Origin of the sequence: Akkermansia massiliensis, assembly GCF_023516715.1 — a bacterium.
In the GTDB taxonomy this organism is placed as follows: domain Bacteria; phylum Verrucomicrobiota; class Verrucomicrobiia; order Verrucomicrobiales; family Akkermansiaceae; genus Akkermansia; species Akkermansia massiliensis.
Genome location: NZ_JAMGSI010000001.1, coordinates 1773542 through 1816207, shown reverse-complemented (window position 1 = coordinate 1816207; position 42666 = coordinate 1773542). Strand labels below are relative to the sequence as shown.

32 protein-coding genes and 1 tRNA gene (1 of these 33 running past the window's edge) are annotated in these 42666 nt (G+C 57.5%); 12 read left to right on the top strand and 21 right to left on the bottom strand.

Annotated elements, in window-relative coordinates; all coding sequences use genetic code 11:
- Positions 1-81: 81 nt before the first annotated feature.
- Together M8N44_RS07755 and M8N44_RS07750 are read right to left on the bottom strand one after the other, a co-directional pair.
- On the bottom strand, positions 82-681 hold the full coding sequence (locus M8N44_RS07755; protein ID WP_249853078.1) for a hypothetical protein: 600 nt from the start codon (positions 679-681) through the stop codon (positions 82-84).
- On the bottom strand, positions 585-3980 hold the full coding sequence (locus M8N44_RS07750; protein ID WP_249853077.1) for a hypothetical protein: 3396 nt from the start codon (positions 3978-3980) through the stop codon (positions 585-587). The genes M8N44_RS07755 and M8N44_RS07750 overlap by 97 nt, the downstream gene beginning before the upstream one ends.
- Positions 3981-4270: 290 nt before the next feature.
- Between M8N44_RS07750 and M8N44_RS07745 the strand changes: the two genes are divergently transcribed.
- Positions 4271-7258, top strand: a complete 2988-nt coding sequence (locus M8N44_RS07745) for a hypothetical protein (protein ID WP_249853076.1) — start codon at positions 4271-4273, stop codon at positions 7256-7258.
- 578 nt (positions 7259-7836) lie between these two features.
- Here the strand turns inward: M8N44_RS07745 and M8N44_RS07740 are convergent.
- The 9 genes from M8N44_RS07740 to M8N44_RS07700 all read right to left on the bottom strand — a co-directional run bounded on the left by M8N44_RS07740 (position 7837) and on the right by M8N44_RS07700 (position 18212).
- Positions 7837-9399, bottom strand: a complete 1563-nt coding sequence (locus tag M8N44_RS07740; RefSeq protein ID WP_022397537.1) for a sodium:solute symporter — start codon at positions 9397-9399, stop codon at positions 7837-7839.
- 65 nt (positions 9400-9464) lie between these two features.
- Entirely contained in the window at positions 9465-11072 is a 1608-nt protein-coding gene (locus M8N44_RS07735) for a CTP synthase (protein ID WP_022397536.1), read from the bottom strand.
- Between the two features lie 11 nt (positions 11073-11083).
- Complete coding sequence (kdsB, locus tag M8N44_RS07730) at positions 11084-11833, bottom strand: 3-deoxy-manno-octulosonate cytidylyltransferase (RefSeq protein ID WP_102721039.1); 750 nt, start codon at positions 11831-11833, stop codon at positions 11084-11086.
- Positions 11834-11930: 97 nt separating this feature from the next.
- Complete coding sequence (locus tag M8N44_RS07725) at positions 11931-13406, bottom strand: O-antigen ligase family protein (RefSeq protein ID WP_102729154.1); 1476 nt, start codon at positions 13404-13406, stop codon at positions 11931-11933.
- A gap of 124 nt (positions 13407-13530) precedes the next feature.
- A tRNA-Ala gene (locus tag M8N44_RS07720) sits at positions 13531-13606 on the bottom strand.
- A gap of 236 nt (positions 13607-13842) precedes the next feature.
- A complete protein-coding gene (locus M8N44_RS07715; RefSeq protein ID WP_022397533.1) occupies positions 13843-14895 on the bottom strand; it encodes an acyltransferase family protein in 1053 nt (350 codons plus the stop codon).
- A 13-nt stretch (positions 14896-14908) separates the two neighbouring features.
- On the bottom strand, positions 14909-15982 hold the full coding sequence (locus M8N44_RS07710) for a peptidylprolyl isomerase (protein WP_102729152.1): 1074 nt from the start codon (positions 15980-15982) through the stop codon (positions 14909-14911).
- 27 nt (positions 15983-16009) lie between these two features.
- The gene (locus M8N44_RS07705) at positions 16010-17104 is read right to left on the bottom strand and encodes a type IV pilus twitching motility protein PilT (RefSeq protein WP_022397531.1); all 1095 of its coding nucleotides are present in this window, start codon (positions 17102-17104) and stop codon (positions 16010-16012) included.
- A 25-nt stretch (positions 17105-17129) separates the two neighbouring features.
- On the bottom strand, positions 17130-18212 hold the full coding sequence (locus M8N44_RS07700) for a type IV pilus twitching motility protein PilT (RefSeq protein WP_022397530.1): 1083 nt from the start codon (positions 18210-18212) through the stop codon (positions 17130-17132).
- Positions 18213-18902: 690 nt separating this feature from the next.
- Between M8N44_RS07700 and M8N44_RS07695 the strand changes: the two genes are divergently transcribed.
- Positions 18903-19178 carry a hypothetical protein gene (locus M8N44_RS07695; protein WP_146021211.1) on the top strand — a complete coding sequence of 92 codons (276 nt, stop codon included), beginning with the start codon at positions 18903-18905 and terminating at the stop codon, positions 19176-19178.
- Here the strand turns inward: M8N44_RS07695 and M8N44_RS07690 are convergent.
- The 7 genes from M8N44_RS07690 to M8N44_RS07660 all read right to left on the bottom strand — a co-directional run bounded on the left by M8N44_RS07690 (position 19171) and on the right by M8N44_RS07660 (position 24613).
- Positions 19171-19551, bottom strand: coding sequence for a hypothetical protein (locus tag M8N44_RS07690; protein WP_146017947.1), 381 nt, complete (start codon positions 19549-19551; stop codon positions 19171-19173). The genes M8N44_RS07695 and M8N44_RS07690 overlap by 8 nt on opposite strands.
- Positions 19512-19958 (bottom strand): phage holin family protein, encoded by a 447-nt coding sequence (locus tag M8N44_RS07685; protein ID WP_022397528.1) that lies wholly within the window; start codon positions 19956-19958, stop codon positions 19512-19514. The genes M8N44_RS07690 and M8N44_RS07685 overlap by 40 nt, the downstream gene beginning before the upstream one ends.
- Before the next feature lie 59 nt (positions 19959-20017).
- Positions 20018-20344: an ElaB/YgaM/YqjD family protein gene (locus M8N44_RS07680; protein ID WP_022397527.1), complete on the bottom strand. Its 327-nt coding sequence runs from the start codon at positions 20342-20344 to the stop codon at positions 20018-20020.
- Between the two features lie 144 nt (positions 20345-20488).
- On the bottom strand, positions 20489-21472 hold the full coding sequence (locus tag M8N44_RS07675) for an MlaD family protein (RefSeq protein ID WP_022397526.1): 984 nt from the start codon (positions 21470-21472) through the stop codon (positions 20489-20491).
- 18 nt (positions 21473-21490) lie between these two features.
- Entirely contained in the window at positions 21491-22309 is an 819-nt protein-coding gene (locus M8N44_RS07670; protein ID WP_022397525.1) for an ABC transporter ATP-binding protein, read from the bottom strand.
- Between the two features lie 15 nt (positions 22310-22324).
- A complete protein-coding gene (locus tag M8N44_RS07665) occupies positions 22325-23125 on the bottom strand; it encodes an MlaE family ABC transporter permease (RefSeq protein WP_022397524.1) in 801 nt (266 codons plus the stop codon).
- A 75-nt stretch (positions 23126-23200) separates the two neighbouring features.
- The gene (locus M8N44_RS07660) at positions 23201-24613 is read right to left on the bottom strand and encodes a hypothetical protein (protein WP_102726840.1); all 1413 of its coding nucleotides are present in this window, start codon (positions 24611-24613) and stop codon (positions 23201-23203) included.
- A 178-nt stretch (positions 24614-24791) separates the two neighbouring features.
- On the opposite strand from M8N44_RS07660, the gene M8N44_RS07655 reads away from it, so the two are divergent.
- The 9 genes from M8N44_RS07655 to M8N44_RS07615 all read left to right on the top strand — a co-directional run bounded on the left by M8N44_RS07655 (position 24792) and on the right by M8N44_RS07615 (position 37349).
- On the top strand, positions 24792-26642 hold the full coding sequence (locus M8N44_RS07655; protein WP_180971517.1) for an ABC transporter ATP-binding protein: 1851 nt from the start codon (positions 24792-24794) through the stop codon (positions 26640-26642).
- A complete protein-coding gene (locus tag M8N44_RS07650; RefSeq protein WP_022397519.1) occupies positions 26636-28420 on the top strand; it encodes an ABC transporter ATP-binding protein in 1785 nt (594 codons plus the stop codon). Before M8N44_RS07655 ends, M8N44_RS07650 begins: the two co-directional genes overlap by 7 nt.
- 127 nt (positions 28421-28547) lie before the next feature.
- Complete coding sequence (locus tag M8N44_RS07645) at positions 28548-30488, top strand: phospho-sugar mutase (protein ID WP_249853075.1); 1941 nt, start codon at positions 28548-28550, stop codon at positions 30486-30488.
- A gap of 97 nt (positions 30489-30585) precedes the next feature.
- Positions 30586-31131 carry a hypothetical protein gene (locus M8N44_RS07640; protein WP_102721311.1) on the top strand — a complete coding sequence of 182 codons (546 nt, stop codon included), beginning with the start codon at positions 30586-30588 and terminating at the stop codon, positions 31129-31131.
- A 115-nt stretch (positions 31132-31246) separates the two neighbouring features.
- Positions 31247-32458: a cell division protein FtsA gene (gene ftsA / locus M8N44_RS07635; RefSeq protein WP_102713795.1), complete on the top strand. Its 1212-nt coding sequence runs from the start codon at positions 31247-31249 to the stop codon at positions 32456-32458.
- 25 nt (positions 32459-32483) lie between these two features.
- A complete protein-coding gene (locus tag M8N44_RS07630) occupies positions 32484-33935 on the top strand; it encodes a cell division protein FtsZ (RefSeq protein ID WP_180975281.1) in 1452 nt (483 codons plus the stop codon).
- A complete protein-coding gene (locus tag M8N44_RS07625) occupies positions 33935-35332 on the top strand; it encodes a DUF6056 family protein (RefSeq protein WP_102729149.1) in 1398 nt (465 codons plus the stop codon). The genes M8N44_RS07630 and M8N44_RS07625 overlap by 1 nt, the downstream gene beginning before the upstream one ends.
- Positions 35333-35347: 15 nt before the next feature.
- Complete coding sequence (locus M8N44_RS07620) at positions 35348-36421, top strand: hypothetical protein (protein ID WP_102726835.1); 1074 nt, start codon at positions 35348-35350, stop codon at positions 36419-36421.
- 4 nt (positions 36422-36425) lie between these two features.
- Positions 36426-37349: a hypothetical protein gene (locus M8N44_RS07615; protein WP_102726834.1), complete on the top strand. Its 924-nt coding sequence runs from the start codon at positions 36426-36428 to the stop codon at positions 37347-37349.
- A 1151-nt stretch (positions 37350-38500) separates the two neighbouring features.
- On the opposite strand, the gene M8N44_RS07610 is transcribed toward M8N44_RS07615, so the two are convergent.
- From M8N44_RS07610 to M8N44_RS07600, 3 genes are all read right to left on the bottom strand, one after another.
- A complete protein-coding gene (locus M8N44_RS07610; RefSeq protein ID WP_102726832.1) occupies positions 38501-39484 on the bottom strand; it encodes a metallophosphoesterase family protein in 984 nt (327 codons plus the stop codon).
- 351 nt (positions 39485-39835) lie between these two features.
- Positions 39836-40168, bottom strand: a complete 333-nt coding sequence (locus M8N44_RS07605; RefSeq protein WP_022397508.1) for a DMT family transporter — start codon at positions 40166-40168, stop codon at positions 39836-39838.
- 141 nt (positions 40169-40309) lie between these two features.
- Positions 40310-41533 (bottom strand): saccharopine dehydrogenase family protein, encoded by a 1224-nt coding sequence (locus M8N44_RS07600; protein WP_102729147.1) that lies wholly within the window; start codon positions 41531-41533, stop codon positions 40310-40312.
- Positions 41534-41746: 213 nt separating this feature from the next.
- Here M8N44_RS07600 and M8N44_RS07595 point away from each other — a divergent pair, with 213 nt between their 5' ends.
- On the top strand, positions 41747-42666 hold the 5' portion of the coding sequence (locus M8N44_RS07595; protein WP_102721055.1) for a thioredoxin family protein. 46 nt of this gene lie beyond the right edge of the window; 920 of the gene's 966 nt are visible here — the first part of the coding sequence; it begins with the start codon at positions 41747-41749; its stop codon lies beyond the right edge, outside the window.

Here is a 42666-nt window from a genome sequence, read left to right as displayed (position 1 = left end):
CCCCTTAAGCACAAAAAGAGCCGCTCCCCGTGGATGGGAAGCGGCGCTGGCCGGGAAGAAGAAAAAGAACTCTCTCTTTTATTACACCTCCTCGGGAGACAGCCAGCGGAAGGAGACGATGTTGAACTTCCTCCCGAACGCCTTGTTCACCGCGCTCAGCTCCGTCTCCTCCAGCGCTCCGCTCTTCATGTTGATCTTCTTGACCGGCGTCTCCGGGCTGTCCACCGGGTCCACGTAGTTGATCCCCCTCTGCACCACCGCCTCGCACCACGCCCGCGACAGCACCACACCCTCGCGGTTGGTCAGCTCCCCGTAGGCCCGGATCGTAAACGTGTCGTCGCGCGTCGTTAAAATATTGCCCAGCACCGCCAGCACGTCGGACTGGATCAGGTAGCCGGGCGCCGCCGTGTACACCGATCCCTTGGCCGCGTCCTGGTTCGGGTACCCTCCCTTGGGCGTGATGACCATGTCGGAGAGTTCGTCAAAGGTGCTGTTGATGGAGCTTTCGTCGATGGCCGCCTGAAGCGCCCCCTTCACCCCCATCTCCCCGCTCTGCAGGCGGCGGTTGACGAAGTCGGACATGTTCAGGAAGGGGCCCCTCTTCTTGACCTCCTGGACCATGTTCCGGGCCAGGGACTTGATCTGCGAGTCGCTGAGCGTTCTGAGGTCGGACCACGCCATGCCTCCCCGTCCGGGATGCCCTGGGTTACGCCCACCGAGCCGTAGTCGTCCACGTGGGACTTGTCGCTGCTGGCCACCCCGAAGCGGGAGAAGGCCGTCTGGCTGTTGTTGAGCACGGAGGGGGTCCCGCTCCGGGAGTAGAGGAGCTTGCGCTTTTTGAGCCCAAGCAGGGTGGCTTCCCAGGCGCGCTGGGAGGTGGAGTTGACGTTGAAGCCCCCGGCCACGGTGAGGTACTTGGAGGCGTGCTTGTAGCCTTCGTCGGTCTTGGAGAGTTCTTCGACGACGGCCTCGGAGGGCTTGCCCTGGAGGTCGGGCACGAAGCGCCTGTTGGCAATGCCGGCGGCCCTGTTGGAGGAGGCGTCCGTGGAGAAGGCCTGTTGAAGCACGGTTTTAAGTTCCTCCCTGCCCGTGCCTCCGATGCTGGAGGGGCGCGCGGCCAGGGAGGAGGCGAACCAGGAGTCCCAGAGGGCGTCGTTGACCATCAGGCCGTGGTCCCAGAAGTCGCCCAGGGAGGCGTCTCCCATGATTTCATTGTGGGAGAAGACCTTGTCGGGCGGGAGCATGGGGTCGGCAAAAGCGTTGCCGATCCCCACGCCCGGCACGCCGGACTGGTAGGCGAAGCGCTTGGCGACGGCCGCCTTGGAGTCGCTCCTGTACCATCCCGGGGTGAGGCGGCAGCCTGCGAAGCCGGCGAGGCTGGAGGGCTGCTGGAAGGGGAGTTCCGCGGCCACGATCTTGTTGACCTGCTCGGCGCCCGGTCCGCCGAAGGGGGAGAGCCTGGTGCCGTCGTTGGAGAGGATGTTGGAGATGGTGATGGGGAAGAAGTCGCTGTTGGCATTTTTGACTTCAAACTGGTAGGGGCTGTAGAGGCGTCCGAGCTCGGAGGCGGTGGGCATCTGCCCACCCCAGAAGAGAGGGCTGGAGTGCTGCCATGTCTTGGCGCGGTAGTCCTTGCCTTCCGGGTAGGCTCCGATCACCGGAGGCTTGCCCCATTTGACCGATACCCCGTAGTAGGCGATGAACGTGGAATCCAAAGAGGGAGTTCCGTATTGGCCCGACTTCTTGGCCTCTTCATCGGTTCCTTCATTATGTTCCCACATTTCCGCCGGAAGCTTAATCTGGTCGACCAGAGGTTTTTCCCACGCGCCCCAGTTCAGGTTGAGGATAGCCGGCATGGTTTTGGCGAAGATGTCGATTTCAGCCGTGTTTTTCCCATTCAGGGAGGAGGAGCTGTTCATCTTGTTGGGATTCATGAGACCGGCCCCCATGACGAAGGTTCCCAAGGCCTTTGATGCTCCCTTGTCCCCGTATTTGACGGCGAGGACATGATTATCGGGCGTACCATTGAGTTGGCTGGTATCTTCCGCGAAGATAATGGAAGCCTTGGCGATGCCCTGCTGATTATATCCACTGCCGTCCAGCAGTTCGTAGCGAACACCGTCCGTCAGGTTGACGGCATAGGAGCTGACCTGGCCAGGCTCCTGGGACCAACCTTCCTTGAGCGGGAACCTGTCCGGTTTGAAATCACCGCTGTTGGGTTTTGTCTTATAAACCTCATTGCCATTGGCAATGTTGGAAACGACCGGCTGGGCAAAGACAACGATTTCTCCAGCCTTCAAGGTAGAAGGTTCTCCCTTGATCGTGGCCCCATCTCCACTGAGTTTGGATGTGGTGCGGAAAGAGGCGCCAAAGTCGGCTACCTGGCGGTTGTTATAAGAAGCATTCAAGTAGGGGACCAGGCAGGATTCCCCGTAATTGGACAATTGGCCTTCATCCAGCTGGTTCCATGCGAATTTGATATTGTGGGAAAGCAGCAGGGGCATGAAACGGTGTTCACCGAAGTAGGCGCCCCAGACGCCGCCGTCGGCTCCGGTCAGTTTCATATCCACATTGTAGGGGTTCCACCAGACGTACACCGGAATGACGGCGATACGGAAGTCAATCCATCCACCGCGGTTGGGATGCTTGTTGCCGTGTTTGACATAGTTAAGTCCCACGAAAGAATAAAAGCGCAGCAGGATGGGATGGCGCATGTACGTGTAGCGGTTGTCCATCATTTCCATACTGGCCGCAGAGTCCGCCGCAATCAATGTGCTGGGGGTGCGCCCATTCCATTGCAGGGTGGCGGAAGAATCTTGTCCGTCCCTCTTCGTGGAGGAGTCCCACACGTTGGCCCACAGGTAGAGCTGGTTCCAGGAACCGATCGGGCGGTTCTGTTCCGATGGGTTTCCGTCCTCGGACGTATACGGCCGGAGACCGATATCCGAGGTGTCTCCGCGGAAGTCCTCAGGCAGCTTTTCCTGGGAAAACATAATGTTGAGGTCCTTTTTAAGACCTCCGAATTTAGAATCCGTCAGCAGGCTGGAAGAAACCAGGGAGATGTCATGGTACACCTCTCCCAAGTCTTTCAGCCGGCCGTTTTTACTGTTAGCCAGCAGAGAATCAAGGGAAATGAGTTTTCTGACTGTGGACATGTCGTTTCCGGAACTCGATGCCATCATGGAAGAAAGGTTGAGGGGCTCCAAATCAGGACCGGGCGTGTCCCACGTGGAGCGCATCACCGTCAGGGCATCCGTGCTTTCTTCCGAGGCATGCGGCATCAGGTTGATGCGCGCCTTCTGGTTTTCTCCCGTTACCCACCACGCAATGTATTTGCGTGAGTTGGCGTTCTTTTTCAGCCCCATGGTCTTGGAGGAATCGTCCACGCGCACCATGCGGGCGTAGATTTCCTTTTTGTCCTGGTTCTTGGCGCCTACGGGCGTTCCCACCGTGCCATGGTCCACCAAGGCGACACTGCGGAAATTTTGGTTGGTAAGGGAACGTTTGCCCAGCAGGCTTTTGCCCGCTTCCAGCGTGCTGAGCCTGCGCAGGTCCGGGTCGGAAATGAGCCAGCGGCGGAACATGGACTTTCTTCCCGTATCGTAGGTGGAAGAAATGTTCATGCCCTGGGAGTTAGTCTTGTTGAGCCAGGTATCCCAGCTGTTCCAGACGCCCAGGATGTACGGGGCGTTGCCTTCGCTGGCGCCGGAGGAAAGGATGCCCGAGTTGGCGGAAACGCGCTGGTCGGGCCCCAGCTCACACTGGAGCTGCCCGAGGGCCACTTCCAGGGAAAACCTGGCGAGGGATTTGGCCTCCGCGGCAAAGAGCTGTTTTTCGGAAATGCGGACCTGTGAGGATGCGATGGTGAGAAGGCCAACGCTGAGAAGGGCCAGGAGCATCATCAGGGTGATGGTGGCAATCAGGGCAAAACCTTTGCTGACATGCCTGATAGGACGTTTAGTGAAATGTTTAATCTTCATGAAAATGGTGGGTTCCGGCGTGCACTTTTCCGCTCAAGTTTGAGGGTATAAAAATCCCCACTGTCACGAAGGTGCGAAGAGCCAATTCTTAACTCTAGTCAATACAAAAAAGAGGCAGTCCATGCAAGCTCAAAATTGCTTCAAACAAGCGCATTGCAGGCAGAATAAATTGACGGAGAAACCATCTGGAAGGAGGAAGGAAGCGGGGAGAATGCATTTTTATGATAATCAGTTCTTAAAATCTTATATTATGGTATTTATAAGAAAAATCGGATTCTAAATTCGGTGGATTGAAAAAAGACCTGAATATCATATTCTCTCAAGAAAAGCTGCCTGAGGAATTCCGTAGCGACACCGCAGACATCGGTCTCCGGCCGTATACGTCCGAGGACGGCAGCCCGACCGAGCAGAACCGGCCCATTGCCTCCTGGAACCAGCTCTTCCTGTGGGCCAACGTGTGGGACTCCTCCACGAAGAGGGAAGGCCAGGACGCTTCCGCCACATTGCAGTGGAACGGGACCTCCCCCAGCACATTGATTGCGTCTGACGCCACAGCGAACATGGAAATGATGGACAACCGCTACACGTACATGCGCCATCCTATTCTGCTGCGCTTCTACTCCTTCGTCGGCGTCCAGTACGCCAGATTCGAAGGAACAAACGGCCAGAATCCCTCCGTAAATGGCGGATTCATCAATCTGGCCTTCTCCGTCATTCCCGTCTATGTATGGTGGAACCCATACAACGTAGACATGAAATTCCAGGGGGCCAATGGAGAAGTATGGGGGGCCTACTTCGGCGAACACCGCTTCATGCCCCTGATGTTCTCCCACAACATCAAAAACGGCGGCGGTGTGGGGGCCATGGGCAACTATACGGAACATCCCCTGACTCCCTACGTTCAAAATGCCATAAACAAAAACGACCGCCAGGTGGCGGACTTCGGCGCGTCCTTCCGTGACAAAGTCACCTACCAGTCGGACGGCTCAACCAACAAGGGTAATCCTTCTACCCTGAAAGCCGGAGAAATCGTCATTTTCGCTCAGCCTATTCCCCTGATTGATGACGTGTCCAACCCCTTCCACGGCAACTCCGTCTACCGGTCCAAAGATAATGGTATTGACATTAAAACGGATAACTTTGCCATGAAGGAAGGCTGGTCCCTGGATTCCGCCCAGACCACAGGCTACTCCGTCAACATGTACTCCGGCCTGAAATACCAGAATTTTGACGGCAACAAGTACCTGGACGGAGACCCGTTCATGGCCTCCGCCATTTTCGCCCAGAATGATGACGACCTGAAAGGCTGGTCCGGCACGACCGCCGACCGGACACCCTCCGACCACATCCTCAGCCATAAATATACGGACGAATTCGGAGCCGGTTCCAAAAAACTGGGAACCTTCACGATGGGGGCCGGTCTCATGAGAGCGGAGCAGATGGGACAACCCACCAAGCTGAACGGCGCCAATACGGCAGACCCCGCCATCTTCTCCAAGACGATGCCCGCCGTGCTGAACCTGAACTGGGGCGCGTGGGAAAAACCTCTGCTTGAAAACATCAAATTCCCGGCGGACATGTGGAAAAACAATACCGGACCGGAAGAGAACAAGGAAAGGCAGGGCTATTATGGCGAGGCGGATCCGGACGCTCTTTTCATCGCCTACTACGGGGTATCGGTCAAATGGGGCAAGCCTCCGGTGATCGGAGCCTACCCGGAAGGCAAGGACTACCGCGCCAAGACATGGCAGCACTCCAGCCCTCTCTTCTGGGGTGGGCAGATGCCCACCGCCTCCGAGCTCGGACGCCTCTACAGCCCCTACCAGTTTGAAGTCAAAAATGCCAACAGCGACTTCTTCCCCATCACCATCTCCAACATCCTCTCCAACGACGGCACCAGGCTCTCCCCCTTCGGCGGACCGGGCGCCGAGCAGGTCAACAAGATCGTGGCCGCGGAACTCCCCTTCCAGCAGCCCTCCAGCCTCGCCGGCTTCGCAGGCTGCCGCCTCACCCCGGGATGGTACAGGAGCGACTCCAAGGCGGCCGTCGCCAAGCGCTTCGCCTACCAGTCCGGCGTGCCGGGCGTGGGGATCGGCAACGCTTTTGCCGACCCCATGCTCCCGCCCGACAAGGTCTTCTCCCACAATGAAATCATGGGAGACGCCTCCCTGGGCGACTTCTGGGACCACGGCCTGATGGTCAACGACGCCCTCTGGGACTCCTGGTTCGCCTCCTCCCTGGCCGCGCGCCCCTCCAGCATCGGAGGCACGGGCAGGGAGGAACTTAAAACCGTGCTTCAACAGGCCTTCTCCACGGACGCCTCCTCCAACAGGGCCGCCGGCATTGCCAACAGGCGCTTCGTGCCCGACCTCCAGGGCAAGCCCTCCGAGGCCGTCGTCGAAGAACTCTCCAAGACCGACGAAGGCTACAAGCACGCCTCCAAGTACCTCACCGTGGCCGGGGGCTTCAACGTCAACTCCACCTCCCAGCGCGCATGGGAAGCCACCCTGCTTGGGCTCAAAAAGCGAAAGCTCCTCTACTCCCGGAGCGGGACCCCATCCGTGCTCAACAACAGCCAGACGGCCTTCTCCCGCTTCGGGGTGGCCAGCAGCGACAAGTCCCACGTGGACGACTACGGCTCGGTGGGCGTAACCCAGGGCGTCCCGGACGGGGAGGCCATGGCGTGGTCCGACCTCAGAACGCTCAGCGACTCGCAGATCAAGTCCCTGGCCCGGAACATGGTCCAGGAGGTCAAGAAGAGGGGCCCCTTCCTGAACATGTCCGACTTCGTCAACCGCCGCCTGCAGAGCGGGGAGATGGGGGTGAAGGGGGCGCTTCAGGCGGCCATCGACGAAAGCTCCATCAACAGCACCTTTGACGAACTCTCCGACATGGTCATCACGCCCAAGGGAGGGTACCCGAACCAGGACGCGGCCAAGGGATCGGTGTACACGGCGGCGCCCGGCTACCTGATCCAGTCCGACGTGCTGGCGGTGCTGGGCAATATTTTAACGACGCGCGACGACACGTTTACGATCCGGGCCTACGGGGAGCTGACCAACCGCGAGGGTGTGGTGCTGTCGCGGGCGTGGTGCGAGGCGGTGGTGCAGAGGGGGATCAACTACGTGGACCCGGTGGACAGCCCGGAGACGCCGGTCAAGAAGATCAACATGAAGAGCGGAGCGCTGGAGGAGACGGAGCTGAGCGCGGTGAACAAGGCGTTCGGGAGGAAGTTCAACATCGTCTCCTTCCGCTGGCTGTCTCCCGAGGAGGTGTAATAAAAGAGAGAGTTCTTTTTCTTCTTCCCGGCCAGCGCCGCTTCCCATCCACGGGGAGCGGCTCTTTTTGTGCTTAAGGGGGAGGAATAGGGAAGAGGGAGGGAAGGGATTGTTTTTACGGCGGGGTTCTGCCGGTAGACAAGATGGACTATTTAGACAATAGGGACGGGATGGAAGACGGGAAGTGGGGGTGTTGCACAACTGTAATTCTGCCAATGCGTTGCTGATTGTGACGATTTCTTAACCAGGTTTCTTTTCCTCTCCTTGGGAGAGGATAGGTGCCGTTGGATAGAAGGAGGGGGCCTTCCTGGAAAGATAAAAGCGGTAGTTTATTCCACAGCCGGTTTCATATGTTGGAGACTTGCAAAGAATACCTTCATTTTTGCTTTTCTGTTCCGGTAACGGGAAGAGCGCTGCTGGAGAATGCATTTTTTATGGGCAAAGGAGTGGTGGTCAACATGCCTTTCAGAAGAATGAGGCGTCGAATGGATAACGGGATGTCCTGAAACTGCAATAAGGTTTCAAGTTTCCTTAATAGGGGAAAGCCGGAACGCAAGCCGGGTAACGGCGGATGCCGTTCAGCGTGCGGAGATGTGGCGGCTCCTGAAACCGAAGCCGACGGCAAAGGTGACCAGGGTGCCGATGGTTACGCGCCATGGAAAGGCTATTTCCGGAATATATTGCCTCCAGTCGGCGGGCAGGGGGATGAGTTCGGTCAGCAAGGCAATGACCAGGAAGCCTGCCGCCATGGCAATGATGTTTCCTGAATCGTTTCCTCTGGTGCGCGTCAGCATCCCGAGCAGGAAGATGCCAAGCAGCGAGCCGTAGGTGTAGCCGAAGATGCCCAGGGCGATTTGAATGATGCGGACTTCCGGGTGGTGCACCACGTACCACGCCGTGATGGAACCGACGAGGATGAGCAGCAGGGAGAAGCCGGCCGTTCCCCAGCGCACGCACCGGAGGAGCTGACGTTCCGTGGCTTCCGGTTTGAATACTCCCTGGTACCAGTCCTTGGTGGCGGTGGTTGCCAGGGAGTTGAGAGCGGTGGACAGGGAACCCATGGCGGTTGCCAGGAGCCCGGCGATCAGCAGCCCCCGGATGCCGTTGGGCAGTTCATGGATGATGAAGTAAGGGAAGACATGGAGCTGCGGCGTGTCTGCGGGGAGGGACGCCGGATTGTACTGGTAGAAGACGTAGAGAAGAATGCCCGTGAAGAGGAAGACGATGACGATGGGGAAGTCCAGCAGCCCGGATACGATGACTGCCCGCGTTCCCGCCTTGCTGCTTTTTGCGGCCAGCATCCGCTGCACCATGTCCTGGTCCGTGCCGTGTGTAGCCATGGTGATGAAGGTCGCTCCCAGGAAGGCTGCCCATACCGTGTATTCCTGACCCAGGACATGGGCGCATTGCTGGAGGAAGTCCAGGCCTTCCTTGGTGCCCCACGAGAAGAATTTCCAGTCGTCCCCTCCGTTCATGGCGGCTGAGATGGAGTTCCACCCTCCGGGAATGTGGGAGAAGAGAACCCACAGGGCGGAGAGCATGGAGACGCCCAGCACGACGGCCTGGAGGACATCCGTCCAGACGACGGCTTTCAAGCCGCCGATGGCTGTGTAAATGGTGGTGGCGATGGAGATGACGACCAGCGCGGCAATGTAAAGCAGGACAATTTGGTTGGCGTCCGCCGTGGTGTCCGTCATGAATTGGTAGGCAATGACCAGCAGAATGCCTGCAAAGTAAAGTCTTGTTCCACTGGCGAGCACCCGGCTGACCAGGAAGACCATGGAGGCCGTGCGGCGCGTCAGGAGCCCGAATCTTTTTTCCAGGTATTCATAGATGGAGACCACCTTGTAGTCATAGTAGGGTTTGAGGAAGAGCTTGCCGACGATGATGCGGCCCAGGATAGTGCCGATGCAGAGCTGGGCGTACGTGAAGTTGCGGGTATGGTAGCCTTCCCCCGGAGCCCCCAGAAAGGTGGCCGCGCTGATTTCCGCCGCCAGGATGGAGGCCAGAATGGCCCACCAGGGCAGGGAGCGGTTGCCCAGGGCATAGTCCGTCAGGGAGTTCTGCCTGCGTCCCGCATAGATGCCAATGCAGAAGATAGCCAGAAAGTAGACGACGATGACAAGGAGGTCCGTGAACATGCCTGGAAAGAGAAGGCCTTTTCCGGAACAGGGTTTCCGGAAAAGGCCCCGGGCTGGGTGAAGGGTCAGGAGCGGCTCTTGTGTTCCAGCGCGGCTGAAACCAGACCGGAGAAGAGCGGATGAGCCCGGTTGGGTGCGGACTGGAATTCCGGATGGTACTGGCAGGCAATGAAGAAGGGATGGGAGGGAAGTTCCACGACTTCCACCAGGCCGTGTTCATCATTAACGGCGCTGATGACCATGCCTGCGTTTTCCAGTTCTTCACGGTAGGCCGGGTTGAATTCGTAACGGTGGCGGTGGCGTTCCGTGACGCTGTCCTTGCCGTACAGCTTGTGCGCCAGAGTTCCGGGCTGGATCAGGGCTTTATAGGAGCCCAGGCGCATGGTGGCCCCCATGGCTTTGATTCCTTTCTGCTCTTCCTGAAGGCTGATGACGGGGTGGGTGGATTTCTGGTCGAATTCCGTGGAGTTGGCATCGTCCATGCCGCAGATGTGGCGTGCGTATTCAATGACGGCTACCTGCATGCCCAGGCAGATGCCCAGGAACGGGATGCCCTTGGTGCGCGCATATTCCACTGTTTGTATTTTTCCTTCAATGCCGCGGTCTCCAAAGCCGCCCGGCACCAGAATGCCGTCCACGGAACCGATCAGGGCATCCGCTCCTTTTTCTTCAATTTCTTCCGCGTCTATCCGGAGGATTTCCACGCGAGTGTCATTTTCAGCACCGGCATGAGTGAAGGATTCATAGATGGATTTGTAAGCGTCCTGAAGGGCGATGTATTTGCCGACTACGGCAATCCTTACGGAGTGGCTTGGGCTGATGACGCGCCCCACGTAACGCTGCCAGTCCGCCAGGTTGGGAGCGGGAACGTCCAGCCCCAGGCGCTTGGTGACGATGCGGTCTATTTTGTCCTGGCTGAGGTCCAGAGGACATTCGTAAATGGTGTTTTTAACGTCGCGGAAGGCGATGACATTTTTGGCTTCCACGTTGCAGAACATGGCGATTTTCCTCCTTTCGTCTTCGCTCATATCGTATTCCGTCCGGCAGATGATCACGTCCGGCTGAATACCAATTTCCCGGAGCTTGGCGACGGATTGCTGGGTGGGCTTCGTTTTCATTTCCCCGGCGGCCTTGATGTAGGGGAGCAGGGTGACGTGGATGAAGCAGACATTGTCGCGGCCCACTTCCAGCGCGAACTGGCGCAGGGCTTCCAGGAAGATGTGGCCTTCCATGTCCCCTACCGTGCCGCCGATTTCCGTGATGATGATGTCCACGTCCGATTGTTCCGTGACTTCATAAAGGCGGTTTTTGATTTCATCCGTGACGTGCGGAATGTATTGAACCGTTTTACCCAGATAGTCTCCCCGGCGTTCCTTATGCAGCACGCTTTCAAAGACCTGGCCGGAAGTAAGGTTGTTAAGACGGGAGAGGTTGCAATGGACGAAGCGTTCATAATGGCCCAGGTCCAGATCCGTTTCCGCCCCGTCGTTCAAGACGTACACTTCCCCGTGCTGGAACGGGCTCATCGTGCCGGGGTCTACATTCAAGTAGGGGTCGAATTTTTGAAGGGTGACCTTGAGACCGCAGCGTTCCAGCAGAGTACCGATGGATGCCGCCGCCAGTCCTTTGCCGAGAGAGGAGACAACACCACCTGTGACGAAGATGTATTTCATGATTATGGTTCTTAATGTATGTTTAATAAGATTTGTTCCACCTGGGCCGCCTGTTCCGGCGTGTCTACGCCCACGCTGACATGGTCCGTCAGAATGACTCTGATTCTGGCGCCGTTTTCCAGCGCGCGCAGTTGTTCCAGGGATTCCGTTTGTTCCAGGGGGGTGGGTTCCCAGCGCACGTAGTTTTCAAGGAAGTCCCGGCGGTAGGCGTAAATGCCCAGATGGCGCAGCGGGGGGGTGACGCGGGGATGGCGGGCATAGGGAATGACGGAACGGGAGAAGTACAGGGCGTCGCCGTTGCCGGCCAGGACCACTTTGACGATGTTCGGGTTGTCCAGGTCTTCCTGCGCGCTGATGGGGCAGGCCACGGTAGCCATGGACAGGGCCCCGTCAGAAACCAGCGCGTCCGCCAGCCTGTCAATCAGGGCCGGGTCAATGAGGGGTTCGTCTCCCTGGATATTGACCACATGAGTGGCGGAGGGGAAGGCTTGCACCGCTTCCGCCAGGCGGTCGCTGCCGCTGGGATGGTCCGGAGAGGTCATGATCGCCTTGGCGCCGAAGGCCACGGCGGTGTCGAAGATGCGCTGGTCGTCCGTGGCGATGGCGATGTCGTCAAGGCGGGAGCAGCGGGAAACGCGTTCCCATACGTGCTGGACAAGCGGTTTTCCTGCAATGAGGTGAAGCGGCTTGCCCGGAAATCTGGAGGACCCCCAGCGTGACGGGATGAGGCCGATGATATGATGAGGAGAGTCTGCTGCCATGAGAAGAGGAAACGCATCGAAAGGTAGCAACTCCCCTTGAATTAGTCCAGCCTCAAGCATCAGATGCGCCCGTTTTTCCGGAGTAGGGGCGGAACGGTCAGGCGGAAATGGCGGGCGCGGCGGCAGGCTGCGGTTTTGCCTCCGTCTTCCGGATAATGAGCGGCATGTATTCCTTGCGGATGTGGAGGGATACGTACAGGCCTTCCTTTTTGGCGCAGGAGAAGAGTACCTTGATGATGGCCAGGGAGATGATGTCCATGGAGATGGTGGTACTATCCCCGAAGATCAGCAGAAAGGTGAGCGGCTTGATGAAGTAGACGGTTGAAACGTAAAGAATGCCCAGCTTGTATTTGTGGTTGCGGTAGATTCTGCTGACGATCCATGCATAGGTCATGCCGATGACGGACAGAATGAGGTACAGGGAAAGCCCCACGTAGCCAAGCGTTTGAATGGTGGAAATGGGGCCGCTGTGCCATAGCCCGTTCCAGGCAAAGGATGACTGGTCCTGGCTGAGGTTGTAGGCTTCCTCATAGATGTTGGCTTTCACGATGCTGATATCCCGTGAAAAGCCGTCTCCGAATACCTTGTCCTGAATGAAGTGTTCGCGGTCGTCCAGAGCCCATTCCCACATTTCAAAGCGCCAGTTCATGGACGCTTCCGCGTTTACTCTGGCTTGCATGCTGACATCCAGGAAAGGAAGGGTTGAAAGTGTGCGCTGGATACCGTAAGGAAAGGAATGGAGCATTCCTGAGGAGGAGAGGAGCAGAAGCAAAAGCATTCCGAAGATGGGAACCAGGATGCAGAAGAACCATCTTTTGTAGATCAGAGATATTGTGAAAAACAGGAGCAGAAGCTGCGCAATAAAGGAGCGGAATCCGCTAAACAGGACTCCGATGGTTCCAAGGACAAGAAGGGCGCCCCACCAGGGACGTTTGATCATCTGCCATACGGAGTAGTTGATGATGAGTAGTTGAACCGCCAATAGGGAAATTTGGAGGAAGGTCGATTGCCGCGTGTCTTCGGAGGCGGCGCTTGCCGAGACTGCGGCCGCCGCCGGGTTCGCTCCGGCAGAATTCGGTGAAAGGATGCCCTGGGCGGTTGAGATCAGCGTGAAGATAATGGTCAGAAAAACGGCCCATTGAAGCACCTTTCCCAGTTCATTGCTGGTGGTTTTCAGGGAGGAGAGGCAAAGATAGGCAAGGAGCGCCTGAAGGAAGAGGACGTATCCCTTGCCCCCGTAGTAGTCTTCCAGCACATTCAGGCCCAGGCCGAAGGGGTGGCTCAGGAAGACGTAGCCCACATGCATGAACAGCACGAGAATGACAGCGTCCAGGAGAGGGGCGGCATTCCATGTCAGGGTTGAACGCTTGAGCATGGCATTCCACAAGTAGAAGGGAATGGTAATGCCGTAGGCGAAGAGGGGTGCGTAGTCCTTTAGTTCCGGTATGGGCAGGAAGAGCAGGGGAAGCCATATCCACAGGTACCATACCTTTTCCTTCATCAGGAAAAGGACGGCCAGGAGGAAGGGGGAAACAGCCAGGGCGATGGAAAAGGGGTCTCCATCCGCCGACATGACACCGCCTATGATGGCTAGGAGAATGGCAACTACTGAAATCAGTACAATTTTAAATAAATTACCATTCATAGGGCTGCCCGTGATTCCCGCATAAAAGACAATGGCGGGAAAGAGAGATGGATGGTGGAGTATAGGGGATTCGAACCCCTGACCTTCTCATTGCGAACGAGACGCTCTACCAACTGAGCTAATACCCCGTGGAAAATACCGGGGGGAATCTATTCCATCCGCCGCCTGAAAGCAAGAGGAATTCGTCAGGCAACGCAAATAAGATGGAAGATTTCGTGTTCCTTCTCCGCATGCCGCCGTTTCCTGTCCGGCGGAAGTCTGCCGCAGGGGGGGAGATTCATTTTTCCGGAAAGGGCCGGGAGACGGCGCAATACGGGAACCGGGAAAAGGAATGCCTGTATTCCCGTAGAAAGCGGACGGCAGTTCAAAGAGCGGTGAATTTGATGTTCCGGACTCTGGCAAAGGCACGTTTCAAGCGGGAGGAAAGCCATTTTCCGCATGGTTGTTCAATGCCGTAATGCATGGCGGCTCCCACGGCAATCAACAGGAGCGCGGCGCATATCCAGAAGAGGATGGGACGGGTTCCGTACCGGTCCTGCGGCCAGATGTACTGCATGAATTGCAGGAGGGGAACATGCAGCAGGAAGACGGCATAGGTCAGGAGGCTGGCCCGGTTGGTCAAATGGATGAGCACCGCTGGAATTTTAACAGCCGGCGGCTGAGGGGATTTTGCAAGTGAGCACGCGCTGGCGATGGTCAGCACGGCAATCAGCGTGTCGGGAAGGAGGAAGGCCAGGGAGGCAACTTTCCCGCCGGAGCCCCACAAGGCGCCGATGAAAGTCTGGTAGAGAAGGTAGAGCACCCCGAAGGAGAACACAGCCGGGCTCCACCGGAAGAAGCGTTCGTGTTTTTTATAGAGCCGTGCCGCGCAGCAGCCGGCGAGAAATTGCCATAAACGGTAGGGCGGGAAGAAGTAAAGGCGTGCGACGGGTTCCAGGAACGTGCAGGCGACAGCGGTTACAAGGCCCAGCGCCAGCAGCAGGGGAAGGCGTTTCCTTCCATAGGCCACGAGAGGGAAGATAAGGACGAAGAGGATTTCCAGCTTCATGTACCATAAGGCATAATTGTCTCCCGTGTGCAGGTTCATGAATTGATTGCCGCCGAAGGAAACCAGCAGGACGCCGAGCAGGTTGTCCAGCTGGAATTGCTCCTTGTAGGAGACCAGGCTGGACAGGAGGATGGCCGTGAACAGGAGCGGCCACAGCCGCGCAAATTTGGAGATGTAGAAGGAGGGCGGACTGAACGAATTTTCTTTCAGGGTGAACGTCATCAGGAATCCGGAGAGGACGATGAACCAGTCCACGCCCACGGAGCCCGCAACGGGCGACCAGCGCGCCCAGTGGAAGGCGCAGATCATCAGGCAGAGGATGATGCGGATTAATGAGATGCCTGTAATGAAGGAGGAAGGGGCGCTCATTGGAACTGGGGCATCAGCGATCCCGCTTGTTTTTAATGCGGCTCCTGAGGTGGGCTTCTTCAAAAAGGCCCTCCATGTACAGCCCCACGGCCTGCGCTTTTCTGAGGCTTTGGGCTGCATTCCTCAGGGCCGGAAGCGCTTCTTCGTAGGAAGGGATACTTCCTTTTTTGAGGGGGGAGGCTTCCACAAGGTGCCATCCCCACCGGCTTTTAAGAAGCACCGGCTTGTTGTCGGGAACGTTTGCCAGCTCCAGGCCCAGGGTTTCCCGTGCGCGGGCGGGGCTGACCCAGCCAAGTTCCCCGCCTGCGGGCGCGGAGCGCTCGTCCTCACTGAATTCCCTGGCAAGCCGGGAGAAGGTTTCCCCGCCTTGCAGGCGCGCCAGCAGCGTTTCCGCCGCCTGTTTGACCTGGGTTTCATCCTTGTGAAGGGTAGCCAGGAAGATGTGCCTGGTTTTCCGGAGGTCAGGGGTTTTAAGCTGGTCCCGGATCAAATCATAATAGGTTTTCAGGTCTTCGTCGGACGGCTCTGCCGCCTGGGCGGTCGCCCGGTAGAGCTGTTCCGTCTGCTTGAGCCGCGCCGCTATTTTTTCCTGGAATTGCTGCTGCGTGAATTTCTGGTCATGCAGGGTTTTCAGGTATTGTTCCGTGTTCCCGTCAAAGCGGGAACGGATTTGTTCCGCGGCGTGCGCGGCTTCCGCATTGCGGTTGGGAAGCTGAAGGTCGTTGACGCTGGTTTTCAGGCGCAGGAGGGAGGAGCCGATCAGATCGTACCTGGCCCGCGGAGCCAGGTCTCCGGCTACGTCCAGTTCATGGGTGAGCCTGATGCCTCCGTCCATGTCCAGAACGGGAGGCTGGCGCAGGAGCCGGAGTTCCGCAACCCTCCGGGAGAGCTGGTTGGCGGTGACGGGTTCGCCGTAAACTTCCGCAATCCGGGCGGAGTTGTCTCCGGGCGGTCCCGGCATCGGTTTCAGGTAGGCGTCCATCCTGCCGGCCAGGAAGCCGTGCCAGAGAAACAAATCCCCCACCAGATAGAGCAGGAATGCTCCATAGATCACGAGCTTGAACGTGAATTTTCCAGTGGGGGACATGGGAGGGACAGGGAAGGAGCAAAGGGCCTAGTTTCCACCGCCGGAGTCTGCCAGACGGACGGATTCCGGGGGAAGGAAGTTGCGGAACCTCTTCTTTTCAATGCACTTCATGTAGGCTTCCTCCGGAGAGACGACGCCCTGCTGGAGTTTTTGCCAGATGGCGTCATCCATGAATTGCATGCCCATGGCCTTTCCGCCGACGATGACGTCAGGGATTTTCTGCGTGGCGCCTTCACGGATGATGGCCGCCACGGCGGGCGTGGCAAAGAGGATTTCATTGACGGCTACGCGTCCCGGCTTGTCGCTGCGCTTCATCAGGAGCTGCGCCACGACGCCGCGGAGGGAGCCCGCAAGCATGGTGCGTACCTGGGACTGCTGGTCGGACGGGAATACGTCAATGATACGGTCAATGGTTTTGCTGGCGTTGTTCGTGTGCAGGGTGCCGAATACCAGAAGGCCGGTTTCAGCCGCCGTGAGTGCCAGGGAGATGGTTTCCAGGTCGCGCATTTCACCCACCAGCACGATGTCGGAGTCTTCACGGAGGGAAGCCCGCAGGCCGTCTGCGAAGGAGGGTGTCTGGAGGGGCACTTCCCTCTGGGTGACGATGGATTTTTTATTGGGGTGAACGAATTCGATAGGTTCCTCCACCGTGATGATGTGCCGCGCCTGGTTGCTGTTGATGTAGTCAATGATGGCGGCCAGGGTGGTGGATTTACCGGAGCCCGTGGGCCCCGTGACCAGCACCAGCCCTGATCTCATGTGGGCGAATTCCTTGACGACCGTGGGCACGCCCAGTTCTTCCAGCGTGGCGATTTTTGTGGGAATGAGACGGAAGACGGCTCCCAGGCCGTGCTGCTGCCTGAAGTAGTTGCAGCGGAAACGGGAGGTTTCATCCATTTCATAGGCGAAGTCCAGATCCCCTTCTTCCAGGTATTTCTGGAAGGCCTGGGAGTCGCATATTTCCGCGAGAAGGTTTTTGAACGACTGGCCTTCCAGGTTTTCGTCGGAGATGGCGGAGATGGTCCCGTTGACGCGGATTTTCGGAGGCTGGCCTTCGCTGAGGTGAAGGTCGGAGCCGCCCGCTTCTACGAGGTATTTGAAGTATTGGTCGATAACAGCCATAACAGGAGTGTGTCAAAGTTAAAGGTTACTTGATTCCCAGGAAGGATTTCATGATGGTTTTGTCTTCCGCGCGGAAGATGCAGTCTTCCGTGGTGATGAGACCTGCCTGGTGCAGCGCCCGGAGGGAGTCATCCATCAGGATCATGCCCTGGGCCTTCCCGGTCTGGATGCAGCCGGGAATCATGAATGTCTTTCCTTCGCGGATGCAGTTGGCGATGGCGGGTGTATTGACCAGCATTTCAATGGCCAGGGCGCGGCCGTTGCCGTCCGCCCTGGGAACGAGCTGCTGGGAGATGATGCCGCGCAGGGATTCACTGACCATGATGCGGATCTGGTCGCGCTGCTCCACCGGGAAGACGTCCAGCACGCGGTCCACCGTGCGGGCTGCGGACCCCGTGTGCAGGGTGCCGAGCACCAGGTGGCCGGTTTCAGCCGCCGTGAGCGCCAGGGAGATGGTTTCCAGGTCGCGCATTTCACCTACCATGATGACGTCCGGGTCTTCACGGAGGGCCCCGCGGAGGGCGCGCGCGAAGGATTCCGTGTGCTTGTGCACTTCACGCTGGTTGACGTGGCAGTTTTTGGAGGGAATCAGGTATTCGATGGGGTCTTCAAGCGTGATGATGTGGTCGTGGCGGTCCTGGTTGATGAAGTCCACGATGGAGGCCAGGGTGGTGGATTTACCGGAACCCACGGAGCCCGTCACCAGAATGAGGCCGTTGGTGTAGCGGGTGAGGGGCACCACGTATTCCGTCGGCAGGCCGATTTCCTCCATGGTGCGCACCCGCGTGTTGATGATGCGGAAGCAGATGTCATAGCCCAGGCGCTGCTTGACCACGGAAGCGCGGTAGCGTCCGAAGTCGTTGGCATAGGCAAAGTCCACGTCCCCCTTTAATTGAAGGCGGTTCCATTCCGGGTCTTCCAGAAAGCCCCTCGCCAGAACTTCCGTGTCCTGGGGCGTGAGATTGGGCGCTTCCTCCCAGATGGGGAGAAGCTGGCCGAACCGGCGCCAGGTGGGGCGGCTGTTGACGGCAAGGTGGATATCGGAACAGTCAAAGTCCTGTCCAAGCTTAAGATATCCGTCGACGTGGGGCAAAATGTATTCGCTCATGTTGTGAATGCAGCAAACTGATAAAGCTACATACTAACGAAAACGGGGCTTTTTTGACCAGCAAAAAATGTTTGGGAAATGATTTCTGTGCAGGCGGCCCTGTGCCGTCCCGTGGCGGGGGAGGATTTTTGGAGAGAAGCCTTGAGGAAGGCTCGCAAAAGTTTATTTCCGGGAGCGGGAAAGAGCATTTATGTTTTTCTGCCGTTTCGGGAACCGGATCCTGAGGGATCGCGGTTTTTCACGGACTTTCCCGGCAGAGGCATACGTTTGGCATGGCGGAAAGAGCCGACAGCAATCCCGCTGCTGTTTTCATGGTTAAATGTGAAATGGCGGCATTGAGGACAAGTCTATGGCGCGGTTGCATTTTTGCCTCCGGGGGAAAGGTCGGGATATTGTTTTAAATGACTTTCTTCATCAATTTTTCCTGTTCCTCCGAACGGGGACACGGAAGGAACATTTCCAAATTCCCCGCCGCCGCGATGACTGGGAAGGCCATGTTTCCGCCATGATGGTCGTCTTCCTATATTGGGGCCTCCCTTTCATGGCCAGGTAGCTTTTTTCCTGATTGTGCCCTGTTATTTTTGGCAGGAATTGTTCATGGCGGAAAGCGCTGGAAAGGGGAATTGAGCTGCCGATGCCTTTTTGGGGTCAGGCATGCCCTGGTCTCCTGTTTCATTCCAATATCGCCGCATGGACCATGCCGAAATGCCTGTCCAGCCTGGCGAGGTACGTATGAACAAAGGGGCGTTGTTTTCTTTGGCGACAGGTCGTTATTTTATGAGGTATCGCGGCCGTCTGCATGAAGAGTTGTCCTGCAGGGGGGGACGATATTCCCGGAACGGCGCGCATCTGACGCCGCAGGGATATGAAGACATTTCTCCCGCAACAGCGGAATTCCTGAGTTCTTTTTTAAAGCAGCGGCTTGAAAAGGCTGCGCCGCATCGACCGGAAAATCCTGTTACTTGAACAGGTTGAAGAATTTCTTGCCTGCCAGGTCGAAGCCCATTTTTTTCAGGGACGGGAAGGCGAGGGTTACCAGGATTTCAATGATGAAACGGAAGATAGGGGAATTGATCCAGCTTCCGGAAACATGCGGACGCGGGGGCGCCGGATGGCTTTTTTTTCCCGTAAACATGCGGATGAGCAGAATGCCTCCCACCGTGCCGACAATGGAGCCGATCACAGGCAGGGACATGGCCTTTTTTTTCAGCTTCCGGAAGTGGTCGGCCTGCTGCTGCGTCTTCTGGACCAGGGTATCCGTCTCATTGACGATATCCAGCCGGGAGGAAGCCACCCGCATCAGGAGTGCGAGCTTTTCTTGAGAGCCATTTGCAGACATGATAAATCCGTTTTAAGTTCTTCCGCCGTCGCCGGGGCGATGGGCGTTACATGGGTTCGGCTGAAAAGGATGAGGGCCACGGCAGCCGCCACCAGATGGATGCCGGTGGTTACGGCAAGTCCGGCAATGATTCCCCAGAAGTGGGCCATGACCATGGTCAGGAAGCACCACAGGAACAGATAGCCGAAGATGGCCATAAAGGCGGCCAGCAGGAGCAGGGCCATTTTCCTGCCCAGCCTTTTGGACGCTTCCTCCAGTTCCAGCTTGAGCAGCGCGGCCAGGGCTTCCACATGGTCAAGCGCCGCCGCTCCGGTTTCCCGGAGGGACCGGACCATAGCCGCTCCTTCTTCCTTTTCCTCCACAATGGGGGCGACGAAGGTGCGTTTGAGTTTGTCAATCAGTCCCATGGCTCGGTTTGAAGGGGTGAGGGCGCCATGCGCTTGATGCGCATGGCGCGGAATGAGGGTTAACGGCGGCGGATGAGCATGCCGATCAGAAGGCCCACGCCCATGGCGATCAGCACGGACTGGGTGGGTTTTTCCTTCACGTATTCTTCGCCCGCTTCATGGAACTTCTTGGCCTTGTCACGGATGACTTCTCCTTTTTCCTGGGCGTAGTCACGGATGGTGCTGGCCTGTTCCGTAGCCGCCTTGCGGATTTGGTTTACTTTGGCCGCGGCGAAGGCCCTGGCCTGTTGAAATCTGGTTACGGCAAGCTCGCGGGCGGAAGGGCAGGAGCAGGCGGTGTCGTTTGCTGCTGCGGTCGGTTCAAGTTCGGTTTGGTTGTCTTGCATGGTTGATTAGAGTGTTAAGGGTTGGTTCCTGTTGAAAAACATGTCGGCTTACATGTTTTCGCCTCTCACATTGGGAATTATTTAGCACGCTTCCCTCTATTGGCAAGTGTGTAAAGCGGCTTCACCCGGAATTGTGCGCGTTCCTCAGCGGCGGCTTCCTGAAAAACCGCCGCGGGGGTCTGGTTTGGCCTGGGGCTCGTTCGGGTTCCGGTACCGCAGGATTCCGTAGTCCCTCAGGTTACGGATGAATTCCTGGGCATTGGCGCGGAAGCGCGCATCGTACATGAGCAGCCCCAGGAAGCCCTGGTTTTTCCGGGCGTCCGCCGTGACGGAGGCGATTTGCTCGGAAGCCTTGCGCAGGGCGGTCAGCGTGGGGGGGATTTCCTTGATGGCGGGGTCCAGGCTGTTGAGCTTTTCTTCCGCTCCGGCGATGATTCTGCGGGCGTCACTGACGGTGTCTTTCATGGCCGCCATTGTCGCGGGGAGCTGTTCGCCCGCTTTGTTCATTTGAGCCAGCACGCTGTTGAGGTGCCGGAGGTTTTCCCGGCTCAGGATGCCTTCATTGATCAGCTTGGTGGTCTGGGCCAGCCCTTTGGCCGCTTCCCCGATGTTGAGAATGGCCTCGTCAATGTTGTCCGAATTTTTTTCAATCTGCTTGAGGATTTTCAGTATTTCCTCCGTGGCGCCCACGGCGTTATTCTTGATCTTGCTGAAGTCGCTTTCAGGCTGCCCGATGATGGTGGCATGGGGCGGGATGTATTCGTGCGTGGGGCGTGCCGGGGGAACGATGTCGATGTACTTGTCTCCCAGGATGTTCTGCATGTCCACGCGGAAGACGGAGCCTTCCTGGATTTTCACGTCGCTCAGGATGCTGGCTTCCAGCATGACTTCATTGCCGGAGGGCAGGAGTTCGGGCGCCTTGGTGACCTTTCCCACCGTAACGCCGCCCAGGCGGAGCTGGGAGTCCTTGATGAGGCCCGCCGCGTCCTTGAAAATGATGTTGATGGGGTAGGTTTGCTCCTTGGAGGTCTTGATGTTGCCGAACCCCAGGATGACGCCGATGATCATCAGGATTCCGGCAATCAGGAAGATGCCCACCCAGGTTTCCGGCTTAAGTTTCTGCTTCATGGCTCTGTGGTAAGATGGTTATTGTTTCCGTTCACGTTCCGCCCGTTCCAGCAGAACCCGTTGAAAGTTTTCATGCCTGCCGGTCAGGGAGGCCCAGTCTTCCCCGGAATCCCCGTACAGGAACCTTTGCAGGTTTTCATCCCTGGAATGCAGCAGCTCCTCCGGGGTTCCCGTCCAGTAAACTTCCCCGTTCCTGAGATAGACGATTTTGTCCGCAATGCGGATCACGCTGGGCATGTCATGGGAGACGATGACGGTCGTGATTCCCTTGTCCTTGCAGATTTGCCGGATGAGGAAGCTGATGCTGTCCGTGACAATGGGGTCCAGGCCTGCGGTGGGCTCGTCATACAGCAGGCATTCCGGTGTGGTGACGATGGCCCTGGCTACGGCTACGCGCTTGATCATGCCTCCGGAGAGGCTGGCCGGCATTTTTTCCTGCTGCCCCAGCAGGTCCACGGAGTCCAGGGCGGCGGAGATGCGCGCGTCCAGCTCCTTTTCATTCCGGATTCCTTCCTCGCGCAGCGGGAAGGCGACGTTTTCCCCTACGCTGAGGGAGTCGAAGAGTGCCCCCTGCTGGAACATGAAGCCTATTTTACCGCGGATTTGCTTCTTGATTTTTTCCGGCGCTCCGCTGATGCGCCTGCCGTCTATTTCCACATAGCCGTCCAGCGGGTCCATCAGGCCGTCCAGATGTTTCAGGATGACGCTTTTTCCAGCCCCTGACCCGCCGATCAGAGCCATCAGCTCTCCCTTTCCCACGTCAAAGCTCACGCCTTTCAGCACTTCCTGGGTACCGAAGCTTTGCTTGAGCTGGTGGACGCGGATGAATGGCTGCATGGCGGCGCGGAAGGGTTATCTCATGAATCCCATGGGGAAGATGGAATTGAGAATCATGGTCAGAATGAAGTTGGCGATGAGCAGGGCCACGGAGGCATACACCATGGCCTGCATGGTGGATTTGCCGACGCCAACGGCTCCGTTCGTGGTGTTCAGGCCTTCCCGGCAGGAGATGGTGGAGATGATGAGGCCGAAGACCAGGGCTTTGACCAGGGCCACGGTGATGTCCCCCATGGTGACGAATTTGCTCATGAAGTGCATCCAGTAAGCCTGGTCCACGTTAAAGGAGGTGATACTGACGATGTAGGCGGAGGCGATGCCCACCAGCACGGCTTCCATCATCAGGATAGGCATGGAAATGAGCATGGCCTGGATGCGGGGCTTCACCAGGTAGTCCACCGGGTCCACGTTCATGGAGTTAAGGGCGTCTACCTGTTCCGTGACTTTCATGGTCCCGATTTCCGCTGCCATGGCGGACCCGACGCGGCCCGCAAGCATCAGCCCGGTAATGACGGGCCCCAGTTCCCGGAACATGCCCACGGCGACGACGGCGCCCCCCATGGTTTCCATCCTCACCGTCTGGAGCTGGAACAGGGTCTGGGCTTCCAGCACGGCTCCGGTGAACGCGCCGGTGATGATGACCACCGGCTGGGACTGCACCCCGATTTTTGCAATTTGCTCCACAAGAACGCGCATCCGGAATTTGCCGGACCACATGCATGCGGTCACTTGGTAAAGCAGCAATCCGATTGACCCCAGGCGGTCAACCAGCCTTAGAGCGGCGCGGCCGATCATGGTGGCTACATAGAATTGCATGGCTTCTACTAATCACTTCTTCCACTTCAAGAGCAAGCGCAATGTACGCCACGGGAAGAAAAGCAACGCGCCGCGTCAATCCGTCAGCCGGTGGACGTAAGGCGTTTCCGGTGCACCGGGAATGGATCGCAGTGTGAGGCGCGGCGGCAGTTTCCGGCGCATCCATTCGGAGGCGCGGGCCCGGCGCTGCCAGCGGCGGATTTCAAGCTCCGATTCCGGGAAGAGGCCTGCCAGCGGCGTGGCGGATTCATGCGCGCGGTGCAGACGGATGAGGAGGCTGTCGCGCATGGCCGCATCCGGCGCAGGAGAAAGGAAGCCGGGGAACAGGTCCGCCAGTTCCGTTTCATATAAATCCCCCAGCGGCATGAAGTCAGCGGCCAGGGCCGGCGGAAGGAGGCGGGGAGCGGTCATGATGTCCGTTCCGGTCAGGGCGGACAGCAGCAGGGCACCTTCCTCCTGGGTCCATTGGCGCATGAGCCATGCGGCCGTGAACAGGTCATCCGGTCCTCCGGCCGCCGCATCTGCGGGGAGAGGCAGCATCCGGGCCTGAATGCCCAGCTTGTCCGCACAGGCTTGCGCCCGGGCAGTGTCCTGTTCCGGAATGCCGGGGAGGCGGGGGATGAAGCCCGTCAAGGGCAGGGAAGGCAGTTCCTCTTTTAACAGTTGAGCCAGCAGGAGGGATGCGGAGCTTTCCAGCAGGTTCAGGCAGGCGGCGCCATGCCCGCTTTTCAGGATGAAGTCCGCCGTGCCTTTCCGGAGGGCGTGCCGGAGCTGTTCTTCCGGAGCGGGAAGCGGAGAAGACGCCTCCGTGGAATTTTCCGGAGAAATGACGGCGGAATCCCGTTCAAAAAGACGCAGCCGTTTGAGGAGAATCCCGTGGGCGGACCATGCGGAAGACGCGCCGGGTAACAGAAACGGGCCTTCTCCCCCGGCCAGGCGGGCAGTGAGGACCGGCAGCCTTGTTTCCCGCGCCAGCCGGCAGGCTTCCTCCTCATCCTGCTCCAGCAGTCCTTCATGCCACGCGCCGGAATGGGTGCGGAGCAAGAGGCAGGGTACGGAAGAAGATGCCGGGGAAGATTCCGGCCATGAAATGATGGAAAAACCCGCTTCATCCGCCGTCCGGCAGATGCCGAAAACGGGAACGGCCTCCGTTCCGTGTGCGGCTGGGGAAATAACGGCTTGCCGTGGAAAGGAAAGGCCGTTCCGGAGCATGTGGAAGCGGCTGCCGTCCGCGTCCGCTGCTGCCAGCAGCAGGGGGACGTCCGCTATTTCCCGCGCCAGGTAGGCCTGGGCCGCCCTGTGCTGGGACCGGAAGCCGCTGCGCAGGGCCAGTTCCCCGGTGTGCGCGCCACTGAGGGCCAGCGGCGGACAAAGAACGAGCTCCGCCCCGCCGTCCACGCAGGAACGGTACAGTTCCACGATGGTTCTGAGGTTCCTGGGGAAATGGCCGGGGATGGTCTCCGGCTGGATTAATCCTGTCTTCAGCATGCGCCGGCAGGGTAGACCATTCCGGGGAGGCGGGCAAGCCGGGATGCCCGGCGGCTTTCCCTCCGGGCGTTTCCTGAGGAGTTTTTATCGCAAGGAGCTTGTCATCCGCGATCTTCATGGTATGATCTGCACCGATTGCGCGCCGTCCGTTCCCGGGCGCATCAATCCGGAATTACTTATGAGGAAACAGTCAACAGAGGGGCAGGAATCCTCCATCCAGCGCGCCGTAGCATTATGGCGCGAATATCTTCTCCCCTATAAGGGCACGCTGGTGTGGGCTGTGATCGGCGGCATGGTGGCCGCTGTTTCCAGCGGCTTCGGCATACCGGTGATTTTGCAGGAAATGTTCCCCGTGATCTTTGACGGGAAGCCGCTGCCCCCGTGGGCGGAGCGCGTGCTCCTCTGGTACGTGAGTCCGGAAAACCTGCCCTGGGTGACGGTGTGGGCCACGGCGGCCATGCTCCCGATGGTAGTGGTGGTGCGCGGCCTCTCCTCCTTCGTCAATGTCTACCTGCTTTCCAAAATAGGGCTGGGCGTGCTGGAAACGCTGCGGCTCAAGGTGTACCGTAAATACCAGGATTTATCCCTGGCCTTTCATGACCGCCAGCAGAAGGGAGACCTGCTGAGCCGCCTGATGCAGGACACGCAGTTCCTGCAGGGCGGCCTGGTGCAGATTGCCAATGACCTGATTATCCAGCCCCTGACCCTCCTGGCCGCGCTGGGATTCCTGATTTACAGGGCCTCCGTCAGCCAGCAGTTCCTTATTTTGCTGGCGAACATGCTCCTGGTGGGCGTCTGCGTGATTCCCATCCGCTACATCGGCAAGAAAATGCTCGCCCGCGCTCGCGTGGTGCAGTCCAGCCAGGGGGATCTTTCCTCCACGCTTCAGGAAAACTTTTCCTCCCAGCGGGACATCCGGGCCTTTGAACTGGAAGAGCAGCAGACAAGTCTGTTCAGGAACAGGATTCACCGTTACATCCAGGCTTCCATCAGTGCGGTCAGGTGGCAGAGCCTGCTGACGCCTTTGATTGAATTCGTCAGCGCCATCGCCATGGCGGCCACTCTCTTTGTCGGCAACATGAACGGCATGAACATGGGGGACTTCGCCGCGCTGGCTACGGCCATGTACCTTTGCTATGAACCGGTCAAGAAGCTAGGGGCGGTCCACAACAAGGCGGAAACCCTGAATGCCGGGCTGGAGCGCATCAACCATGTGCTGGACGCTCCGGACGACGTTCCGGAACCGGAAAACCCGAAGAGTCCGGAAGCCTGGAAGGGGGAAGTGGAGTTCAGCAATGTGTGCTTCGGCTACCAGCAGGATGCTCCCGTCATGAAGAACATTGACATCCGCATCCCGGCTGGCCAGGTGGTGGCCCTGGTAGGCCCCAGCGGCGCCGGGAAAACGACCTTCATCAATTTGCTGTGCCGTTTTTACGACGTACTTTCCGGCAGCGTGAAGGTGGACGGCATCGACGTGCGGGAGATGGCCAAGAAGGACCTGCTTTCCCATATCGCGCTGGTTTCCCAGTATCCCGTGCTGTTCCGCGGATCCGTGGCGGACAATATCCGCATCGGCCGTCCGGACGCTTCCGACGCGGAGGTGGAGGAAGCCGGGCGCATGTCCGCCGTGGACAGCTTCATCAATGAGACGGGGGAAGGCTATTCCCGCATGATCGGAGAAATGGGGGAAGGGCTTTCCGGCGGCCAGCGGCAGCGCGTTTCCCTGGCGAGGGCCTTTCTGAAAAACGCGCCTATCCTGGTGCTGGATGAAGCCACGGCTTCCCTGGACATGAAGAGCGAGGAACTCATCCAGAAGGAGATTGAAAAGCTGGCTTCCGGACGCACGGCCTTCATCATTGCCCACCGGTTCAGCACCATCCGGATGGCGGACCGAATTCTGGTTCTGGAAAAAGGGAGCGTCATTGCGGATGGCACGCATGAGGAGCTGATGGCCTCCTCCCCCCTGTACAGGGAACTTTACAACAAGCAGCAGATGGTTGCGGAAGAGGAAGGAGGCGCTTCATGTTAAGACAGTTTTTTGAGTACGCGCGGTATTTGAAGCCGGTGATGAAGCTGTTCATCGCCGCGCTGGCCGCCGGGGCGCTGGCCGCCGCCGCCAGCGGTTTCGGCTTCCCGCTGATGATTGCCAAGGTGTTTCCGGTGGTGTTTGACAATACGCAGATTCCCCCGGAGCTTCAGAACATCATCGCCCATCTGGTGGCCCCGGAGCACATGCACACCGCTGTGCTCGTGGCCGTATGTTCCCTGCTGCCGCTGGTTTTTGCCATCCGGGGCATAGGCACGTTCTTCAATGTGTACTGGATCAGCATCGTCAGCATGAAGGTGCTGGAGGAAATCAGGCTGGACGCCTTTTCCAAACTGCAAACGCTGCCCCTCTCCTTCATTGACCGCCAGAAACGGGGGGACCTGATCAGCCGCCTCATCAATGACGCGGCCAACGTGCAGGGAGGCCTGGTAATAGCGGCCAATGACATCATCAAACAGCCCCTTACCCTGCTGACCGCACTCGCCTTCCTGGTGTACAAGGTCTTTGTTGACCCGAACACGGCGGTGGTGCTGATGAATCTGGGGCTGGTTGTGCTGGCGATATGGCCCATCCGCTTCTTTGGCCGCCGCGTGATGAAGAAGGCCAAGCAGGCGCAGGACGAGCTGGGCAATATCACGGCCGCCGCCCAGGAAAACCTGGCGGCCCAGCGTGAAATCCGTTCCTACGGCATGCAGGAACAGCAGGTGGGGCTTTTCCTGGGGCTGATCCAACGCTTCTTCAAGATCAATCTGAGAACGGTGAAGTACAGGCACTTCCTGGTGCCGGTGCTGGAAATGGTGACGGCGCTGGGCCTGGGCATTCTGCTGGTGAGGGGCCATGAAATGGGAATCACCAAGGCTGACTTCACGGCCCTGGCCGCTGCCCTCTTCATGTGTTACGACCCCCTCAAGCGCCTGGGCGTGACGCTGACCAACCTGAAAAGCGCGCATGCCTCCCTGGAACGCATCAACTACCTGCTGAAGGAGCCGGACACCATGCCGGAAGCCGCCAATCCCGTTCCCCTGGGGCGAGCCTCCGGGCGTCTGGACTATGACGGCGTTTCCTTCTCCTACGACGGCGCCCGCAAGGTGCTGGACGGCATTGACGTTCATATCAGCCCCGGGGAAGTGGTGGGCCTGGTAGGCCCCAGCGGCGCCGGGAAAACCACGTTTGCCAGCCTTCTGCCCAGATTTTACGACGTCAGTTCCGGCACCCTGCGCATGGACGGCGTGGATGTGAGAGACGCCTCCCTGCACGATGTGCGCAAGAACATTGCCTTCGTTTCCCAGCATCCCGTGCTCTTCCACGGCACCATCATGGAAAACATCCGGCTGGGGCGGCAGGACGCCACGGATGAGGAAGTGATGGCCGCGGCGCGCGCCGCCGCCGCGGACGGCTTCATCATGGGGATGCCGGACGGCTACCAGACCATGCTTGGCGACGGCGGCAGCGGCCTGTCCGGCGGCCAGCGCCAGCGCGTGGCGATTGCCCGCGCCTTCCTGAAAGACGCCCCCGTCCTGATTCTGGATGAAGCCACCGCCTCCCTGGACGCGGAAAGCGAGGCCCAGATCCAGCAGGAGCTGGACCGCCTGGTGGAGGGAAGGACGGCTCTCATCGTAGCCCACCGCTTCAGCTCCATCCGCGTGGCGACGCGCATTCTGGTGTTTGAGGGCGGCCGCATCATCGGGGACGGCACTCATGCGGAACTTTATGCCTCCTGCCCGCTGTACCGGGAATTGTATGACCGCCAGTCCCTCTAGGTGAAAGGGGGGACGGGGACGGAAGGCTTTTCCCGCGCCCGTGCCGTGGCGCACATGGCGGTTTTTCTCAGGCCATGGTGGAAAGAGCTATTGTCAAACAAGGGCCATGATGTACTATTCCGCCAGCATGAATACACTGGATGAATCCCTGACGAATGCCGTTAAAGAGGGGGAGCTTTTGGAGTCTTCCCTGACCAATATCCGCCTTCTGCTGGCCGGAACCAAATCCCCCATAGCGTGTGAGGCCGTAGAGGAACTGGCCGCCGCCGGGGAGTGGCAGGAATTGAATGACCGTTTTTACAAGACCCTGGCCTTCGGTACGGGGGGGCTGCGCGGCCGCACCATCGGCAGCATCGTGACCCGGGCGGAGCAGGGGAACGGCGGCGTGAACGGCCGCCCGGAATATCCCTGCGTGGGAACCGCCTGCATGAACTACTTCAATGTGGGGCGAGCGATGCGCGGCCTGATCATTTACGTGAAAAAGCATGTGGAGGCCACGGACCCGGGCAGGAAGCCCCGGCTGGTCATCGGCCATGACACGCGCCACTTCTCCCGTGACTTCGCCGAATTCTGCGCGAAAATCGGCACGGACCTAGGCTGTGACATTTACCTGTTCGACAGCCCCCGGGCCACCCCTGAAGTTTCCTTCGCCATCCGTGAACTCAATGCGGATTCCGGCGTGGTGCTGACCGCCAGCCACAACCCCTCCCACGACAACGGCTTCAAGGCCTATTTCAACGACGGAGCCCAACTGGTGCCTCCGCATGACAAGGCCGTGATTGAGGAAGTGAACTCCCTGACCTCTGAGGAATATGAACCGCTGCCGGAAGACCGGCGCGGCACCCTTCACGTGCTGGACGCCTCCTTTGACCGTGTCTACATGGACCGCCTGAAAACCGTGCTGCTCCGTCCGGAGCTCTTCAGCAAGGGCGGCGCCAAAATCGTTTACTCCAACCTCCACGGCACGGGCGGCCATATCATCGTTCCCCTGCTGAAGGAACTGGGCTGCAACGTGCAGACCGTGGCGGCGCAGGACGTGCAGGACGGCCGCTTCCCGACGGTGGCCTCCCCCAACCCGGAAAACCCGCCGGCCCTGGCCCTGGCCATTGAGCAGGCGGACGCTTCCGGCGCGGACATCGTCATCGCCACGGACCCGGACGCGGACCGCATGGGTGTGGCCGTTCGCGGGGAAGATGGGAAAATGCACCTGCTGACCGGCAACCAGATCGGCTCCCTGCTGGCGTGGTACCGCTGCATGAGCATGTCTGACCTGGGCATCATCAATGACTCCAACCGTTCCCGCGCCGTGATGGTGAAAACCTTTGTGACGACGGGCCTTCAGGACGCCATCGGCCACCACTTCGGCTATGAAGTGGTCAACGTGCTCACGGGCTTCAAGTACATCGCCCAGAAGCTCGGCAAATATGAAGAAGCCATTCCTGCGGAAAAGCGGGAAGGCTACCGGAAGATGAGCGAGGAACAGACGCGCGCCCTGCGCCTGGAATACAGCCGCTACTTTGTCTTCGGCGGGGAGGAAAGCTACGGCTACCTGGCCCAGGACTTCGTGCGCGACAAGGACGCCAACTCCGCCGCCATCATCTTTGCGGAGCTGGCCGCCTATGCGGAAAGTGTCGGCAAGAGCCTGCTGGAACTGCTTCATGAACTCTTTGAACAATTCGGCGTGTACCTGGAAATGGGCAAATCCCTGGTCATGGAAGGCGCAGACGGCGCGGCAAAAATCGCCGCCCTCTCCACCTCCTATTCCGCCAATCCTCCTACGGAACTGGACGGCGTGGCCGTCAGCGGCATCCGGGACTTTTCCAAGGGTGACATGGTGGATGCGGAGGGCGACCCCATTCCGGCGGAAAAAATGATCTTTGTGGATATGGCGGACGGCCGCAGCTTTGCGGTGCGCCCCTCCGGAACGGAACCCAAGATCAAGTACTACCTCTTCGGCCACGGGAAACCGGGCGCTCCGGTGAAGGAAGCCCTGCCGGCGGTCCAGGCCTCCCTGGACTCCCTGTGGGCTGCCGTGGAGAAGGACGCTCTCGCCCGTTCCAACGGCTAAATGTTGTTGATTTCTTTCCCCCGTCTACCATGTAATGTGGACGGGGGAAATTTATTTTCTTGCCAAGGGGGCAGGAATTCCGCAGTTTATAATTCTTATGACATTTGCGGTCCACAAAACTCTCTCCGTGGCCGGTGCCCTTCTGGCCGGCCTTCTCCTCTCCTCCTGCTCCTCCACCTCCCAACAAGTCGAAGCTCCGGCACGGCTCCCCGCCTACCACTTTGTACCGGGAAAAACGGCCGTGCTGCACAACGGGAAGGCCATTCCCCCCAGGAATGCCCCCCCGCAGGTAAAGCGCGCCATTGCGGCCGCCAATTCTCTGGTCAACAAGCCCTACCGCCTAGGCGGCGGCCACAGGAAGCACTATGACTCCCACTATGACTGCTCCGGCAGCACCTCCTTTGTGCTGAAGGAAGCCGGGCTGCTCACCTCCACCCGCCATTCCAAGCTGTTCCTGAACTACGGGCAGAAAGGCGCCGGGGACTGGATTTCCGTCTATGCCAAGAACGGGCACGTATTCATGGTCATCTGCGGCCTCCGGTTTGACACCACCGGAAGCGGCCGCCGCGGCGAAGGCCCCCGCTGGAGGGTGGACGGCCGCAATGCCCGGAACTTCCTGGTGCGCCACCCCACGGGTCTCTGATCCGGGCCTGCGCAACGGAAAACCGCGTTTTTTGCGTATGTTCGCGCAGGCTTTCTTGAACAATGGAAAGTAATGTGCTATCAGGTGCTAGGACGTTGATAGTTCCTTGACTTTCATGGCTAAGACAAAAATTCACGTAGGGCTTGAGATAGGGACAAGCAAGACTTGCATGGTCGTGGGCGAAGTAAAGCCTGACGCGACCGTGACGATCATCGGCGTGGGTGAAGTTCCTAGCGAGGGCGTGGTCCGCGGCGAGATTGAAGACACCTCCAAGGTTATCCAGTGCATTTATGATGCCTGGAACATGGCCCAGGACCATGCGGACGTGGACATCATGACCGTCTACCTGTCCGTGACCGGGGCCCACATCGTGGGGCAGAACAACCGCGGCACTTTCCGCCTGCCTCCGGATGAAAGCATCATCTCCCAGGAACACATGGATGAGGTGACGGAAATCGCCCGTGACATTGCGCTGGGGCCGGAACAATTCGTCCTGCACCGCGTGCCAGGCCTCTTCTCCGTGGACGGGCAGGAAAACCTGACCAACCCCGCCGGGCTGACCGGCAGGACGCTGGACATAGACTGCCACATCATCCACGGCATCAAATCCCGCATCACCAACTCCTTCCGCTGCGTGCGGGAAGTGCCCCTGGACATTGCGGATGTGGTCTTCGCCCCCATCGCCACGGCCCAGTTCGTGCTCAACAGGCAGGTCAAGCAGGCGGGCGCCCTCCTCATTGACATGGGGGCGGGCACCACGGACTACGTCCTTTACCTGGACGGCCAGCTGGTGGCCTCCGGCTGCGTGCCCCTGGGCGGCGACCATATTTCCAATGACATCACGCTGATGACCGGCATACCGCTGGCGCAGGCGGAACTGCTCAAAAAGACGGAGGGGGACGCCAACAGCTTTTCCGGAAAGACCAATGAAATGGTGCGCGTGCGCGGAGAAGGGAATATGAAGGATGCCGCCATCGAACGCAATGTTCTGAATGAAATCATCCGTTCCCGCCTGCTGGAAATCTTCAATCTGGTCAAATCCTCCCTGCCCAAGGACACCTTCAAGGGCAACCGCTGCCACGGCGTCTACCTGTGCGGGGGCGCCAGCCTGATGCGCGGCGTGGGGGAACTGGCCTCCCACGTGTTCGGCGTGGCGATCAGCCGTCCCACGCTGGTCAAAAACGGAGCGCCTTCCTATCTGGATGACCCGCGTTACTGTACGGCCATCGGGCTGATACGGTATGCCCAGATTCTGGATGCCGAACTGCCGCAGCAGCGGAGCTGGCTGGGGCGCGTGCTGGGCCTCTTCGGCAGGAAGAACTCCTGATCAATCTCTACCCCAATTAAAAACCATGCTGGAATTTTCTCCCCAGGACCCGTCCGGGCTATCCGGAAAAATCTGCCTGTGCGGCATTGGAGCCGCAGGCGCCAAGGTGATGGAGGAGGTTCTGCTGCTGGCTCCGCAGGCGGCTTCCGTGTGCGCCATGAATCTGGATGCCCGTTTGCTGAACGCCTCCGCCGTTCCGTGCAAGGTCCATCTGGGGGCCAGGCTTACCCGGGGGCTCGGCTCCGGAGGGGATGCCTCCGTGGGGGCACAGGCCGCCTGTGAAAGTGAATCCTCCATCCTCCGGGCCCTGGAAGGCAGTGCGCTGACCGTCCTCGCCGCCGGGCTGGGAGGCGGAACAGGCTCCGGCGTGGCGCCGGAGGTGGCGCGGCTGGCCAAGGAGCAGGGCTCCTACGTCGTCAGCGTCGTCATCCGCCCCTTCCGGTTTGAAGGGGACCGCCGCGCCGCCCAGGCGGACGAGGCGCTGTCACGGCTGGCCCTGTATTCCGACATGGTGCTGCGGTTTGACAATGACGCCATGGAAAGCCTGATTGATCCCGACAAGGGAGTGTTGGAAGCCTTTTCCGTGGTCAATGCTCTCATTGCCCGCGCCGTGCTCATCGTGCCCTCCCTTCTCAACTCTTCCGGAAGCCTGCTCCGCGTGGGGCTGGATGACCTGCTCCGCGTGGCCGGAACAGGGAAGGGAATTTGCTCCTTCGGCGTAGGGGAAGCGTCCGCGGACGTTTCCACGGCGGACATGCTGGACCAGGTCCGGCACTCTCCCCTTTTCCTGGAAAAACGGCTGGGGGAAGTGGACGACGTTCTGGTGCTGGTGCGCGGCGGCAATTCCCTGACCCTGAAACGCCTGGAAGCGCTGGCTGGCGGAGTGGCGGAAATCCTGGGGAGCGGCGTGCGCCTCCATATCGGCGCTTCCGTGGCGGAACAGCCGGAAGACCGCCTGTCCCTGACCGTGCTGGGCGTTGTGCCCGTGAATGAACCGGAAATTTCTCCTGCTCCCGTTTTCCGTAGGGAACCGGAGCTCCAGACAGTTCTTGTGCCGGAGGAAGAACCCTTCATCGGGGATGGGAAAACCATCATTCAGCCTGTGGCTCCCGCCGTGGTTTCCGAACCGGAACGGCGTCCGGAGCCGGAACCTCCCGTTTCCATTCCCTCCGTCAGAAGGGATGACCATGAACTGGAAGAGGAACTGGTGCCTGTAAGGCCTGTTCCCTCCGTGCCGGACGTGGAGGAAACGTTCCCGGAACCCGCGCCTGCAGCGCAGGAACTCGGAGCGGATGCGGAACAGGAATTGGACCCGGTTCCCGACATCAAGGAACTGGAAGAAGGAACTCCCCCGGAAGAAGGAGAGGAAGAGCGCGCGGGACACGGACTCTTTGCCCATGTACGCCCCCTCATTCTGGACGGGGAAGACCTGGACCTGCCCCCGGCGCTGCGGAAGAAGAAACCGGACCCGAGCTGATGCCGTCTCCCCGTACGTCCATGGTATGGTTTTGGGCGCTGGTTGCAGCCGCCCTGCTGTATGTGGCGTTGCTTAGCTGGTGGAGCCCCTTCACCTCAGACACGTACCATCACGCCTTGACGGGCATGGAACACCGTTTCTCCCTCAGCCTGGTCTGGGAACGCTGCGTGGCCTCCTACATGAGCTGGAACCCCAGAATCGGGGAATACCTGGCCTTTGCTGTGGCGACAGCGGGCAAATGGCTCTTCATTCTGCTCAACCCCTTTGTACAGGTCTGCCTCGCGCTGATGATGTTCTATCTGGCCTCCGGGCGCAGGGTGGACCCCCGTTCCTGGCCGGACGTGCGGCTCTTCGGATTGGCGCTTCTCCTGCTCTTCACCTGTACGGCCCGGCCCGGCGTCACGATTTACTGGCTCTCCGGCGCTACCAACTATTCCTGGGGAGCCGCCCTCTGGCTCGGTTTCCTGTGCCTGTACCGGGAATTGCTGGAAAATCGGGAAAACGGGGAAAAAGGAAAGCCTGCTAAAAAGGGTTTCGGCCAGTGGGCTGGCGTAGTGGCACTGGGATTGTTGGCAGGCATGACTAATGAAAACAACATTCCGGGAACCTGGCTTCTGCTGGGAGCCTTGTTTGTCTTCGTCCGCCTGGTCCGGAAGGAAAAACTTCCCTTGTGGTTTTATGCGGGCGTTGCGGCGCAGGTAGCGGGTTCTCTGTGCATGTTGCTTGCGCCCGGCCTCTCTGCGCGGATGCACTCCGCCACTCCCGGCTGCGCGGAACCCCTCTCCGGCGTTTGGGACAGATGGGAAGCGGTCCCCGCGCTCCTGCTCCGGATGCATGAATACCTGGCCCTTCCCCTGCTGCTGGGTGCGGTGGCTGCCTGGATGCTGTGGAGAAGCTTCCGCAGGAACCGGAATGCCTTACGGCCATGGAAAATTTTCATCGGAACAGCGGCAGCATACATTCTGACGGCGTATGCCATGGCTCTTTCCTTTGCCGCCGCCGTCGTTCCGGCGGACCATGCCATGTTCTCCGCCACCCTGCTGTTCGGCATTGGCGTTTTGGCTCTTCTCCGTGTGTGGTACGGCATTCCCGCCGCGGAGCCCCGTCCGCGGATGACTGTGGCTGTTTTTCTGGCGCTGTCCGGAATATGCGTTCTTTCCACCCTTCACGATCACCTGCTTCTGTTCCAGCAGCATGAAAAGCGCGTCCGCCTGATTCTGGAACAGAAAAAGGCCGGCTTTCGGGAAATTGTGGTTCCTCCCCTCGTTCCACCCTCCCCGTGGTGCTCCTTCATCTTCTGGGTGGACCTGTCGCAAAACCCGGAAGACTACGTCAACCGGGGCGCGGCTGTGTATTATGGAGTTAGGAAAATTTTTATTGAAAAATTAGAAAATTAAATAATAATAAAGAATATGAAATATTTTCTTGGTTCATCAGCAATTCAAAAATTGTGGGAATATGGGATGATATTTCTGCTGTGCGTGCTCTGTATCAATGTTCCTCTTCATGCAGAAGATGAGGAGGAATGCTGGAATGATTCTTTGTTGAAGATTATAACAAAAACAGAACAGCCTTCTGCGGAATTCGTCCTGAATATTCACCGGGATGAAGAAAAGGCTTATGAAAGAAAAGAGGTCGGAATTGGAGAAAGATTCAAGTTGATATTATCAGGCAAGCTTGTCGAGGGGCAAAATGCCCAGAACGTAAAAAATATTAAGTGGCACCTTCTAAGTGGCCAAGAGTATTTGAAAGAATGGCCAAAAAATACTGATGGAAGGTCAACCTTGAATGTAGAAGCAAAAAAAGAATTTCTGAAAGATTCATTAGATGAAAAAGGGAAAAAGAAAGACGGTAAGGTTGTGGTTCAGGCAGAATTAAATGGGAAAAGGACAAAAAAGTTGGAGATAGAGGTTCTCTTTCCTGAAAAAATGTGGAGCAAGCATGCCCAAGGAGGAGTTCCTGCCTCTTTTCAGGATGAGTTGACGATGGGAGCTTCCATGTTATTAGAATTAAGAGTGCAGCCATTGAAGGTGAGCTTTGTTGAAATAGATGTGATTGAAAGGGACTTGGGCTCTTTCAAGGATCAAGGAAGTATAAGTGAAAGCATAGATCCAAGGCATACGCCTGCAACAGGCTGTGATGCGAGAATAGATGTTTTGCCCGGCAATAAATTTTGGGATAGAGCTACATCAAGTGTGGATGTCCGTTTTGTAATAGAGATTAATGGAGTTCCTCCTCTGCATAAGTTGCCTCAAAAGTGGCATTGGGCATGTCAATGGAGAGTTCATTATGGAGGAGGAGGATTGGACAGTAAAAATAAGGACGGTGCAGTAATCGTAGAAGAAAATCAATATTTTGTATTTGAAAAATTGGCTCTTGCCAATGGTCATTCTTATTTAAATTCTTCTATAAACAAATTTGGCTGTTTTGTCACAAGGAATACATTGAATTTGAGATATTTTTTCGGTCCTGAAGAGAAAAAATAACAGAATGAAAAATTATTTAAGAATCATAGGTGTTTTTATCCTCGCGTCTGTCATGAATGTTAATGCAGCGCAAACGATAATAATTAAAGCTCCGGATGTTATCCCTATTTTCAAGGAGGAACCGGAATTGGTCCAGGGATGGGCGCAGTTGCTGAGAGATGGAAAATTGAAGGAATTTTATCAGAAGGTCCATAAGTCTCAGGAATTTATTGAGGAAATGAATTGGGAGGAATTGAAAGAAGGGGATCTCAATAAATTTTTATGGATATGTTATTATGTCGCCAAAGCTCCTGCTTTTCAGGTAGATTATGATGAAAGTACAGATTCTATCAACCATGAAGGTTTGGATTACAGAGAAAGAGACAATTTAGCTACTGAAGGGGTAAGAATGTGCTGGAACCTGCCGGAAATTGTTTCTCAGCATGACCTGAAAAGAAAAGAACTGGTAGAATTATTATCTTTGTATGTTGCTGCAATGACTAAAACTGTGCGTGATGATTATAATGAGAAGCTGCCTGAGAAACATGCAAAGATGGCTGGAGAATACGAAAAAATAGTACAGAAACGGTTAAAGGAGTATGCAGAGAAGCATAGGGGAGATGGAGTTTGGGGTTCTGGTGATATTGAAAAAAAGCGTATATATTATTATAATAAAATAGCTTCCAATGAAGTTAGAAATTATTCAGCTGCCCATTATCTCAAAAATTCACTTGAGCCGGCATTAATGAAAATTTTATTGAAATGTTTTCCGGGCGATAAAAATGAGGTGGAAAAATATCTTAAACTGGCAGGATATGAAGGAAAGGCGATGGACGAATTGATCAATCGAACTGTAGGGAGGGATGCAAGCACTAAATTCCTATACAAGGGTGATCGAGGACGCAGATATGAACAGGCGCTCCGGCAACAGACTGGAAAGAAGAAATAAATTATAGTTATTTTTGAAAAGAAAACTATGAGTTTTGCTAATGAGTAGTGAATAGGCAAAGATCATAGTGGTTTCCTAAGAGATCAGGGCAGAATATAAGGATGGAGGAACGGTGACAAAGAGGTTTCCGGAAGGTGCGACCACCGTTATAGGAGCTTCCGCTATGTCAAAATTATTGAGAGGGACAAAAGGGAGGAGCCTTCCGGTACGGATTTCGACTCAGGTTATTCCAAGAATGGTGCGAATGAAGTCATAGAAGTATTTGCAACGAATCAATTGTAGGATAATGTCACGGGGGGGATTTTTGCCGTCGACTTGGAACATTCCCATTTCCCAAGCGTGGGACTGGGTGTGTTCCTGGTGTGCATCCATGATGGGAGGAGGGAGAGGACTCGGAAAGCCTTGATGGCCACGAGATCGTGAAAGCGCGATGCCATTTTTGTTTTGCGGAATTTTACAGGCGGGAAATTTGAGGACCACAGTGGTACGATATCGTGACGATTACCAAATTTGGCTGCTGTGTGGCAGCATGGATTATGAATTGAAGACCAGAGTGGTGAGGCGGATGAACGGTTTAGCCTTGGATATATCTGGAATTGTCACTCGATGCCGTGTGAAAAGAAGTGATTTGACCGGGATATGGAGCGACTGTGTTAGAAACATTCCGGGAGCGGTATGATCCGGAATTGAACCGGGAACAGGAGCCTTGGGCTCTCTACTGCAATAATAAGTTGATGAGCAATTAAAAAAGAAACGACAGTTGCAAGTACGAATTGGAAAAGAGGTTGGAGGCTGCGTTTGTGGAGATGCTGGTTCACTTTTATCCGGGCCAGGCCGGAGAAGAGGTCAAGTATTTTAAAAAGGCCGGATACGCTGATTAGGAAATCGGAGGCCTGATTGATGACCGTGCTGCCGGGCGTGAGGGCGGAACGGAATTTTTATATAAGGGAGGCCGCGGACACCAGCACGATAGAAAGTTGGAGCCTCACGGTTCCGGGCGTTTGGAATAATACGCAGGAACATGAACTATCCGGAAAAGAGGAAGGCTTCTATTTCTTTGCGTGGACAGGAGAGTCTTCAGGCTTGCCCGGAAAGCGTGGCGGACTCCAGTTTGTTCCGGGATGGAAAGAAAAATATGGGTAGGAAGTTTTTCAATTCATCGGAATCGCGTAAGAGTGCAGTTTTTTGAATTCGCTGCCTTGCGGGCCTTGGTCCGTGATGCCGTTGTTGGGGGCGGCATAGGTGTCCAGAGTCATGGAGTCCGGGTAGATGTTCAGGATGTAGTAGGCCGTGATGCCGGAGCGGTATTGCAGGGTTTTTACGCGGGATTTTGCGGGCAGAAGGAAGGGGATGGGCAGCACCTTGTTGCCCGCGGGGGCGCAGATGAGGGAGGTGAGGGTGTTTTTCCCGTCCGGGGATGTAATCATGTACAGGTCGTGGGCATGCAGGTGCCCGGTGATGACGAACCGCACGCCGGCGTCCCGGAGGTTGCGGTAAAAGATGTTCTGCTGTTCCGCCGCGCTGTCGTTGTAGCGGCCCCACAGGCATTCCCGGAATTGCATGGGAGTTTGCAGGGTGCGGTGGGTGAAAATTAGGCAATGGCGCGGAACGGTGTTGGCCTTGCTCCTGTTGCGTTTGACCCACGCGCTGAAGTCTACGAGCTGGTCCGGGGTCAGGTCAATGTCCATGAAGTACAGGGAGGCGTTTTTATGGCGGATGCCGTAGTTCAGTTTTCTGGTGGCCAGCCCTTTGGCGCCCTGTTTCCGGGTAGGCAGGAAGAGTTCCCTGAATTGTTCCGCGCGGAAGGGCAGCGATTCATGGTTGCCGCGCACGGCGTAGAAGGGGATGCCTTTTTCCTCCAGCATCTTGTTGAGTTCCTTGCGCTTGGCGAGTCCGTTGACGGGGGCGCTTCCTTCAATGTCCGCCATGTCCCCCACCTGGACGACCATGTCCACCTGGTGCTTCAGGATTTCCCCATAGAGGGTTTTGATGAAATTGACGGCTACCCCTTCGCTTCCTTCCATGCGTTTGGGGGAGTCATGCGTGTCGCCGATGATGGCGATTCTCCACGGAGCGGGTTCCTCCGCGTGCACCGCTTGAAACAGAAAGATGAGAAATAGCGCAAGATATTTCATGGCACCCCGTTTTTACCGCCCGCCTGCTTTCCAGGCCAGAAAATTATGCATGCGCCGGAAGAAGGCCGGACGGGTGCTTCTCTTTTTCCTTTTAAAGGTGGCAGTTCGGGGCTGGCCGGAAAAGCTCCACAGCAGTTAGAACCATGAGAGGGATACTCTTTTCACCGGAGAAACAGGTCCTTTGACGGATTTTATTGGCGGAGGAATGAGCCATTGTGAAGACCGGCTTGCCGGGCCTCCGGAAGGTTTTACCCTCTTTTCAGTGAAGAGGCGTTTTTCTATTCCGGTTGCCGCTGCCCGGAGGGGAGGGCCGTCATCCCCTTGCAGGGAATGCTTTTCCGTTTTTTCCCATCAGTGGGAAACGGAGTTGGAAAAGATATTGATTACCAATACTCCGGCAATGATGAGCGCCAGACCTGAAATCGCTGCCAAGTCCAGGTGCTGCTTGAATGCCACCCACCCGATGGCGGAGATCAGCACAATGCCCATTCCCGACCAGATGGCATACGCAATGCCCACAGGGATGTTTTTCAGCACCAGGCTGAGGCAGTAGAAGGAGCCTGCATATCCGGCTACGGTTATGATGGTGGGCAGGAGCCTGGTAAATTGTTCGCTCTGCTTCAGGAAAGAGGTGGCGATTGTTTCCAGAACAATCGCCAGCAACAGGATAAGATATGCTTTCATGGATTCGTTCCTGCTAAGGCATCGCCCGGGAACTGCCAATGATTATGGGCATCGTGAAGATTTGAGAGAGTAAAAGCCAGGCATTTGAGAAGTCAATGCCCGGCTTTTGATGGAGCGGACGGCTTCGGCCGGAGGTTGCTGTCAATGGACTTGCAGGGCTTTGGCCTGTTCATCCGTGAGTTCCACGCAGTGCCAGGGAAGGCCGCGCTTGTTGAGTTCGTCCATGAAGGGGTCCGGATCGTTCTGCTCCATGTTGAAGACGCCAGCGCCGGACCATTTGCCCGTAAGGATCATTTCCGCGCCGATCATGGCCGGAACCCCCGTGGTGTAGGAGATGGCCTGGGATCCAACTTCTTCAAAGCATTTTTCATGGTCGCAGATGTTGTAGATGTACACGGCCTTGAATTGGCCGTCCTTGGTTCCGGTGATGACGTTGCCGATGCAGGTTTTTCCTTTCGTGGTCTTGCCCAGGTCCCCCGGGTCCGGCAGCACAGCCTTGAGGAATTGAAGCGGAATGATTTCCACTCCATTGTACATGACCGGGTCAATCCGGGTCATGCCCACGTTCTGGAGCACTTCCAGGTGCTTGAGGTAGTTCGGGGAGAAGGACATCCAGAATTGGGCCCGGCGGATGGTGGGGATGTGCTTGACCAGGCTTTCCATTTCTTCATGGTACATGCGGTAGATTTCATAGGTGCCCACTTCCTGCGGGCAGGTGAAGCTCCGGTGCATGCTCATGGGGGCGGTTTCTCGGAAGGCGCCGTCTTCCCAGTGGCGGCAGGGGGCAGTCACTTCCCGGATGTTGATTTCCGGGTTGAAGTTGGTGGCGAAGGCCTTGCCGTGATTGCCGCCGTTGACGTCAATGATGTCCAGCGTATGGATTTCGTCAAAGTGGTGCTTGAGCGCCCATGCCGTGAAGACGTTGGTGACGCCGGGGTCAAAGCCGGAGCCCAGCAGGGCAAAGAGTCCGGCCTTGCGGAATTTGTCCTGGTACGCCCATTGCCAGGAGTATTCGAATTTGGCTACGTCCCGGGGTTCATAGTTGGCGGTGTCCAGGTAGTTAACGCCGGTTTCCAGGCAGGCGTCCATCAGGTTCAAATCCTGGTAGGGAAGGGCCACGTTGATCAGCAGCTGCGGCTTGACTTCCCGGATGAGGGCCACGGTGGCGGGCACGTCGTCCGCGTTCACGGCGTGGGTGGTGATATTGACGCCCGTTCTGGCGCGTACATCGTCCGCAATGGCGTCACATTTGCTTTTCGTGCGGGAGGCCAGATGAATGTTTTGAAAGATGTCCGGCAGTTGGGCGCATTTGTTGGCTACCACATGTCCGACGCCGCCTGCTCCAATGATTAAAACCGTGTTCATGATATGCCCAGTACATAAGTGAAAACAGTTTGAAAGGCAACCCCGGATTTGGTGCAATAATGACACTGCCTTCCCACGGTCCAAATGGCTGTTCCCGTCGGCTGCCGGACGGCGTTTTCCTTGCGGAAGGCGCGGCCTTTTGGAAATTTTCCAAAAATGATTGAACAAGAGATTGACGCTGGATGTCGGACTCTTCAATATTGAACTGTAGATATGATTAGACAAATTCTGCCAATAGTTGTTGCCGCCTGCGTCGCTCCCTGTTTTGCCGCGGAAGGATGGATTACCGATATGGATGCCGCCAAGAAGCAGGCCGCCGAACAGAAGAAGGACCTCATGATCGAGTTCACCGGTTCCGACTGGTGCCCGCCCTGCATGCAGCTCCGCGCCAACGTGTTCAGCAAGCCTGATTTCCAGAAGGACGCCCAGAAGAATTTCGTGCTCGTGGAGCTGGATTATCCGCGCGGCAAGGAACAGTCCAAGGAAATGAAAGCCGCCAATGACAAGCTTGCCCAGCAGTACGGCGTGCAGGGGTTCCCGACGATCGTGTTTGCGGACGCTTCCGGCAAGCCCTTCGGGGGATTTGTGGGCGGCCGTTCCAAGGATGACGTGATGAAGGCCATGCAGGACGCCTTGAAGAACAAGGAAGCCCTGAACGCCGCTGAGGCAAATGTAGCCAAGGCCACCACGGATGAAGCGAAGGTTGCCGCCCTGATGGAAGTGCTCAAGCTGGCGCCCCAGGAGTATGTGGACAATTTTTACGGCGACGTGAAGGCGGAAATCAAGAAGCTGGACAAGGATGACAAGTCCGGCTTGAAAGCCGCTGACGCGCACGCCGACCAGCTTAAGAAGGAACAGAAGGACGTCCAGGATTATCTTGCCGGCAAGCTGACGGACAAGACCACGCCTGCGGAAGCCCTCCAGGTGGTCAAGGCTTATCCCGACCGTGACAAGCTTCTGCCGGAAACCCAGCAGGATTTGCTGATGATGGAGTTCGGGACCTACCTGAATTCCACTGGTGACGTAGACGGAGCCGTGCTGATTCTGGACAAGGTGGCCGAATTGATGCCGGGTACGGAAGCCGGGCAGCGTGCTCCCCGCATCAAGGCCGGCATTCTTGCCAACAAGGACCA

Bases quoted from the DNA above. Each gene is read 5' to 3' on its own strand.
- M8N44_RS07755 (WP_249853078.1), bottom strand. From the start codon at position 681: ATGGCGTGGTCCGACCTCAGAACGCTCAGCGACTCGCAGATCAAGTCC.
- M8N44_RS07750 (WP_249853077.1), bottom strand. From the start codon at position 3,980: ATGAAGATTAAACATTTCACTAAACGTCCTATCAGGCATGTCAGCAAA.
- M8N44_RS07740 (WP_022397537.1), bottom strand. From the start codon at position 9,399: ATGTTCACGGACCTCCTTGTCATCGTCGTCTACTTTCTGGCTATCTTC.
- M8N44_RS07735 (WP_022397536.1), bottom strand. From the start codon at position 11,072: ATGAAATACATCTTCGTCACAGGTGGTGTTGTCTCCTCTCTCGGCAAA.
- kdsB (WP_102721039.1), bottom strand. From the start codon at position 11,833: ATGGCAGCAGACTCTCCTCATCATATCATCGGCCTCATCCCGTCACGC.
- M8N44_RS07725 (WP_102729154.1), bottom strand. From the start codon at position 13,406: ATGTCGGCGGATGGAGACCCCTTTTCCATCGCCCTGGCTGTTTCCCCC.
- M8N44_RS07715 (WP_022397533.1), bottom strand. From the start codon at position 14,895: ATGAGCGCCCCTTCCTCCTTCATTACAGGCATCTCATTAATCCGCATC.
- M8N44_RS07710 (WP_102729152.1), bottom strand. From the start codon at position 15,982: ATGTCCCCCACTGGAAAATTCACGTTCAAGCTCGTGATCTATGGAGCA.
- M8N44_RS07705 (WP_022397531.1), bottom strand. From the start codon at position 17,104: ATGGCTGTTATCGACCAATACTTCAAATACCTCGTAGAAGCGGGCGGC.
- M8N44_RS07700 (WP_022397530.1), bottom strand. From the start codon at position 18,212: ATGAGCGAATACATTTTGCCCCACGTCGACGGATATCTTAAGCTTGGA.
- M8N44_RS07695 (WP_146021211.1), top strand. From the start codon at position 18,903: ATGGACCATGCCGAAATGCCTGTCCAGCCTGGCGAGGTACGTATGAAC.
- M8N44_RS07690 (WP_146017947.1), bottom strand. From the start codon at position 19,551: ATGTCTGCAAATGGCTCTCAAGAAAAGCTCGCACTCCTGATGCGGGTG.
- M8N44_RS07685 (WP_022397528.1), bottom strand. From the start codon at position 19,958: ATGGGACTGATTGACAAACTCAAACGCACCTTCGTCGCCCCCATTGTG.
- M8N44_RS07680 (WP_022397527.1), bottom strand. From the start codon at position 20,344: ATGCAAGACAACCAAACCGAACTTGAACCGACCGCAGCAGCAAACGAC.
- M8N44_RS07675 (WP_022397526.1), bottom strand. From the start codon at position 21,472: ATGAAGCAGAAACTTAAGCCGGAAACCTGGGTGGGCATCTTCCTGATT.
- M8N44_RS07670 (WP_022397525.1), bottom strand. From the start codon at position 22,309: ATGCAGCCATTCATCCGCGTCCACCAGCTCAAGCAAAGCTTCGGTACC.
- M8N44_RS07665 (WP_022397524.1), bottom strand. From the start codon at position 23,125: ATGCAATTCTATGTAGCCACCATGATCGGCCGCGCCGCTCTAAGGCTG.
- M8N44_RS07660 (WP_102726840.1), bottom strand. From the start codon at position 24,613: ATGCTGAAGACAGGATTAATCCAGCCGGAGACCATCCCCGGCCATTTC.
- M8N44_RS07655 (WP_180971517.1), top strand. From the start codon at position 24,792: ATGAGGAAACAGTCAACAGAGGGGCAGGAATCCTCCATCCAGCGCGCC.
- M8N44_RS07650 (WP_022397519.1), top strand. From the start codon at position 26,636: ATGTTAAGACAGTTTTTTGAGTACGCGCGGTATTTGAAGCCGGTGATG.
- M8N44_RS07645 (WP_249853075.1), top strand. From the start codon at position 28,548: ATGAATACACTGGATGAATCCCTGACGAATGCCGTTAAAGAGGGGGAG.
- M8N44_RS07640 (WP_102721311.1), top strand. From the start codon at position 30,586: ATGACATTTGCGGTCCACAAAACTCTCTCCGTGGCCGGTGCCCTTCTG.
- ftsA (WP_102713795.1), top strand. From the start codon at position 31,247: ATGGCTAAGACAAAAATTCACGTAGGGCTTGAGATAGGGACAAGCAAG.
- M8N44_RS07630 (WP_180975281.1), top strand. From the start codon at position 32,484: ATGCTGGAATTTTCTCCCCAGGACCCGTCCGGGCTATCCGGAAAAATC.
- M8N44_RS07625 (WP_102729149.1), top strand. From the start codon at position 33,935: ATGCCGTCTCCCCGTACGTCCATGGTATGGTTTTGGGCGCTGGTTGCA.
- M8N44_RS07620 (WP_102726835.1), top strand. From the start codon at position 35,348: ATGAAATATTTTCTTGGTTCATCAGCAATTCAAAAATTGTGGGAATAT.
- M8N44_RS07615 (WP_102726834.1), top strand. From the start codon at position 36,426: ATGAAAAATTATTTAAGAATCATAGGTGTTTTTATCCTCGCGTCTGTC.
- M8N44_RS07610 (WP_102726832.1), bottom strand. From the start codon at position 39,484: ATGAAATATCTTGCGCTATTTCTCATCTTTCTGTTTCAAGCGGTGCAC.
- M8N44_RS07605 (WP_022397508.1), bottom strand. From the start codon at position 40,168: ATGAAAGCATATCTTATCCTGTTGCTGGCGATTGTTCTGGAAACAATC.
- M8N44_RS07600 (WP_102729147.1), bottom strand. From the start codon at position 41,533: ATGAACACGGTTTTAATCATTGGAGCAGGCGGCGTCGGACATGTGGTA.